The following is a 57,671-nucleotide window of genomic DNA, read 5'->3' as shown; positions in this document are numbered from 1 at the left end:
AAGTGATCAGTCAAAGTCCTGTGAATCCCTTTGGATTGACGGGGCTCGAAAACCGCCGACTGACTGCCCGAGGAAACCATTCCTACCGAAAGATCCTTCTGCGAACCGTAGTCGATAATAGATGCAGCGACGGATACGGCCAGCTCGAACGTTTCCTCATCCGGATAGGAGCCTGCGCTCCGGTCTAACACCAGCACGGTTTTGGGGCGGGCCTCCCGCTCAAACTCCTTCGATTTCCAAGTTCCGGTTTTTGCAGTAGCATTCCAGTGAATTCTGGAAAGCTTGTCTCCGTATATATACTCCCTTACGCCGTTGATCTGCGTGGTTTCCCTTACGGCCTGGGTGGCGGCCGTGTGCTGTAGCTGTCCCCGGACGGCCTGATCCAGCCTTCGCCAATCCTTGATATGGACCGTTTGAGGCAGTACGCTGAAGCTTTGCTCGGAACGCAGTATGCCTTCGTGGGAAAACAAACCGAATACGTCGCTGACGGCCACTTGCGATTCGGCAAACCTGTACCGTCCTCTACGCAGCGGCGGAGTGAAGTAAGACACGTGCGCGCTTCTATTCCAATCGGTCGCCGCAGCGTTCTCAAACAGCCACTCTTCCCCATCCTGCCTGATCAGACGGTCCCTGACAGTCAGGTATGGAATCGGCCATAGTCCGGGGACCGACACGTCCAGATTCACTCCGATTCTTGTACCGGCGGAAACCGCTTCATGCCCGATACCGGATAGAGTGCGCTCTCCGTAAGCGGATCGGACACCGCTGAAACGGCCCAGTATGACATAAAGGAACAATACGCACACGGAAAAAAGCAGGAGTGATGATACCTTGCCGCCCTGCAGAAGAACGAACACCACGCAAGCTAAGAGGCATATTGCAGCCGCCCACACTCTTGCGGAATATCGCATGCTCATAGCCTATCGCTCCAGTCTTACAGGCACCCGCACCTGTTCCAGTATCCCTTTAAGCACGGAATCAACAGTGGCTCCGTTAATTCTCGCCTCGGTGTGGAGCAGGATCCGGTGACCCAGCACATAAGGCACGAGCGATTTAATATCGTCAGGGATCACGTAATTTCTTTCCTTAATGGCGGCATAAGCCTTTGCAGCCTGAAATAAAGCGATGGTAGCCCGGGGGCTCGCTCCGAGAAGAACGGAAGCATGATCCCTTGTGCTGCGGATAATGTTCACCAGGTAATCCGCTACCGCCTCATCCATGTGCACCTGCTTGACCCGCTCCTGAATTTCCCGGATCTGCTGTGTGCCGGTCACCGCCTCCACTCCTTCCAGCGGGTGGACCGACTGCTGGGACTGAAGCATCCGCAGCTCCGAGGCGGCATCCGGATAACCGAGACCGAGCTTGATCATAAAGCGGTCCAGCTGAGCTTCCGGCAAAGAATATGTTCCTTCAAAATCAATCGGATTCTGGGTAGCGAAGAGCAGGAAAGGTACAGGAAGCTCGTAGCTTTCTCCATCTACAGTCATGCTCCGTTCTTCCATTGATTCCAACAGGGCTGATTGTGTCTTCGTGGTGGCCCGGTTAATTTCATCCGCCAGCAAAATGTTGGTCATAACCGGTCCCGGGCGGAAAATGAATGCTTCTTGTTTCGGGTGATATATGGATACGCCGGTGATATCTGTCGGCAGCAGATCGGGATTGCACTGAATTCGGCGGAACTGGCCTTGAATAGTTCGGGCAAGCGCCTTGACTAGAACCGTCTTCCCGGTCCCCGGCACGTCCTCCAGCAGTACATGGCCGCCCGCAAGCAGTGCCGTCAGCATCATGTCGATCTCATCCGTTTTGCCGAGAATGCAAGCCTGCAGATGCTCGCGAATACTGCGTATTACGTTATAGTGTTCGGTGCTAAGCGCTTCCATGACAATAGTCCCTCCAGAGCGTAGAAGTTTGTGTGATAATAGACGCAAGTATTGCGATAGACGCTGGAAATTGAAAAAAGTTACATCTTTTATTATAAATCATCTTGAATCCATTTTGTTGAAATTTTGTATGCAGGCAGGGACTTAGGTGACTTCCGGGGGTATAAAAGTTTTTTTGCGCAAAAAAAAGGACGCCGGCAGGCGTCCTTGGCTTAACTGTATATCGGAATGAACTGCTGCGGCCCAACGGCGGCGGCAGTCGTTTCACCTTGGGATTGACTTGCAGATCATCCTTTGGGTTTGAATACTAGTGCTGCAAAGAAGGAAAAGATGATCGCCGCCGAGATGCCGGCGCTTGTTACCTCAAAGATGCCTGTGATGACGCCGATCCACCCATCGCGCTTCAGTTCCGAGAGGGCCCCGTGCACCAGGGAATTTCCGAAGCTGGTAATCGGGACGGTCGCTCCGGCTCCGGCAAATTTAATCAAAGGTTCGTACCAGCCCAGCCCGTCGACAATGGCTCCTGTGACCACGAGCACACTCATCGTGTGGCCCGGCGTTAGTTTCCGCACATCCATTAACAGCTGTCCGATTACGCAAATGGCACCTCCAACAACAAAAGCCCATACATACTGCATCATCTTAATTCACCCCGCTCTCAAGCGCAACCGCATGTGCGATGCAGGGGATCGTCTCTTTTTGCTGTACGGAAATCGGCGAAAGCAAGGCGCCCGTAGCGACCACAAGCACCCGGTTCAGCGCACCGGACCGCAGCTGCTTCACAATATGGCCGTAAGTAACTACCGCCGAGCAGCCGCAGCCGCTCCCCCCGGCCTGGACCTGCTGCTTATCGATATCATACACCATAAGACCGCAGTCTCCGAATACCGTCTCCCCCATCGGGATCCCTTCTTCCGCGAACAAATCGGAAGCAATTTTATGCCCGACCTTCGCCAGATCGCCCGTCACAATCAGGTCGTAATAACCCGGCGACCGTCCGGTATCCCGAAAGTGGGCTTTGATCGTATGAACCGCCGCCGGAGCCATCGCGGCACCCATATTGAACGGGTCGGTGATCCCCATGTCGATTACTTTGCCTATTGTCGCGGCTGTCAAATAAGGTCCCGAACCCTCTTTAGTCACCACCGCCGCCCCTGCGCCCGTTACAGTGTATTGTGCGGTCGGGGGCTTTTGAGAGCCGTATTCCGTCGGATAGCGAAACTGTTTCTCAGCCGTGCTGTTGTGGCTGCATGTGCCCGTCAAAACATAATCAGCTGCACCTGAATCCACAAGCTGCGCCGCCAGCGCCAGGCTTTCCATCGAGGTCGAACAAGCGCCGAACACACCGAAGTAGGGGATGGAAAGCGTCCTGGCGGCAAAACTGTTGGAGATGATCTGATTCATCAGGTCGCCGCCAATGTAGAATTGAATCTCTTTCGAAGTCAAGCCGGCCTTGTGAATCGCCAGCTCGGCCGCCCGCTCCAAAAGCAGGCGTTCCGTAGCTTCCCAGCTTTTTCCCTGCATTCTCGTTTCATTCTCTACAATGTCGAAATCTTCCGCCAACGGCCCTTTCCCTTCATCAGGCCCTACTACCGCTGCGCTTGCCAGGATGGCAGGGCGGTTCGGGAATACCCAGGATTGTTTGCCTTGCAGCATATTAAGGAGCCTCCAATCCGAAAATCAAATAGATGAGCGCAACTACAAAAGCGGCTACGGTACCGAAGACGATGACCGAACCGGCCAACTTGAACATATTGCCGCCGACGCCGAGCACTAAACCCTCGCTCCGGTGTTCGATGGCTGCCGAGCTAAGCGAATTGGCAAACCCGGTAACAGGCACGCCGGTGCCCGCTCCCGCCCACTGCGCAATACGGTCGTAGACGCCGAACCCGGTCAGCAGCACGGATATCAGAATCAGCACAGCCACAGTCGGGTTGCCCGCTTCTTTATCGGACATGCCGAAGAAATACTGGAACATATCCATCAGAGCCTGTCCTATGATACAGATCAAACCGCCCACCAGAAAGGCAATCAGGCAGTTCCGCAGAACAGGCCGGGCAGGCTCCCTGTCTTTCGCAAATTTCTGATATTGTTTCGGAGACTGAAGAGATCCTTGCGCCTGATTTCCTGCAGATTCGCTTTTTGCCGCCATAGGCTCTGAAGCGGGGACACTCTCCGTTTGTTCTGCCTTCATGGGGTGTTCTAACCCGGTCTCAGATACACCGGTATTAACGAACTTCACGGTTCCTTCCGAAGGTTCATTACTTTCCGCTTTTGTCTCGACCTCCACCGGAATATCGCTGCTGAAATGGACCGCCGGCGGATGCTGCCCGGACTCTTCATGTTCCTGCTTATGTTCAGACATTCCCTTCACCTGCTCTCTTTCGTTGAATTGACAGCTGCGGGCTGCAGCTGGCTGATGACCTGACGGGCACGGTCCCGAAGCTCGGACATGCTGTTTGCCATGGGAGAATCTTCTGCATCTGCCAGATAACGCTCCATAAGTATGGCGCTTTGCGTAAGGTGGGTCAGCATTTGATTCTGGAGGTCGGGCTTCTCCGGTTCGGGCCGGTGTATTTGCACCCCTTTCATGTCGAAGTAAAGCCTGTTTTTGGCATCGACCTGGGCCAGATAAACATCTTCCTCCCTGATCTTCCGCTTGTCCATCTCGTCCTTCAGCCACGCTTCGGTTAATCCGCGGGGCTTTAATGTGTCCTTTAAAATAGCGCCATCCATCATGACTGTCTGGGGCTCCTGTTCCGAAAGCATCGGTATGCCGAGCATTTTGGCGGTCAACGGCAGATTTTCCTTAGTTGGCAGTACGGTCAGTTCCCCGCTGGGCTCTAGTACGGCAAACTCGACGTCGGCTGCTTGGAATACCCCTTTTTTTCGTAACTGCTCCAAAAGCTCGTCGGTACTGTACCTCTCTTTCTTCAAATTTTTCTCCAGTATGTTGCCGTTCCGGATGAATACTGTCCCTTGCCCTTCCAGTACATTCCGCACGGTTTTGCTGCGCAGTGAAATAAATTCGACGGCTAAAGGCACAAAACCCCAGACCGCAAGAGAGATCAGCCCGTGATAAAAGACGCGTTCCAAGTCCGTTGACATGATGCCCACAAGTTCACCTAAAGCGATTCCCGTTATGTATTCAAAAAAAGTCAGCTGCGATATCTGTTTCTTCCCGAGCACCCGGGTCAGCACAAACAGAAAAAAGACTGCCCCCAGCGAGCGGACAAGGATGGACACCTCGTCGGACATGAGTACATAACCCCCCATCGAATGCTTGTAAATTCAGTATTTGTAATAAAGTGAAATGTTATGAAAAGACCCTGTGTTTCAAAACAAAAAACCTTTATCGGAGCAGCCTGCTCAAGCGATAAAGGCATTTGCATTCTACCATATTGCGGGCTCACTGCATTCCAGCAGCTTTTCATAAGTGTTGAGTCTTGCATGAACCCCTAAAGGAACAGCAATGTTAGGAGAACAGTGTCCGATCCGGAATCCGGCAAGAACAGGTTTTCCGGCGGACACCACGTGGTCGGCCAGCACTTCGGCGAGACTTAAAGACTCCCGATCCTTTTCTTTAGGAGGGTCGCAATCGTGAAAGTCGCCAAGGATAATACCTGAAGCATCCGCAAATTTCCCGGCCAACCGAAGCTGGTTTAACATCCGGTCCAGCCTGTAGGGCTCCTCGCCAATATCCTCGATCAACAATAGCTTGCCTGCCGTATCCAGTTCAAAGGCTGTTCCCAGAGTGCTGACGAGTAAAGAAAGGTTTCCTCCTGTTAAAATCCCTTCCGCCTCTCCCTCCGCCAATGCCGTCAGGGGCGCTACATGTTCCGTATACTTGAAGGTCATCGGGACGGACCACGTTTCAAAGTTAGCAAGGGTAAGCGGGTGCACATCTTCTTTGGCCAAATCGAGCAGCATCGGTCCGTGAAAGGTGACCAGCCCGGCATATTTCGCAATCGCCGCATGCAAAAAGGTAATGTCGCTGTAACCCCAAAATAGTTTCGGGTTGCGCCGGATTGACTCGTAATCCAAAAGCTCCGCTATCCTTGCCGTTCCATAACCGCCTCTGGCACATAAGATCGCTTGTATGAAAGGGTCTGCGAACATAGAGTTCAATTCTTCCGCCCTCTCCTTGTCCGTGCCGGCAAGGTATCCGTATCTCTTGGTTAGCGTCTTGCCCAGCTTCACACGATATCCCAGGCCTTCCAGCCATGCGGCCGCTGCCAGCATTTTTTCCGTGCTGCCCCATCCGGCCGGAGCGGTGATGCCGATCGTATCGCCTTTCTTTAAGCGCCTCGGCTTAATCCTTTGTCTCACGTCAGCCGATGCCTCCTTTCACTGCTTCTCCTCTAAGCTTGCTGCCTTATGTTTATGCGGCAACCACAGCAAAAAAGCCTTGCCGAAAGAAGCAAGACTTCACTGTCTATGATCAAATCGAGAGAAGCAACAGGATCACAAGCAGAAGAAACAACACCAGGATCACTACAAGCGATGTGTCGTGTCTCATGGGGCGCAAGCTCCTAACCATGTCAGTTTAGGATAGTCTATGCGCCTGCCCGCCCGCCACGCCACGCGGCAACCGCCTATCTTTCCGCGAGCGCCCGCAAGCGGGGCGTTCCCTTCAGTTTGGCGAGGCTGCCTGCGCCGATGCCGAACATCGCAATGCGAAATTCGAGCTCGATCTGCTCGAATTTCGCATGCAGCTCCTCGGCGGCGCGGTCACCTGCCGCCGCCGGGAGCAGCCGGCGCCCATAGCCGGCCAGGTCCGCGCCCAGCGCGACCGCTTTAGCGGCGTCCAGGCCTGTGGCCAGGCCGCCGCTCGCGATTACCGTGCCGGCCGGGAGACGGCCGCGCACTTCGCGAAGCGATTCCGCCGTCGGGATGCCCCAGCCGGCGAACGCTTCAGCCGCAGCCCGTTGCAGCGGGCTGGCGGAGCGGAATTTCTCCACCTCGCTCCAGGAGGTGCCGCCCGCTCCGGCTACATCGATAAAGCTGACGCCGGCATTATGCAGGCGTGCGGCCGTTTCGGCATCGATGCCCCAGCCGACCTCCTTGACCCCGACAGGCAGACCAAGCCGGGAGCAAAGCTCTTCGATGCGCGGCAGCAGGGCCGCGAAATTCGTATCTCCTTCCGGCTGGAATACTTCCTGCATCGAATTCAAATGCAGCACAAGCCCGTCCGCTTCGACCAATTCCACCGCTCTTCTAGCTTCGTCTACACCGAAGCCGTAGTTCAGCTGAACGGCTCCTACATTAGACAGGATCGGAATGGTCGGGGCATATTTCCGTACGTCGAACGTATCCGCCAGCTCCTCGTTCTGTACCGCTGCTCTAACCGAGCCCACGCCCATAGCCCATCCCCGGGCTTCCGCCGTTTCTGCCAGCGCGCGGTTAATGCGGCCCGCCCGGTCCGTCCCTCCGGTCATAGAAGAGATAAGCAGCGGAGCTTTCAGCGGCTTGCCCAGAAAAATCGAATCGGTGGAGATGGAGGCAAAATCGATTTCAGGCAATGCATTATGGTGGAACCGGTAACGTTCGAAGCCGGTCGTAATGCCTTTGCCCTGTACTTCTTCCTGAAGGCAGATTTCGATATGCTCGGATTTCCGTTTTTCTGTCTGCCGGGCTTCAACCGATCCCGTTACGTTCGATTTCATTCTCTAACCCCTATCTGCTATACCGAATATTCTTGTAAAATCCGTTCCGCGACCAGCCTGCCGGATGCAGTGACCACGGGAGTGCCGCCCCCGGGATGGGTTGTTCCCCCGACGAACCATAAGCCGTCGATATCCTTGGAACGGTTGGCAGGCCTCGCGAACGTCTGCCGTGAACTATTAGACGAAATGCCGTAGATGGCGCCTTTATAAGCGGAGGTATCCCTTTCGAGATCCAGAGGCGTGTAGGTAATCTCAACTTCCGTTTGCAGAGCAAGACCGGTAAGTCCTGCGGATTCGAGTTTCCGCTTGACGTGTTCCCGGTAGCTGTCCCTTTCTTTCTGCCAATCCCAGGCATCGGTTACATAAGGCGCATTGGCGAGGACAAACAGGCTGCTACCTTCCGCAGGCGCCGTTTCCGGTTCCGTGCCGCTTGTACAACAAATATATAGGGTCGGGTCCTTGGGCGCAACCCGTTTCACAAAGATATCGTTAAACTCATCCGAATAGTTTTGAGGGAAAAAGACCGTATGATGCTTCAGCAAATCATACTTTTTCTTAACCCCCAGAAGCGTAACAAACCCGGAGAGGGAAGGCTCGTAACGTTCGATCTTGTTCTGGCTCATGGACGGACGGTAACGCTGCGGAACCAGCTTTTCGTATACGGAAAGCACGTCCCCATTAGCAATAACGGCATCCGCCTGAAGGAACCCTCCGGAGGTCATAACCCCGCTGGCTCTGCCCCCGTTCATCCGGATTTCCTCTACTGCCGTAGAGGCCAATATCTCGACTCCAAGTTCCTGGGCCAGTTTCGTAAATGCTTTTACGATTTCATAGGTGCCGCCCTTCACCCCATAGATGCCCTCATCCGCTTCCAGAGATGCCAGCATGGAGAAGACCGCAGGCGCCGAATAGGGCGAGGAGCCGACGTAGGTCGCGTATCTCCCGAAAAGAGCAAGCGTGTTCGGATGGCGGAAATATCGGCGCAGCATGCCTTGCAGTTTCGTAAACGGCCGGATCCTGAAAAAGCTGGCGGCCATCGGAAGCGACACTTTATCTTTCCAATCAAGCAGCAGTTTGTTCAGAAACTGCTGTTTGCCGATACGGTACATCTGGCCCGCTTCTTCCATAAATGCAGGAAAATTTCTAGCGTCCTCAGGACTGTATCGGGCGATCTGCTCCATCATCCGCACTCTGTCCTTGACTGCGTCCACGATGTGTCCGTCTGCAAATAGATTTCGGGTTAACGGATGGATCGGATAAAACGACAGGTAATGTTCCATTTTCCGGCCTGCCGATGCGAATACCGCTTCGAACGAATCCAGCATGGTAATGGTACTCGGCCCGCGGTCGAACCGGTAGCCTTCCGCGTCGATTCGCTGCAGCTTTCCGCCAAGCTTCGGCTGCTGTTCGCACACCGTCACTTTCCAGCCGCCGGCAGCCAAACGGATCGCACAGGCCAGGCCTCCAAGCCCTCCCCCGATGACAGCCGCCTTTTTCACAAGTATCTCCGTCCTTTCCATGTATACCCTCTGCCGGCTCCCGAGCTGTACCACGAATCCAAACCGATAGAAACCAGCAGGCCGGCACTTAACGCAATGCCCGGGGCGTAAATCCAGGGCAGCCCGTTCACCCGGTCTGACCTGAGCTTCGTCAGCATGGCGAGAAGGCAGCAAATCACCGAAGGCAGCAGCCAATGAGGTGCGGCCCATGACAATAACATTGACACCGCCGGAATCACATACAGGCTGCCGTACCATGCGAGAACCCCCGCCATGATAAACGGGTTGCGCCCTACACCCGGAAACACATTTTTCTTATACCCGTTCCACACTTCCGACCCGCTGCGGTACATCCGCATTGTCACCCAAGGATGCATTTCCGCCAATGTTACAGGATGGCCTGCCAGTTTGGCCCTGCGCACCAATGCCATATCGTCCACAAGCTCCCCGGCAATGGCCGCATGCCCTCCGACCGCGCCATAAGTATCTCTGTGCAGCAGCAGCGCGGCTCCATGAGCCGCCGCAAACCGGGGGTCGTTCGTCCCCCTGACGAGCTTCACGGGAAGATGGCACGAAATCGTATACATCATCATAGGAACAACCAGCCGCTCCATCCACGAATGGGTTTCTTGACGGGGGAACCCTGTTACGACTCCGTTTCCCTGACCCTCCGCAAACTGCAGCAGGGCTGCGACAGCGCCAGGTTCGAGACGGGCGTCCGCATCCATGAAGAAAAGCCAGTTTCCGCCTGCCGCTTCAGCCAGCTGATGGCATGCGTAGGATTTGCCCGTCCAGCCGCCCGGAGGTTCCGCTCCATGCAGGACCCGAACCTGCGGATACCGGGAGGCAATGTTTTCAGCAAGTCTTCCCGTACCGTCCGAAGACCGGTCATTCAGCACGATCACCTCGTACTTTAGCCCTGCCGTATTCTGTTCAACAATCGAGTATAAGCAAGCCTCGATGTTCCTCTCTTCGTCCCGGGCGGGAATCAGGATGGAAAGGCGCAGCGGAGCACCCTCCGCATCAGGCAGTTCTTTTGAACCGGGCGGAATTCGGGGGAACTGAGAAGTATTCCATAGAACGAACGCTAGCTGAACGGCTAGCAAGCCGCTGATTACCCAGAGAACGGATTCCATCCGGACAGCCTCCTTCGCCATGCGTCAAACCGGTCACTGGCAGATTTGCCGTCAGGCCATAACGGGTGAAATAAAGCCAATTCAACCGCATTCTCTCCGGTGATCCACCCTTTGTGCAGGTCCAGTTGGGTTTCGAGCTTTTGCTGCAGCTGCAAGGTCACGTTCTTACGGCCTATCGAATCCCAGGCAGACGAAATCGGCGTGCCGAAATACATCGTTGCTTCCGCTTTCTGATGAACCCCAAGGGTATAATAGAGCGTTACAGGAATCACAGCGGCAGCAGCACACCGTTCCAGCATATAACCGACTCCGCTGCTGAATGTCAAAGGTCTGACCTCCTGATGCCGAATGTCTCCCTGAGGAAAAATCCAGACCGATTTGTCCTGCTGGAGCAGCTTCATTGCGTATTTCAAGGAAATAACCGTTTCGGCCGGGGAAGTCTTATCGATAGAAAATGCACCGATTTTGCGGAAAAACGAAAATTTGCTCATTTGCCGCTCGTCCATCATCATATAATGGTCTCTGGCGGAAGCGGTCTGTTCTGCATGGTAAGCGATCAGCCCGTCCCACCAGCTGCTGTGGTTCATCACGTACAGAACCGGTCCCTTCGTTAGAGGATCAACCGCACCCCGCAGGCGTACCGAGTGAAAATGCCGGCGCAGCAAGTAATATTCGTTGTATACGGAGAACAAAGCGTTAAACGGTTTGCTTTTGCTGGCCGGTATCATACGTTCTGTTCCCTTCTGTAAATATAATCATCACAAACGACATAAGGCCGGGCACGACAAGCCCTTCTTTCCATGCCAGCAGGCCGAACATAAGAAGCATGCCTTGATAAAGGCGCAAAGCTTCGCGGCGGCCCCTGTGTTCCGCCAATGTCCGATTTACAGCTTTTATCGGAAACAGCAATGACAACAACGCTGCGGCGGCAAACCAGGCGGCGAAATTCTGAAGCGGAACGCCGTAAAAAGCTAACGGGACGCCTTCGGTCCCCCATGTCCAAAAGCCGAGCTTGGCAGCCACCGGATCCAAAACCAGGTCAAACAGAACGGCATAACCGCCAGCCTGCAGAGCTCTTCCGGTTTTAGTCTGTGCGGTGGATAGCGTCAAAGCCGACATCATCACGCCGACCCAGGCAAACGAGATGGCCGCGGGCACCTTCCATGGAGCAAACCCCAGCACCTCAGTATACACATATGGCCCAAAAGGGAAGCCTGTAACGGTTCCGCAGTATTCCAATGCATAAGTAAAAATCAAGACTGCCGCTAAGCGGTATGGAAGCCGGCGGTCAGTCCTAAATGAAGCTCTGTCGATCCATACAGCGTAAATCGCGTAAAACAACAGAAATAGTCCGTTAGAAAACGAGAGTGCCCGGGGAACATGATAAAACAACAGAAGTGCCAGGCCAATCACATACCAGCCCCAAAACAGGGCCCGTACCGTCATGAAACATCCCAGCTTTCTTTCGCCGGATAGTCCGATGCGTCGAGGGCGGACCTCAAGGAAATAAAAATACCCATCTTTGTCTTAGCAGTTACAACGGCCCTCCGGTTGAAAGAGTCGTATTTGTTCTTCTTCACTTTATCTAAAATCGCTTCATAGTACTTAGCCGCCAAAGCCACTGAGAATCGGCTGGCGGCGGGATAAGTGTGCAAATCCCTTACCCCTATCCGGAACCATAAGCGGGACAATTCGCTTAACTCTTCAATCAGGTTTCTCCACTGCGGCGTGATCTTTTTATTCAAAAAATCATCTTCTGTATATCCGTGTTTCGCCATGAGCTCGGCCGGAATGTACCGCCGTCCCCGCGCCAAGTCTTCTCCCGCATCGCGGACGATATTGGCAATCTGCATCGCTTTGCCTAAGTATACACCGGATTCGGCAATGCGCTCCTCAGGGGCGTCATGAAGTACCGGAAGCAGCATTTCTCCGACGGTTCCAGCCACCTTGTAACAATACTCTTCCAGTTGGTCCATCGTATCATAGGCAGTGAAGTGAATATCCCCGCGCTGTCCTTCCATTTGTCTGCGAAAAGGGTCCTTGCTGACTTGAGGGAATTCGCGGAACAGCCAGCGCAGCGCATCCCAGATAAAATGCCCTTGGGCTGTTTCCAGATGTTCGAACTTCTGTTCCAGCTCATCCAGCGTAAAGGGCGATGTTTCGGGTTCATCCACAGAATCGTCAATAAACCGGCAGAAGGCGTAAATCACATGTACTGCCTCTCTCTTAGGGCTGGGAAGAGAAGCGAACGCCTTGTAAAACGTAACCGATCCCTTTGCTATGACGTCCTTGCATAAATCCATAAATTCTAAGCGTTCCATGCTCGTAACTCCCTTCCTAAGTGGCCTGCCAGCAGCTTGGCTCCCTGCATGACAATGGGAATTCCGCCTCCGGGATGAACGGAAGCCCCGACAGTATACAAATCCTGTATCGGATACGGCATAAACTGAGGCCGGAACACACCCGACTGTTTCAGCAGCGGAGCAAGCCCGAAGCTGCCTCCGCCGTACAGGCCTTCCCGCTCCGCATCCAGCGGTGTACGGATTTTCTTCCATTGAATAGCTTCGGTCAGTCCCGGGAAAGCTCTCTGCTCCGCATCCTGGATAACCCGCTCTGCCAATCGCGGCGCTTCCTGCTCCCAGTCGATGCCGCCGCCGGCAGGAGCCGGAATCAGCATATACATCACGCTTTCCCCGTGCGGGGCAGCCTGCGGATCCAGTTCCACAGGATTGAATACGTAGTATGACGGGTCATCGGGAATACGCCCTTGTTCGAATATACTTTTCAGTGAAGCGGTTAATGACTGAGGCAGGAAAAATTGATGCGCCCGGCTATGGCTCCATCGCTTCCGTACCCCAAGATACACCAGAACACAGCCTGAGGATGGAATGTACTTAGCCGGCGTCTTCATGCCTTTCATGTTTGGCGGCAGCAAGCCTCGCAAATTAGGGAAATCCCCGTTATAGATGACCCGATCATGTTTATGCAGGCCCTGGCCGCTAACTTCCACACCGATGGTCCGGTTCTCCTGAAGTGCAATCCGCTCTACTGCGCTGTTCAACTTAAATTCCACACCGCGCGCACGAAGTTCCTGCTCCATAATCCCATTCAGCGAATGATAGCCTCCCTTTAAATACCAAATGCCAAAGGCATGTTCCGCATAGGGGATCAAGGAATACAGAGCCGGGGATTGGAAAGGAGCTCCCCCGATATATAAGGTTTGCAGTGAAAAAGCATCGGCGAGTCTGGTATCCTTAAAAAATTCTTCTGCCAGCCCCCTTACGCTCTTGTGGATTTTCATTTTTTGCAGAAGAAGAACGTTCTTCCATGTGAAAAACTCCGATCTGCGCAGAAACGACTTTTCCAAGAACGCTTCTTTCCCGTTCAGAAACAGATCTTTCATCGTCGACATATAGCGGCGGAAGCCCGCTGATTCACCGGGGAACACGCGCTCGATTTCTTCTTCCTGCTTGGCGTTGTCACTGTATTTATCAAAAGCAGTACCATCCGCGTAATGGATGCGGTACATCGGATCGCAGGCGATCAGAGGAATCCGTTCTCTTTGTATGCCGGCTTCCTCTAAAATTCCGAGCAGCATCTCCGGAAGAAGCACGATGGTCGGCCCTTGATCGATGATGTACCTGCCGCTGCCGTCTTTCTCATATGCCAAACGCCCCCCTACCTGATGCGAACGTTCATAGACGGTGACCTCTTGGCCTTGTGCCGTAAGCAGGAGAGCCGTTGTTAAGCCGCCTGCACCCGCTCCAATAATAGCCGTGCTCATCGCCTTATCCCTCCTGTCCGTTCCCTCCAGCCGGATGCTTTTGCAAGCTCGGCGCGATCCCGCTCCATCAACATCCCGGTACTGATTTTGGCCGATTCCAATATCGTAGGCAAACCGCTCCCCGGATGGGTTCCCCCGCCTACAAGCCAGCAGTTTTCCACCTCTTCAAACCGGTTATGAGGCCGAAGATACATCATCTGATCCAGCGTATGGGCTAGATTAAAGGTCGCCCCGTTATATACCAACATTTCGTCCTGCCAGTCCTGGGGCGTCAAGATTCTTTCTTCGAGGATCCGATCCGACAAGCCTTGAAGCTGCGGTTCCTGCTCCAGCCGGTCCAGCATTTGCTTACGAACCCGGTGCTTTTCCTGTTCCCAGTTCACGCTGCCGGTGACATTCGGAACCGGCATTAGAACGTAAAGTGCGGTTTTACCTAGAGGGGCTAAGGTCGGATCGATTTTACCGGGGTTATGCACATAGATGGAAGGGTCCTCAGACAAGGTTTTACTGCCTGTAATTTCAGCTACGTTCTTCTTGTAATCTCCCGAAAAGAGAATCGTATGGTGAGGCATATCAATCTCGCCGTCCACACCTAAATAAAGCATGAAAGTAGAGCAGGACCATTTTTTGCGGTCTAACGAACTCTTCTTATACTTCTTGATCACGCCCGGAGCGAATAACGTGGTGACCGCCGTGCCAAAATCGGCATTCACTACAACATCGTCGGCATCTACGATCTCTCCCCCGGCCAGTCTTACGCCGGTTGCCTTTCCTCGTGATACCAGCACTTCTTCCACACTGTTGTCCAGACGAACCGTGCCGCCGTACTCTTCAATAATGTCAGCCATCGCCTGGCAGATCCTGTTCACCCCGCCAACCGGATGAAATAAGCCGAACTCATGCTCCAGGTAAGAAAGGATGGTGAACGTCCCTGGACATTCCCACGGAGACATTCCCAAATATTTCGCCTGAAAAGAGAACGCCACAATGAGCCTTTCATCGGAAAAATATTTTGATAATCGGCCATATACTGTATCAGTGGCGTGAAGCTTAGGCAGAGCTGCAATCACATCGCCGTTAAAATAATCGCTTAGTTTCGTAAAGGGCTGCTGCAGCAACGGCATGACTTTGCTGAATTTTTCCGCTTCCTGCCGCATAAAGCGTTCGTACCCTTCCCCATTTCCCGGAAAAAGGGTTTCGATTTGATCACGTGTTTTGCTGCGGTCAAGGCTTGGAGTAAATTCCACATCCCCAAATTTCAGTGTGTATAAAGGATTCACCGGCATCAGCCGGACATAATCTTCGATGTTTCGGCCTACGGAATGAAAAAGATCCTTAAGCAGATGAGGCATCATCAAGAAGGTAGGGCCTCTGTCAAAAGCAAATTCGCCCAGCTGAACTCGCGAGCAGCGTCCGCCGAGATAGGGCTGCTTTTCCAAGACGGTTACCTTATACCCCGAGGCAGCCAGCAGCATGCCTGCCGCCAATCCGCCGGGTCCGGCGCCAACCACCGCGATCCGCTTGCTCCTGTTCATAGCTGAAAAACCACCTTCCACTGTATCTCACGTCCATTTCCATTATTAAACAAATTATTTCCTAAATATGATCAAATTATATCATACATTATACAAACATTCTACAACTATTGTACAAAAAGTTTTCTCTGCTACAATAAAAGTATGGCAGTCATGTGAAAATGAATGAAACGGGGGATGCAAATGAGGCATGAAATCCGTATGAGAATCGGCTATGGACTTGTCGCCGGCTTAGCTGCGGGAATTGGGATGGGGTACCTGTTGAAAGGAATTGAAAATGGCACCGGCAGCAAAGTATATACTCTTCTGCTTAGTGTCGATTATGTTCCGGGGCTTAGGGATATCATCACGACCGAATTCGCGCAATTCGGCATTCATCTTGTTCTTTCCGTCGCAGTTGCTGCGCTCTTCTCGCTGGGGTATAGAACAAATTCTGCACGCGGTAAGCGATTGGCGGTAATCGCCGGAGCAAGTGTATTGTTAGGTGTTGTGTTGTTCCCGACCACTGCTCTTTCCAGCCGGACGCCGGAACTTTCGGATGCGGCAGCTTTCGGCTGGTGGCTGCTGGGCCACCTGATGTACGGACTGATTGTCGGAGCCGTTCTTCAGCTATTATTCGAAAGAAATCCGGGCAGGCCGTAAATGAAAAGAGCCTTTCCATGGTTTTTAACCTGGAAAGGCTCTTGTTAACGCCAATGCCTGTCTGATTTCAAGGACGACTCACGGACAACAAGCCTGTGCGGGATAATCATCCGCGTCTGTCCCCCCGTTTCCCCCTGAATGGAGCGGAGAAGGGAATGCGATGCCGTATAACCCAGCTGGTAAATGCCGATATCCACCGAACTGATCGGCGGAGTTGACATTTCAGCCAGGGCTATATTGTTAAAGCTGACGAGGCTGATATCATCCGGGACGCGATACCCCAGCTCTGTCAAGCCGCGAACGACGCCGAACGTCACCACATCGTCCGTGACAACGAGCGCCGTAGGCGGTTCCGGCAGATTCATGATGAATGACATGGCACGGTATCCGCTCTCCTGCAGAAACTCGCCTTCCACCATCCATTCGTCCCTGGTTTCCAGGCCTGCTTCCTTGAGCGCCTTACGGTAACCTGCCAGCCGATCCTGGGAAACCATCAAATTCGGAGGCCCGCTGACGAATCCGATCCGCTCATGCCCCTGCATGATCAGATGCCGTGCCGCATCGTAAGCGGCTTGTACGTTATCCGTATCAACGGAAACGATATCCGGATCATCAGCGCTGCGGCCGATGAGAACGAAAGGAAACTCCTCTTCTTTCAGCAGCTTAATCATCGGATCGTTGCTGCGGGAATGCAGAAGCAGCACCCCGTCGATTCTTCTGCCCCGCACAAGCCGGGTCATCGCCTCTACTTCTTCCGCTTCCGTAGCGCCGGATGTCATCAGCAGGTCGTAACCCGCCCGCGACGTCTGGGACACGATTCCCCGAATCACCTCGGAAAAGAACAGGTTCAGAAACAGCTCTTCCGCAGGCCTTGGAAGTATGATTCCGACTGTATTCGTCGTGCGCGAAACAAGACTTTGCGCCATGATGTTAGGATGGTATCCAAGCTCGGTCATGATCTGTTTTACTTTATCCGACGTCTTGCGGCTGATCCGGGGATGATTCGATATCACTCTGGATACTGTAGACGGCGAAACGCCTGCTATTCTAGCAACGTCTTTAATAGTGACTGACATATGAATTCCTCCAAATGCAACAATCCCGAATCATTGTTACTTTATACCTATATCGTAGCTCATATCTTCCCGGGTTGTAAACATAGCTTACATTTTGCGAGAATTTCCTGTGCTAAGGTGAACCGTCTTCCGCCGTCCTTTAGGTGAAAAGATCGTTTCATTCCGGAAAAATATCAGAACTGAATATAACATGAAACTTATCGTTCTCATATTTTAACGAAAAAACCGGACTCCGATGTGAGGCGACGAAGTCCGGTCCCGGAATGGCGGCAAGTCCGGTTACCCCTTTGTTGCGCCGGCCGTCAGGCCGTCCACCAGGAAACGCTGCAGGTATACGAATAAAGCGGCTACCGGAAGGGCTGCAAGAACCGCGCCGGCTGCAAACAAGGTGAATTCTGTACTGGAGTAGCTGTCGACGAGTTCGAACAAACCAACCGCCAGTGTCCAGTTTTCACGCGCACGAAGAATTAGTTTTGCAAAGATGAAATCAACCCAAGCTCCGGAGAACGTTGTCAACGCGATAAAAGTAATAATTGGCTTGGACAGCGGAAGCACAATCCGCCAGAAGATGGTCATATGGCTTGCGCCGTCGATCCGTGCCGCTTCTTCCAGCGCCTTAGGAATCGTATCAAAGAACCCTTTGGCCACGAACATGTGCAGCGCTGCGCCCGCCGTATAAACAAGAATCAAGGCGAAGTGCGTGTTCAGCAGATTGAGCTGAAGAAGCATAATGTAAACCGCGATCATCGACATGAAGCCAGGGAACATACCCAGCACCAAGATCGTCGACATCAGCGTTTTCCTTCCGGCAAACCGGAACCGGGAGATCGCGTACGCAGTGATGATTTGGAACAATGTTCCCAGAACCATACTAGCCGTTGCTACTTTTAATGTGTTCCAATACCATTTTGCATAAGGAATCTGCTTGTCGCTTTGCCCTTTAAACAAATCCGCGTAGTGCGAGATGGTGAATTTTTCGGGAATGATCGTATCCATATACAAGGAATCCCCGACTTTAAAGGATGACATAATGACCCATATCGCAGGATAAATGCAGGCCAATGCAAACAGAACCAGAAGAATATAGCTTAAGGTAAGCTTCACTTTTTTGCGAGTCGAACTCATTGGACCATATCCTCCTCTTTGAATGAACGTGATCTGCGGTAGTTCCACAGGGAGAATGATGCGATGATGATGAAAATAATAATACCGATCGCCGAAGCGAAGTTGTATCGCTGATTATCCAATGTCAGCTTGTAGAGCCAAGTTACCAGAAGGTCCGTACTTCCCGCAAAAGCGTAATCTCCATTCGCCGGCAAACCTTTGGTAAGCAGGTAGATAACATTAAAGTTGTTGATGTTTCCGGCAAACTGCATAATCAACAAGGGAGCTGTGGAGAACAGAATAAACGGAAACGTAATGTTGCGGAACTTCTGGAAGTCTGTTGCCCCGTCCACTTCAGCCGCTTCGTAAAGATCCTTTGGAATCGTAGTCAGGATCCCCAGAACCAGTACCATCGACACCGGAATACCAACCCACATGTTTACGAGGATAACGGTTACCTTGGCCCAGAACGGATCATTCAGCCACGGCAGGCCATCCAAACCGAAATAACGGAAATACTGGTTGATCGGTCCAAACTGGTAGTTCAATAGATTGCGCATGATCAGGAAAGAAATAAATTGCGGGATTGCGTAAGGAATGATAAACAAACTGCGCCACAGTCCCTTGAAACGGATCCCTTTCTGCTGTATGAGAAGTGCAACGAATATGCCGCCGAAATAACAAGTTACCGTAGCGGTGATCGCCCAAATTATGGTCCAAGTCAATACCCCGTAAAAGGTCGAAGCCCATTGCTTCAAATAAAACAGGTTATGGAACGTCTTAAATCCGACCCAGTCCACCAAATTTTTGGCAGGAATGTGATCCGGTGCGGAATAGTTGGTGAACGCCATCAGGATCATGAAGATGATCGGTACGATGGTAAAGAACAGAACGCCGAGCGTCGGGAGCGAAAGCAGCACAAACGGGAAACTGTTCTGCAATAGATTCCGGTATGACTGCACAATTGTTCTTGCCGGTTTCCCGTGATCTCTCAGCTTTCCTTTGCGGTAAGCGTCGCGGATATTATAGATATATAGACCGATAAGAATGAGGATGAAGATAACGGCCACCAGACCATAGATCATCATAAAAATGGAGTGGTCTCCAGGCACGTTTTTGTAGAGTTTTCCGACTTTCTTCAGCTTGGTCGGTGTGTCTCCCAGGGAGATTAAGCCCGCAATATTGGACGCTAACGTTGTAACAATATAATAGATGTAGATGATCTGGACCGCCAAAAAAGCGATGCCTTTGGCAATTTGCCGATTGTACAGTTGGCCGATTCCCATACTTAAAGCTGAAAGAAGCGCTGCATTCCGTGCATGGTTCGTTGCTTTACCGGCAGGAAGCGTAGTATTCGTCTTCGTATGCTGCAGTTCCATCTCTCTATTCCAGCCCCTTTCCTATAGTGGAAAATCACCCGTCTAACCTTTAGACGGGTGACTTCGCATGGTTTCTATGAAAGTTGAGTTGCCCGCTGTTGCCTCTTATTGCCCGGAAGCGATATTGTCTTTCATTTGCTTCACAGCATTATCCATTGTTGCTTTCGGATCAGCTTTATCGTTCCAGATGGATGCAAGCGCAGCGTCCATTGGAGCCCAGTATTGAGCCATTTCCGGAATGGAAGGCATCGGTACGGAGTTAGCGAATTGAGCCAGGAAGCCGGAAGCAATCGGATCTGCTTTAATGTCTGCATCTTCAGCAAGGCCTTTGTTGGAAGGCAGCAAGCCTGTCAGCACATAGTTGCGTTTTTGGAACTCAGCGGACGAAGCGAAGTTCGCGAACAGTTTCGCAGCATTCGGATACTTCGTGTACGCATTAACGAAGTATGCTTTTACGCCGGAGAAAGGTTTCATCGGCTGGCCGTTAGGAAGCGTCGGGTACGGAGCTACGCCCAGGTTTTTTACGCCTTCTTTGAACGAAGTGGAATCCCAAGGACCGCTCACGTTCATAGCCAGTTTTCCGCTGGTGAACAAGGATTTACGAATGTCTCCGTTAATATCGGCGGATTTCAAAGGAAGAATGGAAGTCAGGGTTTGGAAGAACTTCGCAGCTTCTACGCCTTGATCGTTGTTTAAACCGATATCGGTTGGATCCGTGCCCTCTTTGCCGAATACATAAGCGCCGTATCCGCCGAAGAAGCCATAGTTCCAATAGGAGCTTCCCGCATCCCACATGTAAGCGAACTTGTTAGCTTTGGTATCGTTGAATGTCCCTGCAAACTTCACAACTTCGTCCCAAGTAGCCGGAACGTTAGGAATCAGGTCTTTGTTGTAAAATACCGCTGTAGTTTCAACAGATTTAGGATATCCGTAGAGAATGCCTTCGTTGGATACTGCTGCTACAGCGCTTTCAAACGATTCCGCTTTAGTTTCTTCTTCGAACTGGTCGTTCGGCAGTACTACGCCTGCGGAAACTGCGGAACCTGTTCTGTCATGAACCGCTACGAATACGTCAGCACCTACGCCTGCAGGTCCGTCCGTGATAATGCGCTCAACGGATTTGTCAGCGCCCACTTCAGTGAAAGTTACTTCTACGCCGTACTTTTCTTTGAAGGCTTTTCCTACTTCTTCGATGAACGGCTTTTGCTCGCCGCCGTCCCAGACAACCAGCTTCGCGCCCTCTTCGGGTTTGAACTCTTCTGCCGCCGCAGCATTATTGCCGCCGGTGTTAGTTGCATTATTCGCCGGTTCGTTCGTCGCAGCCGCATTATTGCCGCCGTTCCCTGCATTGTTGCCGGAGCCGCAGGCTGCCAGCGAGAACACCATGACGGAAGCCATCAGCGTGATCATACTTTTCTTGAATTTCATTCAGGACCCACCCTTCAAAATGTAAGAATCCGTTTTCCAACCTTCTTTAAATATGAAGCGCTTTCTTTTACGCGGTTTAGAGAAGTTAATTTTGAAAAAAGTGCAAGTTTGCTCCGCCAGGCCCCGCCTTTGTATACAGTGCCTCAACCCTAGTTTAAGAGTTAGATTTGCATCACCTAGTTAGTGCAAACGTTTGTACACTTGATCAAAAAAAAATGTGCACTTCCCTAAATCTCTAAAAAGAATTCGTTTTCATTTCTAAAAATTAGGTTAGAAAACGTTTTACTTTCTGAAATCATCTTACACTATAACTTTGATTTTGTTAAAACGTTTGCACAGTTCAATTTCGCCTGGAAATAGGTATAAAGAAAGCGTTTTCTTTCATTTACTGCCAATATCTTTGTTTTTTATATTTTTCGGCTTTTAGAACCGCCTGCTCTAGTACATTAACACCCGGAAACCCGCACCTTAATGGGAGCTAGTGATGTGTGGCAGCACTAACTTCATCCGTTTAATTACTGTAATACCGGAAACAACTACGAAAAATCGGTAAGACCAGCCAAAAAGAAAAGACAGCGTAAACGCTGTCCCCATGTTAACTCTATGGATGTTACAGTTCGAGAGACCGTAATTCCTCGTCGTAGTCCAGTCCGTCCACCCGGAGCGCTCTAGGATGAAGGCCATATACGGCAAATCCCATTTTATCGTACAGTCTCTGAGCCGGCGGATTTGGCAGAATTACAGACAGCTCGATGATAGATAACCCCTCCATCGTTCTGCCCTCTTCGATAGCCCTGGCCAGCAGTTGGGCGCCGATGCCGCCGGATTGAGAATCCGGTGCCACATACATGCCCCAAATGGTCGCACGGTGACGGGTTTTCTGGCGCTGCTCACGGACCAGCCCTACGATTCCGATCAAACCGGATTCCGGGGTGAACGCACCGATTACTACATTGGAATCCGTGCGGTCCAGCCTATGAGCTACTTCTGCAGGCTGCAAATGCTCATTTTCCTCGTAGGAGGCAAGGAATGCTCTGGGATGCTCCTTCAACGCCCGCAGCCGCAGGTTCCAAAATGGTTCCGCATCGGCCGGGGTCAGCACACGGATGTCGATCATCGGCAGCACCTACTTCCAATTTTGTTGGATAAATTCGTCTCGTCCGGATTGTGCGCGGTCCTCTTTGTAGTGCTTCGGTTCTTTTTTATGATAATCCTGATGATATTCTTCAGCTCTGTAAAAAGTGCCGGCAGGTACAATTTCGGTCACGATGGGCTTATCAAATCTCCCGCTCGCTTCAATGTCCCGCTTCGTCTGTTCCGCCGCTGCCCGCTGATGCTCGTTATGGTAGAAAATAGCGGTACGGTACTGGCTGCCGCGGTCTTGAAACTGTCCGCCCGCATCCGTCGGATCGATTTGAGGCCAGTACAGCTCCAGTAATCTCTCATAAGGAAACACAGCGGGGTCAAAGGTGATTTGCACGACTTCGGCATGTCCGGTGGTGCCTTTTTTCACTTCTTCGTAATCCGGGTTCTCGACATGGCCGCCCATATAGCCGGAAACGATGCTGTGAATGCCGGGCAGTTCCTCAAAAGGACTCACCATGCACCAGAAGCATCCTCCCGCAAAAGTGGCCAGTTCCAAAGATGATGATTGTGTCATAGCAGCTCCTCCTAGTCGGTACGTTAACTCTTACTCTATTATTCTATAAATCATTCAGGAAAGAAAGGGGCTTACGATTCCAAGGAATGGTCCCTCCTTAATGTTCTCATCCCTGCAATAAATGCCGCTGTTATTACCTTCAGGCTTTCGTCTACACTCAGGCCGATGCCGAAGCCCCCTTCCCTCTCGAGAGAAGCAAACCCATGTAAAACACTGCGGAGACCGCGCATGGCATGGATAGCTGTGTCACCCTTTAATCCATACGCTTCCTTCAGTACGCTGCCCACCAGCTGAAAGGTTCGCTCTGCGGCCAACTGGATGCCGGTTTCCTTTCGATTGTGATGCCTTTGGGACGCGGCATATAATCCCGGGTGCCTCCGGGCAAAGGTAATATAAGCCTCCGATAAAGCAAACACGGCTTCATCCCCCTCCCGGCCCTGGATCGCTTCTTCTAATGCAGTATGCAGACGGTCGATCCCGTATACGGCCAGCTTCACTCTCAAATCAGGGAGGCCTTGTATGTGATTGTAGAGGGACGGCGGGCGGATCGATAACTTCTGGGCCAGCGTGGCCAACGTGACGGCCTCGAAGCCCTGCTCATCCGCCAGCTCCGCGGCGGCGGCCAGCACACTTTCGGGGTCTAACCCGATTCTCGGAGACATCGGGCTAGACCCTCTTCGCGGAAGCAGCTGCGCCGCTAAGGCTGCGCTCCGCCTCCGCGATCGCGCGCTCGATCGCAGCCGCCGGCTGCTCGAGCATGCGGCCGTGGCCGCAGGCGAGCACGGCGGGCGCGAGCGCCGCGAGCTTCCGCGCGCCGGCCAGCGCGGTGGCCTTATCCCACGTTCCCCATGCGGGGAACGGGAACAGCGGCCGCACCTGGCCGGCCACGGCTATGCCGCCGCGCGTCTGGAACGCGTCGCCGGCAATCAGCGCGGCGTTTCTCGTATCGAGAAACGCCATCGAGCCCGGCGTGTGGCCCGGTGCGGCCACCGCCTGCAGGGACCCGACGCGGCCGCCGTCGTGCAGCAGCACATCCGCTCGCGTCTTCAGCTTCTTCGAAACGCCTCCCCGAATCGGGGTCTGCGCTTCTCCCGCTTCCAGCGTGACGTCGCCGGCCAGCAGCCGGGCGTCACGCGCAGAGATATACACAGGCGCATCCGGCAGCGCCTGTTTCAGCGAATCCAGCGCCCCCACGTGGTCATCGTGGGCATGCGTCAACACAATGCGCGTGATCGGCTTGCCAAGGCGCGCCGCCGCCTGCAGAATCCCTTTCGCGCTGTACGGAAGCGCCGCATCGACTAAAGTAAGGCCGTCCTCCTCCTCTACCAGGTAACAGTTCACCGGGAAGAAACCAGGCAGAAACGAAAGCTGATGCAGCACACCTATGCTTGTAATTTTCATTTTTGATCCGTCCTCTCGCACAAAACTAATGTTATTAGTTTTATAATAAACTAACGACATTAGTTTGATCAACCATTTTTTACAAATTATGTTCCCGAACCATAAACAACTCAACAAAGCATGCCAGAGCAATGGCATGCTTTGTGAATCAAGGTTCCTTCTGCTGTATTATCGTTACCATGACAAGACGTACGTTCACCACAGTATGCAAACGGTACCCATAAGAAAGAGGCGTTTCCCATGCCACTGATACCAGCAACACTAGAAACGCCTCCCATGTATTAAACTATAAGTTAATCAATCTTGTTGCCTTGACAAGACGTTTCTTCCAGCTGTCGTCCACTTCAGTTACAGTTACACCGATCCCCACCCGGAACGTATGAAGCATTTTGCCCTCGCCAAGGTAAATTGCAACATGGCCGATGCGTTCCGTTCCCGTCTTATCCTTACGCTTAGGAGTAGTAAAGAACAAGAGGTCCCCCTTCCGGGCATCGCCGTAAGTTATTTCCGTCCCTGCCCTGCTCTGGTCGCGGGAAGTCCTTTTCAGATGAATGCCGTGCATGCCGTAGAGATAATTCACATAAGAAGAACAGTCAAACCGATCCGTTTCTCCTAACGGGGCTCCAAAGTCATAGGGTGTTCCAATGTACTTGAGTCCCATCGCGATAATGGAATCTGCTTGCTGCTCCCAGGCCGGCCGGTTCGCTAAAAGTACATAGTCAGCGGAAGATGCCGGCAGGTAACCGGTCTTTCCGCTCTCGGAGGCCGCTTTTAGCCAGGACCGGTTGATTTCAGCCAGTACCTTGATCTTTTCTCCTTTTTTCAGGGACAAAAGGACTTTCTTATTTACGCCTGGTTCATGAACAAGATCCGCATCTGCTTTTAGGCGGCTCCATGTGCTGTATTCCACCGCTTTATAAGGCTGGTCACCCAAAGGGTCGTCCATCGTTGCGTCTACAAGGACGGCTTGCTTTGATTGTTCATTCCATTCTACGGAAAGGCCCAGCTCCTCCGCAACCACTCTCACCGGAAGGTAGGTTGTGCCCTTATAATTAATGCTGGTAGGAACGGTAACCTTTCCGTTGTAAAACGTATCTCCATTGTTGATGGCATGTCCATTTACAGTCCAGTGAAACGGGATGATGCTTGCTGTGATCTCTTTCAAGCTTGATGCCGAGCTCATGTTTGTAATCAGCAAGGCTGCTGCTATACTGCCCAAGGCTGCCGTTGTTATTCTTTTCATGTTTAAAATCCTCCACTTTTGGGTATGCTAGACAATTCGTGCTCCAGCGATACGTTTAAGGGGAGGATTGCAGTGGTAAAATGTTCCTCTAAGCTCTACAAAGTAATATATCCTTTGGGGCCGATAACCTGACCCTCGTATGTGAAAGCGGTGTCTCCGAAATTGACAACCGCCTTTTTGCCGGATGAGAAGACCGTCTCCTGCACTTTCCGGTCCCGGCTCATGAAGCGGTGAGACACCATCTCGTCATAACAAATCTCCTGAAGCCAAGGGCAAACGTTGTTGTAGCTCTCCAGGAAAGTATCCTGAAAACTTGCCCAGCGGTCTTGATCGATGGACCATAACGGGGCGGTACCGTAAAGGATATTAAACAGATCTTTCTTCCACCAGATTTCAGGACAGTGATGGTTGCCGTCCTCCCACCGCCAGGAAGTAACAACTGCATCATGGTAAACCAGCTCATACAAAGGCACCCGGGTATATTCATTAATTGAATAGTTCAGATAAGTATCGGTAGCCGTCCGCGTTCCCAACATGATGGAAGGCCGAGGATTATTCTTCCAATCCCCATAATAATAGATGGTGCCCTCTTTCCTCACATCCGAACTGAACCACGTACGCTGCAATGTCATCATTCCATGAACGTAAACACCGAGAGATCCAACAAAGTCAGCCCCGAACTCCCCGCCTAGATATACGTTATAGTTTTCTTCCAGCAATTTATAGTTATCCACAATAGCTTGAGCATATTGCTCACGGGTCAGCCGGTGTTCCCGATGATGACATTCGTAAATGCCGTTGGCCTGGTAAACATCCAGGAAATAAGTTTCATGCGGGTAAACGGCCAACTCCTTCTCCACCCGCTTGATCATCTCAGGCTGCACTGCCTTCGGGCACACAAAGGTTCCGAATTCATTGGAGTAGGTACTTCCGTCCTTCTTCCTGGATGTAATCCGGTCAAACAAGCCGGGATATACGTTTCTCTTCAACGGGATATGCCCGATTTCCGCATTGCCCGGATAGGAGTCCGGATGAATGTCGGTAAACAGCTCATAGGCTCCGGTACCAAACCCAAGTTCCTTCAGTCTATCATCATAATTTTCTTCAGGGTAAGGGGCATGGTTGGCATCCCACAGAAGCAGAGCTTTGTCTATGCCGGCTTCTTTCAATTGTTTGGCAAATGCTGCTTCCCGGGCTTGATCCCAAACATACATATGTACCGCCCCTACCACTTTCTCTATGGCTGGAAATCGTTTCACCTTCTCTTTCAGCGGAATGACCTTGTTCTTCGGCCAAATGTACTCTCTATACCTTTTACATTGAGCTACATAACCGCCTTGGTCAAAAAAGACATACCGGACTTTCCTGTTATATCCGAACCGGCCCATGGAACTCAGCCAAACCGGACTAAAGGTGATCAGTCCGTTGTCTCCGCGATGGAACGACACGGAAACGTCATAAGGAGTTTCAAAAATAGCCATATATCCTGCCTGAAGCGCCGTATCGGTGACACCGGTCCAAGCCATCGCCGGCCCTCCGCCGCAGAAGAACAGCGGATGCTCCTCAAGCGGATAAAATGTATCGTCTACAGGCAGGAGAAGCCCCTGGCTGTCGGTCTGCAGCAGGTAATGTTCCCGGTCCGGCGCCTGAAACGCGGGAGGGTAACAGATCTTCTCTACATCCATCTGCGAATAAGCCGAAATGTGAAATGCCAGTTCAGACTGATCGGTTACTTCCACTGCCGCAAGGAAGGAGATAGACTGCTGCCGAAGTTGAAATTGTAACGTGTTTCCGTCCTGGCTTATGTTCTCGACAGTGATCCCCTCCGGAAGCGGAGCCTGCTCCCAAACTTTCCCGCAGCGCTTATCCCGAACGGAAAGCACTCTTCTGCTCCCGTCGAACTGCACCGCTAACACATTATCCGACATCGTCCATAAATCATTGACTGTTTTCACTGTTATGTCCCCCTTCTTTGCAAAACCACTCAGGTATGAGACAATTATAGAAAGAAGAGTACCGAGATAGTAGAAAAATTCCACATAACAATAGTACAATCCTATTTTGAAAGGATTATGGCCATGAGTAATCCTGCTTATTTCGAAACAAAGAAAGATGAACATCTGGACACGAATCTTCCTTTTTACTCTGCCTGCACCGGCTATTCCTCCAGCGGTTATGAGATCCCTCCTCACTGGCACAACCATATTGAACTGCTTTATTTTCCCTATGGCTGTTCCAGATTGTCTGCAGGCGGGCGTACCCGCATTGTTCCGCCACATTCCCTTGTCATCATCAATGCAAGAGAAATTCATTCCATCAAGATCCCGGAAGGAGAAGAAGCGTGCCACTACGTACTTGGCTTTGATCAGGAGTTTATCCAGACTGCCGCCAGTTCCATGATGGAACTTCGGTATTTGCTGCCTTTTGTTGTGTCCTGGTTTGAGTGTGAACGTACCTTTTCGGGTCCGGAGGTCCATGACAGTGCAGTACCGCACCTGTTTAAAGAAATTTGCAGGGAATACCGGCAAAAAGAATATGGTTATGAACTGGCGGTGAAAGCGGATATATGCAAGCTGCTGTTATGGATTGTCCGCAGATGGCACAAAGAGGGACTGCATAAACTGCCGGGCAAGACCTACCTGTCCCAGCATTACGACAACTTGGACAAGGCGCTCACTTACCTTAGCATCCATTTCCGAGAAAGGATTACCGTTCAGGAAATGGCTAAATTGTGCTGTATGAGCGAGAGTTATTTTATGACTTTTTTCAAGGCAGCTATGGGCAAGACCTTCATTCACTACCTGAACTTCATCCGTTTGACAGAAGCGGAGAAACTGCTGCTCTCCCCCGAGTTCACCATCACGGAGGCCGCGCTGCAGTCAGGCTTTAATGATCCTAGTTATTTCGTACGTGTCTTTAGAAAGCTAAAGGGGATGCGGCCCAAAGAATTTAGGGCAATGCTGCTGAAGCAATGAGAGGATTCGGAGACGATAAAATTGGGCTCAAACCCGTTTCCTTTGAAGCCCAGAACAACAGCGGCAGGTTGTACATGCAATCAATAATAATTCTTCCGCGGTTCTCCTCACTAAACGGATTCTGCCGGGACCCATACGTTCCATGCCTTCAGCGAACGTACATGCATTAAGATCTCGACTTCGATACAGCGTGCGGCGAACGTTGCCAGTTTGGTTCCTTTGTCCGGCTGAAAACTTTCAATCGCCTTATATATCAATCTGCTTTTGCACTATTCGAGCATAACTTGATTGAAGGGTGAGCGACAAGCCTTTATACTAAAGTCAACTCCTTGAGAAGAGGATTGGTGATTTTTGAAAACCGAGTATCATTCACAAAAGGATTTATTTACCGTCGGTAATATAAGCTTTCTAACCGTACAACGCCCCCAGGGACATAAAATTTCTTATTCCGAGGGAAGAATCCAGCATTCGTTCATCTATACGTTCAGCGGTTCCATGCGCTATAGCTTCTTAGATCCTGCCACCCACGACATCCACGCGGCGGCTGGAGAATTCGTATTTATTCCATCGGGAACCCGGCATAACAGTACTTATCTGGACGAGGAAAACGAGGTTGGAATTGCTCAATTTGATTTGCTGGCCGGAGAGCTTCCCCCTTACCTTGCTGCACCTACCTTGATCACAATAGATCATGCGGAAGAGATCTTTACTTCCTATCGTACGGATCTGAAGGCCGGGGCTGGTGAAAATCCGATGTACTATTTCTACCGGGTATACGAATTGCTATATCAAATCTCTAAGCAAGTACAGAAAATACCCTACAAGTTCAAAAAGCTGCAACCCGCTCTCAAAGAAATGAATCTGCATTACGCCGACCACCGTAAGATTGTCTATTATTCAGATATGAGCAGCATGAGCGAACCAGGGTTTCGCCGGCTCTTCACCGAATATACCGGGTTGTCCCCGATCGAATATCGGAATCGAATCCGATTGCAGGAAGCAAAAAAGCTGCTTCGCAGCGGGGAATACCGCGTGGACGAAGCAGCCGAAGCCGTAGGCTTTACCAATCTTTCTTTTTTCTGTCGATCCTATAAACAGCTCTTTGGGCATAGCCCGGGGAAAGAGACTTAAACGTAGGCAGGGAAACATTACCTTATTCTGATTAAACTTCTATCAGCAATCAAAATGGGCGAATCATAAACAGGGATATTCCTAAAGGTATACGTATCCCCTTCTTTACTCCATTGCTCTGCCGGTATTTCATAAATTCCACCCGTTATTAGCTCAACAACTACAGGGGCATCCAGCTTTGCGTTTGCAACCTGGAAATCCAAAGACTTCATTTCATGATCTGCTCTTGGTGTAGCCTCATCCATCCAAATGGCGTATACATGTTTATTGCTAGCTTTATTGCAGTAGCCATATACCGAGACACTTCTGTCCGTATTGAATGAATACGCGGGGGCTGACCCCGCAGATGCAATATGATGAAGATGTCTTAAACCTTTTATTCTTTCCAGGGTATGGTCGAAGACCGAGGTTACATGTTGGATGGCATAATAAGCAATCTTAGGCCTAACTGCCGTATTATCTGAAGCGGACTCAATAATTCCTTTGGTATTCTTTCTTCGGATGGGTCCATTCCCGGAATAGTTCATGTCAATGATACTAAATACACTGCACTCAATATCGTTTCCGAGGTTCTCAAGCATTCTTCTTACATTCCATTTGGCTTGAGTGAATTCACACCAAGGATAATCGCCAATCGCTCCTCCTGCACCGCCTACGGAAGGAGCGCCATTTTCCCCTTGTCTCATGATCATACCTGGGGCATATTTATCTACGATTTGTCTCATCTTGTAGACGGCCAGTTTATTGGAATCCGGATTATAGACATAATCGTGGTAAGTTACATTGTGGAATAGTCCGGTCGCATTCTTCTCGGACAGGAATCTAAAGAATTGTTCTACATAATCCAGGTCGATATGTCCTAAAGCAAGAGCTGAAATTTTGGTATCAGGTTGGATCTCTTTAATAATGGCAGCGGTACGCACATTGAAGTCAGCCGTAATTTCAGGTGTATTGACCGTGTTATCACCGAAATTAGGTTCATTCCATACTTCCCAGTCTTTCACTTTGTCTTTATACCTTGTAACCATTGCTGCTACCCACTTCTCGTAGGCAGCCAGTGCTTCTGGGGATATTGGCATCCCTGCTCCCAGGTTCTCGCCGCCGCCGCCAGGATAGATCGGATTTCCATATCCGGTTTGCAGCCACGGCTTAAAGCCTCTTTCAACCGCATCATCAATAATTTGATCCAGCCAACTCCAATCGTAAATCCCGTGTACCTTTTCGGTCTTAGCCCATCCGCCTTGCATACGGAGCACCTTAATACCTAGTGGAGCAATATATTCTTTATACTCATGATAGTTCGCATAATCACGATCTAAGGTTTCACACCCAATCATCCAATTGGAGGATTCGATCTCATCTGTATGTCTCGGCTTTACCGAACCGATATACGGAAGATTCATCTTAACTTCAGGTTTCTTACTAGTAACCCCCTCTATGTTATCTGAAGACCTGGGGCTCGCATAATACACTCTATGTGATCTGATTTCTGTCATTTCCATTCCCTCCAACTCCGTGTCACTATCATATCTCAACATAAAGTGTACAGAGTTAACCTGGAACAGACAATGACAGATCCAATCTGTTTTTGCACAATTCGAGCATTAGCAGACATTGAAAGCTTCTCATCATGCCATATAAAACTCATGATTCAGCTTCATGAGCACCCATATGACCTGACTATAAAACTACTACAATTATTTACGAATAAAAGAATCCAATCATAAAATAAAAAAGAGTGAGGCCCCAGACCTCACTTATCATTAGGGTTGATAACAGTTCATAGTAATCCCATGTAAAGCTATGTCCTAAAAGATAAAGGAGGGCAGTGCCCCTCCCTATCTTTTTGCTTTATAAAACTCATGGTAGAGCTTCATCAGCGCCCGCTTCTCGATCCGTGACACATAGCTGCGGCTGATCCCCAGCTCCTTGGCAATTTCGCGCTGCGTTCTCTCTTCCCCGCCGTGTTCCAGGCCAAAGCGCCCCATGACAACCTCTTTTTCCCGTTCATCCAGGATATCCAGGTTCTTATAAATCTTAGATTTCTCGATCTTCAGCTGAACCTTTTCCACGACATCGTCGGCCTCTGAACCGAGAATATCGATCAGCGTAATCTCATTGCCTTCCTTATCGGTGCCGATCGGGTCGTGCAAAGAAACGTCTTTGCGGGTCTTTTTCAGCGAACGTAAATGCATTAAAATCTCGTTTTCGATACAGCGGGCGGCGAACGTAGCCAGTTTGGTTCCTTTGTCCGGCTGAAAACTTTCAATCGCTTTAATCAATCCGATCGTACCGATAGAAATTAAATCTTCCAAATCCTCGCCGGTATTATCAAATTTCTTAACAATATGCGCCACCAGGCGCAGGTTATGTTCCACGAGCAAGTTGCGCGATACCGGATTGCCTTCCGCCATACGCCGCAGATGCTTCAGTTCATCTTCCTCCGACAAAGGCTGAGGAAATGCATTGTTCTTCACATAGGAAACGAGCAAAGTCATTTGTTTCAGGAATATTGCGATGGCCGTGAATAATCCTGGCATGGATGTGAGCACCCCCGTGATGTAGTTGCGTAAGTAAAGTCCAGTGCGTACAGCTGCGTTATGACACGTGCATACTGCGTTGCTTAGACGTTACATTCTATGTGGGCGCTCGCCTATCCGTGCCTGTACGGAGAGAAATTAAACCTGCGCCGTTCACGTTTGACAGCCGTTTCAAAAGTACCTAAACTGGGTAGAAAGCTTGACCATCAAGAACAAAATGGCATCGATCGGGGAGGTTTTCCCATGCTGGAGCATGCAAAAAAGTTCGCCAAAGCACTGAAATCTCAACTTTTTGTCCTATATTACGCCTATCAGCATCCCGCCACCCCCAAATTCGCCAAATGGCTTGCGGTCGCCGTGGTTGCTTATGCATTCAGTCCCGTAGATCTCATTCCCGATTTCATTCCCATACTGGGGTACCTCGACGATCTCATCCTGATACCGCTCGGCATTGCGGCTGTCATTCGGCTGATCCCGGATCACGTTCTAGAAGCATGCAGGGTGCAAGCCGCTCAACGGGAGCAAACAGGCAAGCCTCGCAATTGGATCGCCGGCGGATTGATCATGGCCCTATGGGCAGTAGTTCTGATTTGGTTCACTGCATGGCTTGTCTCAGCGTTCAGGTAAACTCCCCCGTACCTGCAATGTTACTTTTGTCCGCTGTGCATGCCTTCCTAATACATTAAGGAGCGGTTCGTTCCCAAAAAGGCCCGCTATAGACACAATTGCCTACAGCGGGCCTCTGGCTATTAAACATTTATCGTTACATCGTCATAACCGCAAAAGGTCAGCTTGCCTGTTTCTGCATCGTAAATAGCATGGTCCCTTTTACAACCTTTCAGAATAAGATGTCCGCATAAAAAAAACCTCCGCATATGCAGAGGCTCTATAGACAGTCGTTATAACGGCTGTCAACCCGCAGCTACGACCGTAAATTCCCCAATCTTGGAGACGATACCTCGGTAAGGGTAACCGGCTTCCAACGGATGCGGCAGCGATTTACTCAGCTGGTACAGGTATTTATAATCCGGAGCGGTTACCTGCTCAACCAGGTAAGCCGAGCGGAACGCGAACCGCCTGCGGTATGAGTTTAATTCCCGGATAATTTCATAAGGCGTCTTAATGCCTGTGCCGTGCCCGTAAAACAGGTTGTTTCCCAGCTCCACTACATTTTCCCCCTGCCACTCGGGGTTGATCGGGCTTACGTCCGGATTCCGGAAATATAGGACATCCCCGGGAAAGCTTTCCCTGCTGGGCCGGGTAATAATACGCAGGTCTTCGTCGGTATTCCACGTAAACAGCACCAGATTGCGGAAATACGTATTAAACAGCGGCGCGCCGATCGTTTCCAATACTGCTTTATACATCAAAATAATAATAGCCGTTGCACATTCAAACGTATAAAACTCCGACCGCAGGAAAAAATCGGAGATCGCTTCCGACGATCTGACATCAGGACGCTGCCTGAATCCTCCGTTCGGCATACGGATCCAATAGGCAGGATTGCATCGGGATTTGGGGAAATCCCCGAATTGCACGCGGCTGTAGCACATTTGTTTAGATGCTTCCACCAGGTTCAGCCGCACCTTTAGTTCAAATCTCAATTGATCTTCCGTTTCATAGGAATAGGGAAGCATGCTCATCATTTTTTCGTTCACGATAAATTGTTCTAACGGCGTGAGCGGCCCCGACACTTCACGGACCGGCTGGCCCGACAATAGAATCATGACATCCATTCCTTCCTTTGCTATACAATACTGCAGTATATGTAGGCGGATGCCGGGTGGTGTGCCTTATTTCTTAGGCTGCAGGCGTTCAATGTCCTGACAAATCTCATGAAGCCAATCAAAATCCCGGGTCATCGAGGCCATAAGCGACAAATTTTCCAGCTGAATCAATTTCCATGCGTAGTTGCTGTTGGCGTCAAGACACAGATCGAATTCGCGCTGCTCCTCTTTGCTCCATTCCCTTTCCTTGCGTACCGTCCACAATTCCGCCAGGCGTTGATGAAAACCGTGCATACTCTCGCTCCTTTTCCAGCTGCTGCTGAGTCAGTTACGTAGCAGTATACCCATTCCCCTGGAAGGATAAAACTATGCAATCAGGCATGGCCTGCATTATCTCTTAATCCGTTTTTTCCGCCAGGCAAGCCGGCTGCGCAGCTCCTCGCGTACCTGCTGCATCCGTTCATAATAACCGGCAAGTTCGTGATCATTCACATTAATCCCGTCTATCGCCCTGCACTCTATCTTTTGTCCGTCCATCTCTATGTACAAAAGGTTACGCTCCCCTCCGTCCCGAGGGATACCCGAGAGCGGAAGCGTCCAAGTTCCATCCAAGGCCGCTTTCCGGAACCAGCCTTCTTTTATCGCATGCCGGCTCGAATAATATTGATCACCGTATGCGAGGCCTAGCGGAGTGACCGTCAGATACGCCTGCCGCAAAGATGCTGCCAGCAGCTCAGCTACATCCGTGTTTTCCTGTATTGCTTCTGTTTTCCGATCCAAGTCCAATTGGTTATTCATCCATTCCCGGTCCTTTCCACATCGTAAATCCGTTGTTTCATCTTACCTCATGGAGCTATGAAGAAACATTAGTAGGATGTTGGAAACGAACGATGGGTGAGCCGTCTTCCGCCATCTTTAGGTGAATAGTTCTTTCCATGAAAAAAGCCCGGAGGCAAGCCTTCCGGGCAAAGCAACATAATGGTTGATTATAATACTGAGGTTTTCTCCAAGCTGTCTGATCTTGACCCCACCAGAGACACGACGCGATCATGAACTTGAGTGCCTGATTCTTGTTCAGGCACGGACAAGTCGCTGTCATACTTGTCTTTCAACACGTCGGCCGACATCCAGATCATCTTCGGCATCAGCGATTCATTGCTCCGTGATTTTTCCTTCCCGCCTGCAATCCGCTTCGTTCCCTGTGGATGCAGTACGGAAAGCAGGAATCGGAGATATACTTTGGTTGCTCTGGCAAACAGGCCGTCCGGCATATCCTTCACATCGAAACCGAGATGCTCGGAACCCCGATGGATCATCGAGATGCCGAGCATCGCTTTCGCGCTGCGATACTTGGGATCCGATGCGAGCCTAGAGGCCATATAAGGGAGAGCTTTCTCGACCGCACGGATAAACTGGATTGCCAAGTGCACACTTGATCTCGACTGCTCGCTGAATTCTTTCAGCCTCCGGTTGTCGAAATGCAGTTCCACATAGGTGTCTCCGTTTACTATCCGCTGCCCGTCCCGAAGGTCAACGGGTGCTCCGCTGTATGTCCGCTTGCGGATGTGAAAAATCGGCTCTTCCGTATCCAGTGTATCCAGACGGGCCAGCACATGGAACACTTTCTCCCATCCGAGCCATAAAATAATTAAAAACCGTTTATATAATGGAACCATATTGGGAAGCTTTCGCTTGAATCCTTCCATCTGATCCACCCTTACACATGTAAATCCTTTATCGTAGGCAGCATCCAAAAACTGCTCCAGTGCAACCAGCATCTGCGCCGGTGCCTCTTCGTCCGCCCCGAAGGTTTGTCCGCAGTCATGAAGCAGGAAAACTTCTCCTCCGCGCATCCGCTTCATCATCCGGCAAGCGAGCTTCTCCGCCCCCAGACTCTTCCGCCAGTCTCCAAACATGGAAGACCAGAGTATAATCTGCATCTGTTTCGGAGAGAAATCGAATAAGTTTACGATTCCCCAAGGCGGCCGGTAAAAATCAGGTTTCTTTCCGGTTGCGGATTCGATAATCCGTGATGTTAACTCAATCTGTTTCTGCACAGTTCCCGGGCGCATCAGCACATTGCTTTTATGAACATAATTATGAATCCCGATCGAATGCCCTTCATCGTGCATCCGCTTAATGATCTCAGGATGTTTCTCGGCATGGGTTCCCACAACGAAAAAAGTCGCTTTCACACCGTACTTAGCAAGTAAATCCAAAAGCTGCGGCGTATATTTCTCGTCCGGTCCGTCATCGAACGTAAGGGCGATTTGGCGGCTTGTGTTGCCTTTCTGAAACACGCGAAAACCGAATGTTCGACTGATAAAGCCTGGGAGGAAGGCATAAAACGTAAAGATGTAAAAAGCCCAAAGCAGCAAAGTTTCCATACTTGCATTCCCACCCATCTTGCGTTGTATAAAAGAAATATAAAAAATGAGATTCAATGCCTATTGTAACATATCCGCAAGGCAAAATGAGTTGGCAATTTCTAATTTACTCAATTTATAATAGAATTACTATAATATACGTTGAAGGATGTGGCTCATGCTTTCATTTTACAAAAAATATTGGCGCACCGCGTTCGATATCGCACTGATCGTACTTACGGTTTGGCTCATTATGTACGCTTTCAGCTTTGTGTGGCGCATTGCGACACCGATTTTACTGGCATTCGTGATATTCGCCATTATCGAGCCTTTTGCCAAGTTCCTGAACGCCAGAGGTATCAGCAAATCAGCGGCTTCAGCCATTTCCGTCTCCCTGTTTACGCTGCTGCTGATTGCTGGATTGGCTGGGATTGGAGTCATTTTCACAAAACAGGTGCTGCTGCTGAAAGACAGGCTTCCGGAGTACGCCGTCATCCTTCAGAACGAGATTGCCGTCCGCTCCGGTGATCTTCAGGATCGAGTCAAGGCTTTGGACCCTGCCTATGCCGAAAAGGCACAAGGATACATAAAAGAGATTACGGACAAAGGCGCGGCCATTGCCCGAGGTTTCCTAACGGGGCTGATCGGTTATATCACGTCGTTTTCAACCTTTGTCGTCAACTTCTTTATCGGGATCATTCTTGCTTACTTTCTCAGTATCGAGATTAAAGACTGGCGGCGGATTGCCCGCGACAAAACCCCGCGTACTTTCAAGAAAGCTTATTTATTTCTAAAGGAAAACGTACTTCTCGGGATCGGCGGTTACTTAAAAGCACAATTGATGCTAATTTCGATTACGTTTGGTATCGTATTTATAGCTCTGCTGCTGCTTGGAGTGGACAATGCCCTGGCCATCGCGCTGCTAGCCGGTTTTTTCGATGTCCTGCCTCTGCTCGGTGTGCCTACCTTGTTCATTCCATGGATCATCTATCTGTTTATCGTGGGCAACACGAGCCTGGCCGTGTGGCTTACGGTGCTGCTCGCCGTCATTGTCCTGTTCCGCCAGCTGTTCGAACCTAGAATTATGGGCAACACCTTAGGCGTCTCTGCCTTTACCACGTTGGGCTTCGCTATCATTTCCTTGTCCCTGTTCGGCGTAGCCGGGATGATTTTGTCTCCGGTTCTGATTATTTTACTGAAGGCGCTATGGGATCAAGGCTACTTGAAGCGGTGGATCCACATGCCGAAGGAAGAATTCGAGCCGATTCCGGAGAACCGGATGTGACGGAAGGTACGGGCGGGAGTATTCCTTCCGCTTCGTCCTCTTTCACGGATATGGATGTTTGAAAAGGCTGCCGGCGGGCAGCCTTTTTATTGTCGGCAGATCGGCTCATCGACTATCCATATTCAGTGACCTATATTTTTCTCTTGCTCAGTTTCCGCCAGCAAATCCATAACCCCCTTGAACCAACGGGTAGCATAATGGGATGCGTGAGGCGATTCATTTTTAACAAGTACACTGACGGCATACCTGGGCTTGTCCGCCGGCCCAAAACCGAGAAACCATTGGTTCACCCTGGCTTCGCCTCTTACTTGAATCTGCGCCGTACCGGATTTTCCTGCCAGCGTCCATTCCGCATTCTGCAGGGAACGCCCGGTTCCTTCCGAGACAACAAGTCCCATCCACTCCCTAAGCAGCTTTGCGGTCGCTTCCGATATCGGCTTGTCCTCCTTGCCCGTCAATAGATGACTGCCGAACGTCACCATCGTGCTTCCGTTAGCATAGTCCACTCGCTTCACCAGCTGCGGTGAACGGAGCTTCCCCCCGTTCACCAGTGTAACCGCCAGGTTCGCGGCCTGCAGCGGCGTAACCAGCACGTCCCGCTGGCCGATGCCTGTCTGCGCGATTACGCCCCCATCCCCGCGCGCTGTGCCCGCCGCGAACACCTGGCCCTCCTCCTCGCCGTCAAACGGCTTCAGAGGTGAGCCATCCAACACGGACCTGCCCGTCCATCCGACGGTCCGGTTAAACCCCAGCTTCCGCGCATAACGCTCCACCGTTTCCGGCGACAGCCGGGATGCCACCTTGGCAAAGGTGACGTTGCACGACTCAGCGAACGCTTCCGCTAAAGTCAAAGACCCATGGCCGACTTTCTTCCAGCAGGAGAGCCCGTATTTGCCCAATTCCCCATGGCATTCGAACTCCTCATGGGGACTCACAACGTGCTCTTCGAGAGCAGCCGCGGCTATGATGGCCTTGAAGATCGAGCCGGGCGTCACCGCCTTCACCGCGGCATTCGCCCAGCCGGTATCGCCTTGTCCGATCCGGCCCGGATCGAACTGAGGCCGGGATACCGATGCCAGCACCTCAGCCGTGCGGACATCCATCACCACCACGGCGCCCTCCTTCATGCCCTCGACGTCTACATACTTTTCAATACGGCGCTGGAGCGCGCTGTCCAGCGTCGTAACCACATGCAAAGGATAGTAGTTGGATTTCGGCTGCACCAGCCGCATGTGGAGCCCCTGAAGCGGCCTCTTGTTCGCATCCGTGTAGAAAGACACGGAGGTTCGCCCGACTCCGCGGAGATACGGTTCGAAGGCCTTCTCTATTCCCGACGCCCCTAACTCTGTAGCCTCTGACAGCAAGCCGTCCGTCTTCGTCTCCGGATAGAGCCGCGCCAGCCGGTCCGGATCCTGGCTTACAAATCCGATGGCCTGCCTTGCGGTCATGTCGGATGGATATCTCCGCACATAAGGCATCACCTTAACGTTAGGGATGCCCAACTTCTCTATGGCGGCAGCCTGCCGTGCCGTTAACGAAGCCGGTTCGTCCGCCCCTGTTTTCCGCCAGAACACAGGCTCTTTCACTGCAGCATACCCCCGGTTCCATTCCTCCGGCGAAAGACCGAGCAGGCGGGCTAACGCCTGGATCTGGGCAGGCTTACCACGGAAATGGGGGGCTACCGGCGTTATGACAAGTACCTTCTGCCACAGACTCGTGAAAGGAATCCGGCTGCGGTCTTCGATGACGCCTCTGCCGGTGTGCAGTACGATTCCCTTCTCCCGCTGGCGCACTGACCCCGTAACCAGATCTACATTCCGGCCCGTATAATGATGAACGGCTACCAATTGAATCCACAGCAATTTCCCGCCGATGCCAAGGAAGACCGCTCCCAAACAAATCAACAATACAAACAGCCGCCGCTTCATGCTGATCAGCTCCCTGGATGAAATTCCTTACCTTATTTCTCCAGTATCAACCAAAATAGGCGCCCCGAATCCGGGACGCCTGAAAGCCTTGAAATTATTCGGTTCTGAATCTGCTAAGCTGTTCCTTCAATTCCGTCGATACATTTTCCAGCTTTTCCGACAATTTGACCAAACCTTCCCCGATGTTCAGCTGCTCGGAGCTAAGCGATGCTACTTCCTCGGAGGTTGCGGAGGACTGCTGCGCTACCGCACTTACGTTCGACATAGCCTCAGATAGGACCCCTTGGGTTTCATTCAACGCCTGGATCGATTCCGTCGCATTGCCTAGAGATGCGATGAACTCCGACATCTGCGTGTTCACCGTCCGGAAAATTTGGTCCGCTTCCTTCACAGAGACAATCTGTTCCTGGAACATCGGATAGGCAGCGGACAACGCGCCGACCGTTTCGTCCACTTCATGCTGAATCGTCTCTGTAATTTGGCCTACCACTTCGATGGATTGTCTGGACTGATCCGCCAAATTCCGGATCTCGTCCGCCACCACCATAAATCCTTTACCGGCAGCGCCTGCACGGGAGGCTTCGATCGTTGCATTCAGCGAGAGAATATTAGTCTGTTTCGTAATATTATTAAGCAAGTCAAGGATTTTGCGGATCGACTGAGCGCTGCTCTTCAATTTCTCTACTTTCTGCAGCATCGATCTGGTCATCTCTTCAGTGGCGCTTGTCTTGGTGATCAGTTCGCTCATCGAACGGGCTCCCTGCTCGCTGTTCTCTCTGACTTCACGAGCAGAATCACCCATACGTCCGTTGGCATCCATGACCGCTTTCATCTGGTTTCCGATGCTGAACGTGATATCGTTGCCCCGCTCCGCTTCTACCGCCAGGCTGGATGCACCGTTTGCAATTTCTTCAGTGGCGATCGAAATTTCCCTTGCCGAAACTGCCGTCGTTCTGGAAGCGGTGGACAACTCCTGAGCCGTGTGAAGCACATCTTGTGCCGATCCGTTGGTCTGCTTAACCAGCTGGGTGATTTTATCCATCATTTGGTTGAAACTGTACCCCAGCGCACCAATTTCATCCGAACGCTTGATGCTCGTGCGCACGGTCAGGTCCCCCTGTTCCCCCGCCGACATCAAATTCTTCATCTCGTTCAGAGGACCGCCGATCAATTTGGCCATGATGTACCCTACCAAACAAGCAACTAGTGCGGCAGCCGCTGCAATCAGCAGCGTGAAATTCCATATTTTCTTAGTATCTTTCACAAGCTCCGCATCCGGAATGCTGCTCTCAAGCAGCCATGGGGCAGTTGCCAGCTTGTTGTAAACAACAAGACGCTTGTTCTGGTTAAAATTACCTTTATTGTGCTTGCTCAAGTCCTTTGGCAGCGGAATGTCGCTTTTCTTCAGCAGTTCCTCTTTCGTACTTGATGCCAAGATAGTGTTGTCTGCTGCTACCAAACGTACCGTGGAACCGGAGCTGCCTTTCAGCGAAGCGACTTCTTCTTCCAGTTTCTTTGAAAACAGCTCTATCACCATCAAATACTGGGAATCGCCGGTATTGACGTTCTTCAATACACGCCCTAAACCGAATGTAGGAGCTGTACCTAAACCGCCGTAGCCTTTCAGCTCGGTTGCGAGCCAAACGAGCTTTCCGTTTCCGTCGTGTACTTCTTTATACCAAGGCTTCTTTCTGATCTCCTCATTCAAGCCGCTTGAGGTGGAGAAAACCTTAGCTCCATTCATTGTTTCGAAATGGATTGCGGCAATCTTCTGATCGGACAAAAGCATGCCCTGCATCTTTTTATCCAGTTTCGTAGTATATTCAAACTTCTCATAGTCTTCCGTGCTGGAACCGGTAATCGAAGCCAACGCTGCCTGTATATCCGTATCCAAAAACAGCTGCATCGAAAGCTCTTCATAGCCTTTCAAGATGAGATCCAGCTTTCCCGAAGCCTGGGTAATCGCACTTTCATTCGATTCAGCGACTTTGCTCTTAATGATATCCGCTGAAATTTTGTAGGAGGTGAGCCCTACCGCAAAAACGAACACCAGCGTGCTGAAGATCAGCACAAGCGAAATCCGCATGCCTACAGACTTCAAGGGATTGCCCAATTTCATTCCCTGCAGATCGATCCTTCCTTTCGACAAAATTCTTGCTGTTCCGGCTGCTGCAGACTGTTTCTCTGTAAGCGACTTGTTTCCTTTACGTATCATCGCGACCCCCGCCTGTAATTTCAATATATTCCTGCAATGTTATATCAATCCTATTAAAATATGAACCGACTGTAAAGAACTATTTTTGGGTATCCCTTCCTATTCGGAAGCGTTTACTATGGTATATTCTAGGTTTTTTCGACATTTCCTGCACACAAAAAAAACCTTTATCAGCCAATAGTCACGGCTGACAAAGGTCTATGAACGAGTTTATTACTGCTTCTTTCCAATCTTTTTACGCATCATATCGAAATATTGGACCGGCTGATCCACCTTGAATTTCACGATCTGCATCGGGTGGCGGGCGGCATCCAAAGGCTGGCCTTGCTGATCATAGATCTCGCCTACCGTTTGCTTGAACACCCGGCCGCCGGGTCCGAAAAATTCAACCTCTTGCCCGGGTTTAAAATGATTCCGCTGCTGGATTTCAGCCATGCCCGATTGTTCATCATAAGATAGGACTAATCCTGCAAAATCATATTCCGCCGCTTTCTCTTCCGCCGTATAAATATGGTCCTCATGATCAGGTGTATCATAGAAAAACCCTGTATTTAACGGGCGGTTAGCCGCTTTATGAATTTCTTCGACCCATTCCGGCTTCACCTGAAACCCTTCCGGATCGGTAAAATAAGCATCTATGACCTGACGGTATACATTGACCACCGTAGCCACATAGTGAATGCTCTTCATTCTTCCTTCAATTTTGAAAGAATCTACTCCTGCATCGATCAGATCAGGGATGTGCTCAACCATTCCCATGTCCTTGGAGCCCATCGTAAAGGCGTCTCCTTCTTCTACTGCAGCATTACCGTCCTCGTACAAGTCGTACTTCCACCGGCATGACTGGCAGCACCCGCCGCGGTTGGAGTCCCGGTCCGTGAAATGGTTGGACAGCACACAGCGCCCCGAATAAGAAGAACACATCGCTCCGTGGATAAATACTTCAATCTCAACGTCCACGTGATTTTTTATTTCGATAATTTCCTGCAGGTTGGCCTCCCGGGCCAGCACCACTCTTGGCAGCCCTTCTTCCTTCCAAAACTCGACCGCCTGCCAGTTCATCGTCGACTGCTGCGTGCTCAAGTGAACTTCGAGCTTAGGGGCGACCCGCTTCGCCGTCTCGATAATCGACGGGTCCGCCGCGATAATGGCGGAAATCCCTGCCTCTTCCAGGTTGCGTAAATACTCCTCAATGCCCTCGATGTCTTCATTATGGGCATAAATGTTGGTTGCTACGAATACCTTTGCTCCGTACTTCTCGGCGAATTCCACGCCTTCCCGCATTTCCTCGAACGTAAAATTGTCCGCATTGGAACGCAGACCGTATTTTTGGCCGCCGATATAGACAGCATCTGCACCGTAATGGATGGCAAATTTCAGCTTCTCCAAATTACCCGCAGGGGCTAACAGCTCCGGCTTCTCCAAACGGTACCGTTTGCCGGTTGCCCGCTGCTCAAGCGCTTGTTTGGCATTCTGCGCCAGAATGGTCTCCATCATTCTCACCTCTATACTAACCATCGTTATATTTTAGTACACTTGCTCTTTGTAGAAAAATCCGTATGATAATTCCCGGTCCGGATCCTGTACGGCCCGGATGGCGTCCAACCATTCGTCATTGAAATCATAGCCTTGCGGGTCGGCCATATAAGCATCGATGACCTTCCTGTAAGACTGGATGACTACGGTATTGTAATGCTCGCTCTTGAGCAGCGTTTCGATTTTGAAGCTGTCGATCCGCCCCTCCATCAGCTCATGCAGATTCTCCAGCATACAGATATCCTCGGAACTCATAATATGCGTACCGTTCTCATCCTCATACACAGGATAACGCTCATCCTGACGTTCCTTTTCAATCAGATACATACCCCGGTCCGCCTCGGCAGCGGAAAAGCCTTCTTTTCCGGTATGGGTAAGATAGCTTTGTACAAGATTCCGCTTAGAATGATAAATGTTTGTTATCCCATGAACCTGGACCTCAACTTGAAGTTCCGATTTTTGCTTGAACTCCAGCACTTGATCCATGTTCAGCTCCCTCGCCAGGACAGCCCGTACAGCGCCTTTTGATCCCCAGTAATTGGCCGTAGCGTAGTTTGTGGAGGTCATTTCTGCATTCCAATGCAACTTCATTCCCGGCGCGGCCTTTCGGGCGGACATCAGCACAGCTGGATCGCCGAATACGACTGCATCTACTCCCGCTTCCTGAAGCGTCTGCAAATACCCCGGCAATTCCGCCAGCAGTGAATTATCCAAAATCGCATTGACCGCAGCATAAACTTTGGCTCCCAGCTTATGAGCTTCGGTTACAGCAGCTTTCATGTCCTCTGGAGAGAAACTGCCCGGCAGACGCACTCCGTACTTAGCTTCCCCTATTTGGACGGCATCGGCACCTGCCGTAATATAAGCCTTGAGCTGCTCCATCGATCCTGCTGCGGCCAGTAATTCCGGTTTATACATTTCTCTTTCACCTCTTACGTCATTCACTTGCTAATTTGTTGCTGATTTCAATATTTTTTAAATGCTGTTTGTACGTTTCCGCAAAGAAATGAGTATTCGTACCGTCTTTTTTGGTTACATAAAACAAGAATTTCGACTTCTCCGGATATACGGCGGCCTTAATGGAAGCCAGGCTTGGACTGGCAATCGGCCCGGGAGGAAGTCCCTCATGCAGATAGGTATTATAGACGCTCTCTATCTTGAGGTCTTTATATAACAGCCGCGCTTTGGGCTTATCCAGTAAATACTGAACCGTAGCGTCGATTTGGAGCCTCATTTTTTGGTCAAGCCTATTGTAGATCACCCCGGCAATGATCGGCCGTTCCAGGTCTACAATCGCTTCCCGTTCCACCAACGAGGCAATAGTCAGGATGTCATGAAGTGACTGCCCTCTTGCCTGAATTACGGATTCCCAATCCGGCGGAAGCTGATCAAGCCTTGATTCCAGTTCGGAAGCCATTCTAGAGAGAATCTCCGCCGCTTTGGCTCCTTTGGCAAACTCATATGTCTCCGGGAATAAATAGCCTTCCATCGGGTATTTGAGAACCGCTTCCTTGGGAATATAAGCAGCCAGTTCAGGTGCAATCTCAGCGGGCCGGCTTGCAGCAGCAAGGAAGGAGGACCTTTCAACATATCCCTCCGAGGACAGCTTATCGGCAATTTGCCTCAGTGTATACCCTTCCGGCACCGTGAAACGGATCGTATCCGCTTTAACAGTGTCCCCTTTGTTCAGCCGCTCTATAATATCTTGAATGGTGGCCCCTGGCGTAAAAGCATATTTCCCCGCCTGGAACTTGCCGCCTTCGTTCTTATACTTTAAATATAAAGCAAAGACAGTCGAACTGCGGATCAGTCCTTTACGTTCCAGTTCCTCCGAAATGGCAGAGGTACTCATCCCCGGCTTTACGGTTACTTGTACGCTCTTTGATTTGGCAGGGACCGGGTTCAGCTGATATTTTGCATAGAAAAAGAGTGCTGCTCCTACGGCAGCCAAAACGATGATGCCCAGTAATATAAATCGTTGTATACGTCTCAAAACGAATTCTCACTCCAATACGTACAAAAAGGGCGGTGAGGCCGCCCCTTTGGAATCCTTAAGCCCGATATAGCTTACTGCTCCTGGTCTTGCAACGCATAAGTCATCTCATCAAAGATATCGTACACATTATCCCATTCGTCATCGTCTTCGATCGTTTCGAGTTCCATGCTGCCTTCCTCGATAATGACGCGGAAAATCAGAACATCGTCTTCCTTCTTTAAATCTTCGGACTGAAGCACGGCATACGTCGTGTCTCCCAGAACAAATTCCGCAAGCAGGTTGTAGACTACCGATTCCTCCTGCTCGTCAGTAAGGATAACTTCCGTTCCGTAAATATCTTTTAGCAGAGTAGTCGGCTGCGCATCGCCCAATTGAAATGAGGTCATCAGCTTTCTTCCGTTTCTGCAAGTAATGTATTGAACGTCTCTTCGACCATATTCCATTCTTCTTCGTCTTCAATTGTGTACAGCTTCAAGTCCTCGCCGTCTTCCTCATAGCGGAATGCATACACTTCGTCCTCATCTTCTCCGTCGCTCTCTGTAGGAACCACCATCATGTATTTCTTGTCGGAGTTATCCACTTCGAACTTCATGACGACTTCGAACTCTTCCTCGTTGCCTTCTTCGTCCGGAATATAGATCAATTCCGGTTCTTCAAATTGCTCATTGTTGTTTGCCATGGGAGCCATCGCCCTTTCTTATTTGGAGTCCAAATAATTCTGAAGAATAAAGGAAGCTGCGATCTTATCAACTACCTGCTTGCGTTTCTTGCGGCTGACATCTGCTTCAAGCAGGGTTCTCTGGGCAGAAACGGTGGTCAGTCGTTCATCCCACATCCGAACCGGTACATGTAGTATTTGCCGAAGCTGTTCGGCAAATTCCATGCACATTTCCGCCCGGGGACCGATCGTGCCGTTCATGTTCTTGGGCAGGCCGACCACAATCTCTTCGATGCCGTATTCCTCAGCAAGTTCCTTCAGCCTCTGCATATCCGTTTCCTGATTCTTCCGGCGGATCACTTCCAGGCCTTGCGCTGTCCAGCCTAATTCATCACTTACGGCTACGCCGATCGTCTTATCCCCATAATCCAAACCTAATATTCTCATGCATCCGCTCCGAACTTATTTGTGCTGCGTCAAGTAAGAACGTACCAATTCCTCAATCAGTTCGTCGCGTTCCACTTTACGTATTAAACTTCTGGCATTGTTGTGACGCGGGATAAAGGCGGGATCCCCTGAAAGCAAATAACCTACAATCTGATTGATCGGATTGTACTCCTTCTCTATTAACGCGTCATAGACCGTCAACAGCACTTCCTTGGCGGAAGCTTTCTCAGCATCCTCCGCATTGACTCTAAATTGCATGGTTTTGTCCATGGAACTCATACCGGCACCCCCGCATTCTTCAAAGTTATGGGCATACATGTAACGCCTATCTATTATATTTTCCGCTATCTTACCAATTTTCTCAAGCGGAAATGTAAATTTTGTTAACTAATTTGGGCTTGAAGCAATTCTTCCGCATGCTTCAGCGCATCATTCAGCTTGGAAGCATCCTTGCCGCCCGCCTGAGCCATATCGGGACGGCCTCCGCCGCTGCCGCCGCAGCGCGCTGCAACTTCTTTAATGATTTTGCCGGCATGGTAGCCTTTGGAAACGAGATCCGGCGTAACTGCTGCTACAAGGTTTACTTTCTCTTCCGTTGCAGCGCCCAAAACGATGACGGCGGAACCCAGCTTTGCTTTCATCTCATCGACGATACCGCGCAGAGAATCCATATCGCCCGCGTTCACTTGGGCAGCCAGCAGCTTCACTCCGCCGATTTCTTTCACCTGGTCGGTCAAAGAACCTGCTTCGATACGGCCCAGCTTCGCTTTCAGCGAATCGTTCTCCCTAGCCAGCTCTTTCACTTGATTCAACACGCCTTCGGTACGCTTAGGCACATCCGGAATGTTGGATTTCAGCAGCGCAGCCGTTTGCTTTAACAGATCCAGCTGAGCGTCCAGGTACAGGTAAGCCTGTTTTCCGGTCACCGCTTCAATCCGTCTTACTCCGGACCCGATCCCGCTTTCACTTACCAGCTTGAATAGGCCGATCTGAGCCGTATTGCCGACATGGCATCCTCCGCAAAGCTCTAGGCTGTAATCACCAACCTGTACAACCCTTACCGTTTCGCCGTATTTCTCGCCGAAAAGCGCCATGGCGCCCATCTCTTTCGCCTCATTCAGCGACTTGGAGGAAATCGTAACATCGGTACCTTTCCAAATCTGCTCGTTCACTCTGCGCTCAATATCCGCAAGCTCCTCAGCCGAAATGGAACCGAAATGGGAGAAGTCGAATCTGAGGCGCTCGGCTTCTACCAGCGAGCCTGCCTGGTTCACATGCGCGCCCAGCACTTCTTTCAGCGCTTTATGGAGCAGGTGTGTCGCAGTATGGTTCTTCACAATATCGTCGCGAAGGCTGCGGTACACTACTGCACGCACTTTCGCGCCTTTGCGGAGGATTCCGGACTCTACGCGAACGGTATGAACGTGCTGCCCGTGCGGAGCCTTGCTGACTTCTTCCACAACGGCACGGAACCCGTCACCTGTTATTTCGCCCTTGTCGCTGACCTGTCCGCCGCTCTCCGCGTAAAATGGAGTACGGTCAAGAACAATACGGCAAACTTCGCCGGTACCCACTTCCTCAGCCAGCGCGTCTTCAAAGACCACCGCTTTGATGATGCCATCCGTTACCAGTTCATTATACCCCGTAAACTCGCTTTTAACCTCGAGTTCCGCCAACGGGCCGCCCTGAATGTTCATGCTGCCTTCATCTTTGCGGGCACTGCGTGCGCGTTCCCGCTGCTCCTGCATCGCAGCGTCGAAGCCGGCACGGTCGACCGCCATTCCCTGCTCGGAAGCGAAATCCTCTGTCAGGTCAAACGGGAAACCATACGTATCGTACAATTTAAATGCATCGCTTCCGGAAAGCTCCGAACGTCCTTCGGATTTCGCCGCTCCGATCATTTCAGAAATAATGGCCAACCCGTCAGACAACGTTTCATGGAAACGTTCTTCCTCAGTACGGATAACCTTCTCGATGAACTCGCGCTTTTCAACCACTTCCGGATAGTAGACACCCATAATATCTCCGACGGTTTTGGTCAGATTGAACATAAACGGACGGTCCATACCGAGAAGCTTCCCGTATCTTACTGCGCGGCGAAGCAAACGGCGGATTACATAACCGCGGCCCTCGTTGGAAGGCAGCACACCGTCCCCGATAGAGAAGGCCACCGTACGGATATGATCAGCGATGACTTTGAACGCAACGTCGGTTTCTTCGCCGGATCGGTAAGCGATTCCCGTAATGCGTGCAGTCTCTTGGATGATTGGCTGAAACAGATCCGTATCGAAGTTGGAGTCCACATCCTGAAGGATGGAGGCAAAGCGCTCCAAACCTGCCCCTGTGTCGATGTTCTTGTTCGGCAGTGGTGTGTAGGAGCCGTCCTTGTTATGGTTGAACTGGGAGAATACGAGGTTCCATACTTCCAGGAAACGCTCATTCTCGCCGCCCGGCCAGCACTCGGGATCGTTCAGATCTCCATACTTGTCGCCGCGGTCATAGAAAATTTCAGTGCACGGACCGCATGGTCCTTCCCCGATATCCCAGAAATTATCGTCACCAAGCTTGTAAATGCGCTCAGCAGGAATTCCGATCTTCTTGTTCCAAAGCTCATAAGCTTCCTCGTCTTCCTTGTAAACCGTTACGGACAGCCTGTCCTTCTCGAAACCGATCCACTCGGGGCTCGTCAGAAATTCCCATGCCCAAGTAATGGTCTCTTCTTTAAAATAATCGCCGATGGAGAAATTCCCCAGCATCTCGAAGAACGTATGGTGGCGGCGGGTTTTACCGACATTCTCGATGTCGTTCGTACGGATACACTTCTGAGAGTTGGCAATCCGCGGATTCTCAGGCTTTACCCGGCCGTCAAAATACGGCTTCAATGGAGCCATCCCTGCATTGATCCACAATAAGGACGGATCGTTATGCGGCACCAGCGATGCGCTCGGCTCAATATGATGCCCTTTGCTCTTAAAAAAGTCCAGCCACTTTTGACGGATTTCACTTGCTTTCATGTAATGCTTCCTCCCCTATTAGGTCTGTTCAAAATAAAAACGCCCCTGTCCGAAGACAGGGACGATCATTCATCGCGGTACCACCCTGGTTATTAAACCGCTGCCGGTTTAATCGCCTTTATCCGGATGATAACGGGTCCGGGCCCGGCGGGTGTTCGATTCCGCACTCCGAAATGAGCGTTCAGCACAAGCGGCGGCATCGGATTCTCTCAGCCATGGAATCCGTTCTCTGAATGACGCGTTGCAGGGCCTACTGTATTTCATCAGCGTGTTGACTTATATACTTCAAAATTATATCGGCAGCGGCTAGCATTGTCAAACTGCAGATCTTCTTATTGAACCGTATTCCTCCGGATATAGTAGGCGAAAATGTGCTGCACAACTACCTTCATCGCGGCAAAGAACGGGACGGCCAGAATCAGTCCGATCACGCCTGCCACCTCCCCGCCCACAAGCAGCGCAAAAATAATAAACAAAGGATGCATATGCAGCGTTTTTCCTACGACCTGCGGTGAGATTACATTCCCCTCCAGCACCTGGCACAGCATGTTGACCAGCAGAACCAGCAGAACCATTTTGAAGGAAACGGTAGAAGCCATCAGTACGGCAGGAGCAGCCCCAAAGAAAGGGCCCATATAGGGAATGATGTTAAACACCGCCACGACGCTCGCGAGCAGCAGCGCATACGGCATCCCGATGGCCCAATACCCGATATACGCCAAAATACCGATGAGCATCATCACGATGAACTGTCCCCGGATATAATTGCCCAGCGCCCGGTCGATATCCATCAGCATGTTTACAATCCCTTTTCGGTGCTTCCTCGGCACTGTGGCGATGACGGCCCTCTCGATCACCTGATAATCCTTAAGGATGTAAAAGGCAAGAAACGGCACGACGAACACAAGAAACAAGACATTGATGAGATTGCCGATTCCGTCGATAAAACCGCTGATTTCAGTTGAGACCATGGTCTCCATTTTATATAGGGAATTATTAATCCCTGACCGGATACTTTCAGGAAGCAGCGTATTATGGTTAAAGTCGGTGACCAGTGACTGCGCCCGCATCGTGAAATCCGGAAGGTGCTCGTTGAGTTCCTTCAGCTGCATCATGAAAATGGGAATCAGATTCATCAGCACAACCACAATGGAAGTGATAAACACGGCGTAGATGAGCAGGACCGCTACCGTACGGGGAACTTTCCGGACACCCAGAAGCGAGACGACGGGATTCAGTACATAGGAAATCACCATGGCGATGAGAAACGGCGCTAGAATGGCCCTGAGAAACACATAGATGTTTAGAAACAACGGCTTCATTTGCAAAAGGATATAAAGAATAATGACACTTAGCAGCGTATATATCAAAATCCGGAACAACCTGCTGTTTGTGAAACGCTCCAAACTCTCCCACCGCCTTCCTGGACTTGCCTCCCTACAGTATATGTACAACCTGCTCCCTTTCATTCAAAAGATTCCCTTTAGTCTGATACCTCGTACGATAACCATTGCCCTGATAAAAACGCAAAAAAACCGGCACGCGGATGCGCCCGGTCTGTCTTGCTGTGCAAGTTTAATTTACGTGAACTTGAGGCAGATCGTCTTCAAAGAACAGATCATCCAGCGAGCTGAGCGTACCGTCTTCCTCGACCTGAAACACAGACATTTTCTCCCCGTTCACAGTCAGTTCTATAAAGCAGCCCCAGCAGTAAAACTGATGGGAACCGATCTTGCCGATATCCTTGGAGTTGCAGTTGGGACATCTCATCATCTAATCACCCTCATCGCTTTAATTGGATGATCTCCTCCAGCGCTTCTTCGCACTCCGCAGGCACGACAATCGAATCGTCGCCCAGCGTCAGCTGCCCCGGAAGCCTCAGCCATTTGCGGCCCTCTTTCAAATCGGAGATAAATCCATCCGTTAATTCCACGCCTATCATCTTTGTTCCCTCTTCGGGGTCGAAATAAACGTCGCTGACCAAACCAAGCTGATTTCCGTTTACCGTGATGACGGGTATTTCCTTCAATTTACGGTTACCTGACAGAAACGCAAACCAGGGATTGGAGTCTTCAAATGACCGGATTACAAGTTCATTTTCAATCGTGACCGCGTCATCCCCGAAGCCGGCTACGTCATCCCAGGCAATAAACCGGGATGAGGAAAACCAGTGCTTTGCGTCCATGGCTACCGCCTTCAGCTCGTGATCCGTGCCGAAAAAAATATCATTTACTTTGCCGATTTTCTTTCCGGTTCCCAAATCAAGCACGGGCAAACCGATGATATCCTGTACTTTGCGCAGCATTCGGTTTCATCCTCCTGTAAGACCGTTATTCCATGGGATCAACCATTCAGGCCGTACCGGGATATCCGCCGCTATCCTTACTTACGGAGACGATCCAGAATGGTTTCTATTTTCGCAATAGTGAAATCAATGTCTTCCGCCGTGGTACCGTAACCGAAGCTGAAGCGGACAGCGGATGTCATCACTTCTTCGGGGAGCTTCATGGCCTGCAGCACGTGAGACAATTCGAGAGAACCGGAAGTGCAGGCGGAACCCGAAGCGGCTGCGATTCCTTCCATATCGAGGTTCATCAGCATCGTCTCCGAATCTACGCCTGGGAAACTCACGTTAATAATATGAAGCAGATGGTCCTTGGGGTGTCCATTAAGTACGTAACGCCCGGTACCGATCCGTTCCGCAAGCCCGCCCAAGAAACGTTCCCGGAGTGCTGCTGCCTGCCGCAGCCTTGCTTCTCCGTCACGGATCAGGATTTCCACAGCTTTCGCAAACCCTGCGATTCCAGCTACATTCTCGGTTCCGGCCCGGCGCTTTCTCTCTTGCAGTCCGCCGTACTGGCGTGCGGCCAATGGCACTCTCTTCCCTGTATAAAGAGCGCCCACCCCTTTCGGGCCGTTGATTTTGTGAGCAGAAAAGCTCATTAGATCAACAGGAAGGTCCTTAAGAGCGATCGGCAGGGAACCCAGTGCCTGGACAGCGTCTACATGAAACACCGCGCCGCGTTCTTGCGCCATCGAACCGATAGCCTCTATAGGCTGAACGGTGCCGACTTCGTTGTTGGCAAACATTACGCTGACAAGAAACGTCTCTGCTGTAATCAATCTATTTACATCGTCTAAAGAAATCTTACCCATTCTATCCACGGGTAAACAGGAGAGACTGTGCCCAAAATTTGCAAGCTGTTCGCAGGTGTGAAGAACGGCGTGATGCTCGATTTCGGAGGTTAGGATGCCTTTGCGGTCCGTAGTATTAGCGGCAGCCGCGCCAAACAGCGCCATATTATCGCTTTCGGTCCCGCCGCTGGTGAAGGTCAGCTCTGTCGGATGACAGCCGAGGTAATCGGATATGAGGTCTCTTGCCCGGTTTAAAGCGGATTTGGCGGCACGTCCGAACGCATGTGTGGACGAAGCATTGCCGTACGTCTCATGCAGATAAGGGATCATGGCTTCCGCCACTTCCGGATGAACCGGGGTGGTGGCGGCATGATCCAAATAAATACGTTTCATAAGTTCACCTAAATATAAAACATGTAGTTGTCCTTCTTGCCCTCATCCTGGAACGAGATCAAGTAGGCTAATGTGGTTGAATCGAGCACTTCAGCAATACTGTCTCGGATGCGCACCCAAAGGTCCCGTTTCGCCGGGTCGTCCTCTTCCGTAAAATCCACCGGAGAAATCGGTCCTTCGAGGATGCGGATAATTTGGCCCGCTGTAATTTCTTCAGGCGATTTGGACAAAATATATCCGCCGTATGCTCCCCGGATGCTTTTCACCATGCCGGCATTCCGAAGCGGTGCAACCAGCTGCTCCAAGTAATGCTCGGATAACTGATTCTTTTCGGCAATACTTTTCAGAGAGATCGGCCCGTCGCCGAAATTGCGTGCAAGCTCCATCATGATCGTTAGGCCGTAGCGGCCTTTCGTTGATATTTTCAAAGTATGACACCTCATTCTGCGCTTAGCTTACTTAATTACAAGTAACCCTATCATCTATATATGTTATCATATTATGGCACCAAAAGGCACAAAAAATACGGGTGCTCCCGCGGAAAGACAATATTATAACCGAATTTCTTCATTTCTACAAGTTTCGACATGTTGGAGTCAAGGCTGAAATATGCTACACTAGAGATCTATTTACACTATCAAAAGTAAAGCGGGGTATCCTTATGGCAGCATCCAACGCATCCACCCGCGTTGTAGTAGGCATGTCGGGCGGCGTAGACTCTTCCGTCACGGCGCTCCTGCTGAAAGAGCAAGGGTATGATGTCATCGGCATCTTTATGAAGAATTGGGACGACACCGACGAGTTCGGCCATTGTACGGCTGAAGAGGACGCAGAAGACGTCCGCCGCGTTTGCGATCAGATCGGCATCCCTTACTATACGGTTAATTTTGAAAAGCAATATTACGATAAGGTGTTCGCTTATTTTTTGGACGAATACCGCAAAGGACGCACACCGAATCCGGACGTCATGTGCAACCGCGAAATCAAGTTCGGCGACTTTCTGCAGAAAGCGCTCGATTTGGGCGCAGATTATATCGCAACAGGGCATTACGCCCGGGTTGTGCAAGAGGACGGCGAATTCCGTCTGCTGCGCGGCGTAGACAGCAATAAAGATCAAACCTATTTCCTGAATGCGCTGAACCAATACCAGTTGTCCAAAGCTATGTTCCCGATCGGTCATTTGCCCAAGCCGCAGGTTCGTGAAATTGCTGACCGGGCGGGCCTGGCAACCGCCAAGAAGAAAGACAGCACAGGCGTCTGCTTCATCGGCGAGCGGAACTTCCGCGAATTCCTGAGCGGCTACCTGCCGGCCAAGTCCGGCGACATGGTCGATGTCCGCAGCGGCGAAGTGAAAGGCCGCCACGACGGCCTGATGTATTATACGCTTGGACAGCGGCAGGGGCTTGGGATCGGCGGCTCCGGCAGCGGCGAGCCATGGTTCGTGTCCGGCAAGGATCTCGAGACGAACACGCTTTATGTCGTCCAGGGCGGAGACCATCCGAGCCTCTTCTCGGAGGGGCTGATCGCCGACGGCGTGCACTGGGTCAGCGGCGCGGAGCTGACTAAGCCTGTACGCTGCACGGCCAAGTTCCGGTACCGTCAGCCCGATCAGGGCGTTACGGTGACTCCTCTTGTCGGCGGCCGGTGCGAGGTTCGCTTTGACCAGCCGCAGAAGGCAATAACGCCCGGCCAGGCTGTCGTGTTCTATGACGGCGAGCGCTGCCTTGGCGGCGGTACGATCGATCAGGTGCTAAGCGCCGCAGAAGTGAAGTAATCTATGATCATGTAAAGAGCCCTGGAGCCGATGCCGGTTCCAGGGCTTTTTGGCCTGTTTCCGTCTCGGAAATTTAGCAAGTTAGTTATAAACCCTCCTTTTTAAGCCAATAGTTGTAACAGCCGAAGAACGGGGGGACCGACCATGAAACGCATCTTCATCAGAGAACAGCCGAAAGCAGCGTCTAAACAGGATTCACATGGTGAGACGGCCCCTCCTTTCGTTCCTGACATTCCTCAGGCGGAACACATTACAGGCTCCGTACAGACGGATATCGAATGGATGAGAACCCGTCTGGGTGCACCCGGTGACTTGCTGGTCCGTGAATTCATAACCGGGCCCGGCATAGCCTGTGCAGTGATAGGCATTGACGGCCTGGCAGACAAAAAGGTGATGAATGATTCGGTACTGAATTATCTGCTTTTCACAGGGAGCAGGCAGGACGGCCAGCCGGTTTCCGGCGATGAGCTGCTGGAACGCTGGATGGAGCGGATCCTTCCCGTCGCCTCCGTCAAACAGGCTAAAGCTGTACATGACCTGCTGCTCGCCCTTCTGTCGGGCAACACCCTCATCTATGCAGAAGGCGCCTCCTCGGCCTTAATCGTTGATTCCCCCGGGTGGGAAACGCGCGCATTGGAGGAGCCCTCCACAGAAGCGCTCATCCGAGGGCCAAAAATCGCTTTTACCGAAAACCTGCGCACCAACACGGCGCACTTGCGTAGATTGGTCCGTGACCCGAACCTGCGCATGGAAACTTACGTCATCGGACGCCGTGCTCAGAGAAACGTTGTACTTGCCTATATCGACGGAGTCGTGAATCAAAAGCTCATTTCAGAGGTCAACCGGCGTCTAAAGACCATCGATATCGATGATGTACAGGGTTCGGGCATGATTGAACAATGGATCGCCGACAGCTATTTATCTCCCTTTCCCGTCATTATTAATACTGAACGGCCGGACCGCGTGGCCTCCATCCTAATGGAAGGGAAATGCGCCATTCTGGTAGACGGTGATCCGTTTGCGCTGCTTATGCCCGTGACATTCCATATGAACATCCAGTCGCAGGAGGATTATTACCAAAACTGGCTTGTTACCACACTGGTCCGGGCCCTTCGTCTGGTCGGCGCTTTCTTTGCAACCTTTCTTCCCGCTTTCTATATCGCACTGCTTGAATTTCAGCAGGGCCTTATTCCGTCCAAGCTTGCTTTTTCTATTTCGGTCAACCGGGAAGGTGTCCCGTTTCCGGCTGTTATTGAAGCTTTTCTGATGGAACTAACGCTGGAACTGCTCAGAGAAGCCGGGATCCGGCTGCCCCGTCCGATCGGACAAACGATTGGTATCGTAGGCGGATTAGTCATCGGTGAGGCAGCCGTGGCGGCCGGTATAGTCAGCCCTGTTATGGTTATCGTAGTTGCGGTAACGGCCATCGCTTCGTTTGCTCTCCCCTCCTATACGTTTGCGATCTCCTTGCGGATGGTCAGGTTCGGCGTTATGTTGTCCGCGGCATTTCTCGGCATCTACGGAATCATCCTGTCTTACATTCTGATCAATATCCACCTGGTGCATCTCAAAAGCTTCGGCGTGCCGTACACTACGCCGTTCGCGCCAACGCTGGGCCGGGATTGGACCGATCTGGTTCTCCGGATGCCGATCATGCAGATGGTCAAAAGATTAAAAACGAACGGGCCCAAGGATATACGCAAGTTAAAGAAATAGGTGACTAAGACGTGAAAATCTTTGACTACGCCGATGAACGGATCGGCCTAAGGGAACTTGCCATAACCGTGATTTCCATTATTATCGGCATCGGGGTGCTGACCCTCCCACGGCTTGTGGCTGCGGAAACGATCTCCTCGGACGGCTGGATTTCCATCCTTCTGGCCGGCGGGATTTCTGCTGCCTGCGCTTGGTTATTGGCATGCCTTGGCATCCGGATAGGCAAGAAAAGTTATCCGGACTTTGCGGCTTCTGTAGTGGGAAAGCCCCTTTCCGTTCTCTTTTCGGCATTGTTTGTGCTGTATGCAGTCTCTTTCTGTGCTTACGAAGTTAGAGCTATCGGTACCATCGCGAAGCAGTATCTTTTTGAGCAAACGCCTACGGAAATGGTAGCCCTTACTTTTCTGTTGGTCGTTGTATACGCCGTCTCCGGTTCCCGAATCGGGTTAATTCGGCTTAATGTCCTGTTTCTTCCGATTGTCTTCGGCATCGTCCTGCTGGTGTTGGTTTTCGGAATCTCCCTTGTCGAACTCCGGACACTCAAACCTTTATTGGTTAGCAGCCCTATGCAAATTTGGAATGGAACCAAAGAAGGGATCTATTCTTTTCTCGGTTTTGAGATCGTTTTGTTCTATGCGGGGCTGATGAAAACTCCCGGACAAGCCAAATCCGCAGCCGTTATCGGTGTAAGTATAACCACCTTGCTCTATGCGGCGGTTTATATTTTTTGCGTCGGTATTTTTTCTCACGACGGGCTGACTCAGATTACTTACCCGCTGATTGAGCTTGCCAAGGAAGCGCAAATCCCGGGTGAATTTTTTGAAAGGTTCGAGTCTGTCTTTTTCACCATATGGATTATGACGATTTTTAATACGACCACGTTGTACTATGATCTTTCAGTGAGCCTGCTGCAGTCCATGTTTAAAAAAACAGCCCGCAAAAGCCTTATTTACACTCTAAGTCCTGTTATTATGTATGTGTCTATGCTCCCGCAAAATCAGATCGGTTACTCCGCCATGGGACAAGTCATCAGTTATCTTGGACTTGCGGCAGGGGTCGCCCTTCCGATCCTGCTCCTGTTTGCGGCCAAATGGAAGGAGGGGCATACCCGTGCCAAAACAGCCGGTAAGCCGGAAGAATAACCTGATTCGAAAGGCGCTTCTGTTACTCCTCATTCCCCTGCTCTGTCTGCTGGCCGGCTGCTGGGACCGCATTGAAATTGAAGAGCGTGCTTTTATTATAGGGGTTGCTATAGACAAGGCTGAGCAGCCTCAAGAGAAGGAGGAAGAAGATGAGGCAAGCAATGAGCCTTCCGCTGTGGAAGAAGGACAGTCCTCCAGGAACATTCCTGAAACGAAGCGGGGCCGGTATTCTGTTACTTTCCAGGCTGTTGTGCCGGAAG

Annotated in this window: 54 protein-coding genes and 2 pseudogenes (2 of these 56 running past the window's edge); 9 read left to right on the top strand and 47 right to left on the bottom strand. The window is 51.0% G+C overall.

Annotated features, from left to right (window positions below):
* The 15 genes from ACFSUF_RS09570 to ACFSUF_RS09500 form a co-directional block, all read right to left on the bottom strand.
* Positions 1-917, bottom strand: partial view of a DUF58 domain-containing protein gene (locus tag ACFSUF_RS09570; protein ID WP_377602399.1) — the 5' portion only. 295 nt of this gene lie to the left of the window's left edge; the window shows 917 of its 1,212 coding nt (coding positions 1-917); the start codon lies at positions 915-917; its stop codon lies beyond the left edge, outside the window.
* A gap of 3 nt (positions 918-920) precedes the next feature.
* Positions 921-1,880, bottom strand: a complete 960-nt coding sequence (locus ACFSUF_RS09565; RefSeq protein WP_377602397.1) for an AAA family ATPase — start codon at positions 1,878-1,880, stop codon at positions 921-923.
* A gap of 287 nt (positions 1,881-2,167) precedes the next feature.
* Complete coding sequence (gene spoVAE, locus ACFSUF_RS09560; protein ID WP_377603141.1) at positions 2,168-2,518, bottom strand: stage V sporulation protein AE; 351 nt, start codon at positions 2,516-2,518, stop codon at positions 2,168-2,170.
* Between the two features lie 4 nt (positions 2,519-2,522).
* Positions 2,523-3,536 (bottom strand): stage V sporulation protein AD, encoded by a 1,014-nt coding sequence (gene spoVAD, locus ACFSUF_RS09555; protein ID WP_377602395.1) that lies wholly within the window; start codon positions 3,534-3,536, stop codon positions 2,523-2,525.
* Position 3,537: 1 nt separating this feature from the next.
* Positions 3,538-4,032: a stage V sporulation protein AC gene (gene spoVAC / locus ACFSUF_RS09550; protein WP_377603140.1), complete on the bottom strand. Its 495-nt coding sequence runs from the start codon at positions 4,030-4,032 to the stop codon at positions 3,538-3,540.
* A 218-nt stretch (positions 4,033-4,250) separates the two neighbouring features.
* The gene (locus ACFSUF_RS09545; protein WP_377602393.1) at positions 4,251-5,138 is read right to left on the bottom strand and encodes a DUF421 domain-containing protein; all 888 of its coding nucleotides are present in this window, start codon (positions 5,136-5,138) and stop codon (positions 4,251-4,253) included.
* A gap of 135 nt (positions 5,139-5,273) precedes the next feature.
* The gene (locus ACFSUF_RS09540; RefSeq protein WP_377602391.1) at positions 5,274-6,209 is read right to left on the bottom strand and encodes a S66 peptidase family protein; all 936 of its coding nucleotides are present in this window, start codon (positions 6,207-6,209) and stop codon (positions 5,274-5,276) included.
* A 266-nt stretch (positions 6,210-6,475) separates the two neighbouring features.
* Entirely contained in the window at positions 6,476-7,546 is a 1,071-nt protein-coding gene (gene fni / locus ACFSUF_RS09535; protein ID WP_377602390.1) for a type 2 isopentenyl-diphosphate Delta-isomerase, read from the bottom strand.
* 17 nt (positions 7,547-7,563) lie between these two features.
* On the bottom strand, positions 7,564-9,066 hold the full coding sequence (locus ACFSUF_RS09530) for a phytoene desaturase family protein (protein WP_377602388.1): 1,503 nt from the start codon (positions 9,064-9,066) through the stop codon (positions 7,564-7,566).
* The gene (locus tag ACFSUF_RS09525) at positions 9,042-10,181 is read right to left on the bottom strand and encodes a glycosyltransferase (RefSeq protein ID WP_377602386.1); all 1,140 of its coding nucleotides are present in this window, start codon (positions 10,179-10,181) and stop codon (positions 9,042-9,044) included. Before ACFSUF_RS09525 ends, ACFSUF_RS09530 begins: the two co-directional genes overlap by 25 nt.
* The gene (locus ACFSUF_RS09520; protein ID WP_377602384.1) at positions 10,160-10,909 is read right to left on the bottom strand and encodes a lysophospholipid acyltransferase family protein; all 750 of its coding nucleotides are present in this window, start codon (positions 10,907-10,909) and stop codon (positions 10,160-10,162) included. The genes ACFSUF_RS09525 and ACFSUF_RS09520 overlap by 22 nt, the downstream gene beginning before the upstream one ends.
* A complete protein-coding gene (locus tag ACFSUF_RS09515; protein ID WP_377602383.1) occupies positions 10,878-11,627 on the bottom strand; it encodes a carotenoid biosynthesis protein in 750 nt (249 codons plus the stop codon). Before ACFSUF_RS09515 ends, ACFSUF_RS09520 begins: the two co-directional genes overlap by 32 nt.
* On the bottom strand, positions 11,624-12,502 hold the full coding sequence (locus ACFSUF_RS09510; RefSeq protein WP_377602382.1) for a phytoene/squalene synthase family protein: 879 nt from the start codon (positions 12,500-12,502) through the stop codon (positions 11,624-11,626). Before ACFSUF_RS09510 ends, ACFSUF_RS09515 begins: the two co-directional genes overlap by 4 nt.
* Positions 12,490-13,965 carry a phytoene desaturase family protein gene (locus ACFSUF_RS09505; RefSeq protein ID WP_377602380.1) on the bottom strand — a complete coding sequence of 492 codons (1,476 nt, stop codon included), beginning with the start codon at positions 13,963-13,965 and terminating at the stop codon, positions 12,490-12,492. Before ACFSUF_RS09505 ends, ACFSUF_RS09510 begins: the two co-directional genes overlap by 13 nt.
* Positions 13,962-15,500 (bottom strand): phytoene desaturase family protein, encoded by a 1,539-nt coding sequence (locus ACFSUF_RS09500; RefSeq protein WP_377602378.1) that lies wholly within the window; start codon positions 15,498-15,500, stop codon positions 13,962-13,964. Before ACFSUF_RS09500 ends, ACFSUF_RS09505 begins: the two co-directional genes overlap by 4 nt.
* 183 nt (positions 15,501-15,683) lie before the next feature.
* Between ACFSUF_RS09500 and ACFSUF_RS09495 the strand changes: the two genes are divergently transcribed.
* Positions 15,684-16,142, top strand: a complete 459-nt coding sequence (locus ACFSUF_RS09495; protein WP_377602377.1) for a hypothetical protein — start codon at positions 15,684-15,686, stop codon at positions 16,140-16,142.
* Positions 16,143-16,186: 44 nt separating this feature from the next.
* Here ACFSUF_RS09495 and ACFSUF_RS09490 read toward each other — a convergent pair whose 3' ends face one another.
* From ACFSUF_RS09490 to ACFSUF_RS09445, 10 genes are all read right to left on the bottom strand, one after another.
* A complete protein-coding gene (locus tag ACFSUF_RS09490) occupies positions 16,187-17,218 on the bottom strand; it encodes a LacI family DNA-binding transcriptional regulator (protein ID WP_377602375.1) in 1,032 nt (343 codons plus the stop codon).
* A gap of 279 nt (positions 17,219-17,497) precedes the next feature.
* Entirely contained in the window at positions 17,498-18,343 is an 846-nt protein-coding gene (locus ACFSUF_RS09485) for a sugar ABC transporter permease (protein WP_377602373.1), read from the bottom strand.
* Positions 18,340-19,701: a carbohydrate ABC transporter permease gene (locus ACFSUF_RS09480; protein WP_377602371.1), complete on the bottom strand. Its 1,362-nt coding sequence runs from the start codon at positions 19,699-19,701 to the stop codon at positions 18,340-18,342. Before ACFSUF_RS09480 ends, ACFSUF_RS09485 begins: the two co-directional genes overlap by 4 nt.
* A 105-nt stretch (positions 19,702-19,806) precedes the next feature.
* The gene (locus tag ACFSUF_RS09475; RefSeq protein WP_377602370.1) at positions 19,807-21,129 is read right to left on the bottom strand and encodes a sugar ABC transporter substrate-binding protein; all 1,323 of its coding nucleotides are present in this window, start codon (positions 21,127-21,129) and stop codon (positions 19,807-19,809) included.
* A 610-nt stretch (positions 21,130-21,739) separates the two neighbouring features.
* The gene (locus ACFSUF_RS09470; protein WP_377602368.1) at positions 21,740-22,246 is read right to left on the bottom strand and encodes a GNAT family N-acetyltransferase; all 507 of its coding nucleotides are present in this window, start codon (positions 22,244-22,246) and stop codon (positions 21,740-21,742) included.
* Between the two features lie 9 nt (positions 22,247-22,255).
* Positions 22,256-22,771, bottom strand: a complete 516-nt coding sequence (gene msrA, locus ACFSUF_RS09465) for a peptide-methionine (S)-S-oxide reductase MsrA (RefSeq protein WP_377603139.1) — start codon at positions 22,769-22,771, stop codon at positions 22,256-22,258.
* Between the two features lie 89 nt (positions 22,772-22,860).
* Positions 22,861-23,451 (bottom strand): TetR/AcrR family transcriptional regulator, encoded by a 591-nt coding sequence (locus ACFSUF_RS09460; protein WP_377602366.1) that lies wholly within the window; start codon positions 23,449-23,451, stop codon positions 22,861-22,863.
* A 4-nt stretch (positions 23,452-23,455) separates the two neighbouring features.
* Positions 23,456-24,190 (bottom strand): MBL fold metallo-hydrolase, encoded by a 735-nt coding sequence (locus ACFSUF_RS09455; protein ID WP_377602365.1) that lies wholly within the window; start codon positions 24,188-24,190, stop codon positions 23,456-23,458.
* Between the two features lie 286 nt (positions 24,191-24,476).
* Entirely contained in the window at positions 24,477-25,433 is a 957-nt protein-coding gene (locus ACFSUF_RS09450) for a C40 family peptidase (RefSeq protein WP_377602363.1), read from the bottom strand.
* A 95-nt stretch (positions 25,434-25,528) separates the two neighbouring features.
* Positions 25,529-27,388, bottom strand: coding sequence for a glycoside hydrolase (locus ACFSUF_RS09445; protein ID WP_377602361.1), 1,860 nt, complete (start codon positions 27,386-27,388; stop codon positions 25,529-25,531).
* A gap of 123 nt (positions 27,389-27,511) precedes the next feature.
* Here ACFSUF_RS09445 and ACFSUF_RS09440 point away from each other — a divergent pair, with 123 nt between their 5' ends.
* Positions 27,512-28,408, top strand: coding sequence for an AraC family transcriptional regulator (locus ACFSUF_RS09440; RefSeq protein WP_377602360.1), 897 nt, complete (start codon positions 27,512-27,514; stop codon positions 28,406-28,408).
* Between the two features lie 146 nt (positions 28,409-28,554).
* On the opposite strand, the pseudogene ACFSUF_RS09435 reads toward ACFSUF_RS09440, so the two are convergent.
* A pseudogene (locus ACFSUF_RS09435) lies at positions 28,555-28,662 on the bottom strand (sigma factor); the annotation flags it as partial.
* 97 nt (positions 28,663-28,759) lie between these two features.
* On the opposite strand from ACFSUF_RS09435, the gene ACFSUF_RS09430 reads away from it, so the two are divergent.
* Positions 28,760-29,539, top strand: a complete 780-nt coding sequence (locus ACFSUF_RS09430) for an AraC family transcriptional regulator (RefSeq protein WP_377602358.1) — start codon at positions 28,760-28,762, stop codon at positions 29,537-29,539.
* A gap of 17 nt (positions 29,540-29,556) precedes the next feature.
* Here the strand turns inward: ACFSUF_RS09430 and ACFSUF_RS09425 are convergent, their stop codons facing one another.
* On the bottom strand, positions 29,557-31,035 hold the full coding sequence (locus ACFSUF_RS09425) for a hypothetical protein (RefSeq protein WP_377602356.1): 1,479 nt from the start codon (positions 31,033-31,035) through the stop codon (positions 29,557-29,559).
* Between the two features lie 342 nt (positions 31,036-31,377).
* Positions 31,378-32,079 carry an RNA polymerase sporulation sigma factor SigK gene (gene sigK, locus ACFSUF_RS09420; RefSeq protein WP_377602354.1) on the bottom strand — a complete coding sequence of 234 codons (702 nt, stop codon included), beginning with the start codon at positions 32,077-32,079 and terminating at the stop codon, positions 31,378-31,380.
* A gap of 315 nt (positions 32,080-32,394) precedes the next feature.
* On the opposite strand from sigK, the pseudogene ACFSUF_RS09415 reads away from it, so the two are divergent.
* Positions 32,395-32,566: pseudogene (locus ACFSUF_RS09415) on the top strand (YkvA family protein); the annotation flags it as partial.
* Positions 32,567-32,990: 424 nt separating this feature from the next.
* Here ACFSUF_RS09415 and ACFSUF_RS09410 read toward each other — a convergent pair.
* From ACFSUF_RS09410 to ACFSUF_RS09395, 4 genes are all read right to left on the bottom strand, one after another.
* Positions 32,991-33,806, bottom strand: coding sequence for a protein-glutamine gamma-glutamyltransferase (locus ACFSUF_RS09410; protein WP_377602352.1), 816 nt, complete (start codon positions 33,804-33,806; stop codon positions 32,991-32,993).
* Between the two features lie 66 nt (positions 33,807-33,872).
* Positions 33,873-34,100: a DUF7667 family protein gene (locus ACFSUF_RS09405; RefSeq protein WP_377602351.1), complete on the bottom strand. Its 228-nt coding sequence runs from the start codon at positions 34,098-34,100 to the stop codon at positions 33,873-33,875.
* A gap of 96 nt (positions 34,101-34,196) precedes the next feature.
* Entirely contained in the window at positions 34,197-34,604 is a 408-nt protein-coding gene (locus ACFSUF_RS09400; protein ID WP_377602349.1) for a hypothetical protein, read from the bottom strand.
* A gap of 188 nt (positions 34,605-34,792) precedes the next feature.
* On the bottom strand, positions 34,793-36,193 hold the full coding sequence (locus tag ACFSUF_RS09395) for a polysaccharide deacetylase family protein (RefSeq protein WP_377602347.1): 1,401 nt from the start codon (positions 36,191-36,193) through the stop codon (positions 34,793-34,795).
* Positions 36,194-36,350: 157 nt separating this feature from the next.
* On the opposite strand from ACFSUF_RS09395, the gene ACFSUF_RS09390 reads away from it, so the two are divergent.
* Entirely contained in the window at positions 36,351-37,457 is a 1,107-nt protein-coding gene (locus tag ACFSUF_RS09390) for an AI-2E family transporter (protein ID WP_377602346.1), read from the top strand.
* A 122-nt stretch (positions 37,458-37,579) separates the two neighbouring features.
* Here ACFSUF_RS09390 and ACFSUF_RS09385 read toward each other — a convergent pair whose 3' ends face one another.
* From ACFSUF_RS09385 to cymR, 15 genes are all read right to left on the bottom strand, one after another.
* Positions 37,580-39,385 (bottom strand): peptidoglycan D,D-transpeptidase FtsI family protein, encoded by a 1,806-nt coding sequence (locus ACFSUF_RS09385; RefSeq protein WP_377602344.1) that lies wholly within the window; start codon positions 39,383-39,385, stop codon positions 37,580-37,582.
* Positions 39,386-39,479: 94 nt separating this feature from the next.
* A complete protein-coding gene (locus ACFSUF_RS09380) occupies positions 39,480-41,600 on the bottom strand; it encodes a methyl-accepting chemotaxis protein (RefSeq protein WP_377602342.1) in 2,121 nt (706 codons plus the stop codon).
* 213 nt (positions 41,601-41,813) lie between these two features.
* Positions 41,814-43,097 carry a peptidase U32 family protein gene (locus ACFSUF_RS09375; protein WP_377602340.1) on the bottom strand — a complete coding sequence of 428 codons (1,284 nt, stop codon included), beginning with the start codon at positions 43,095-43,097 and terminating at the stop codon, positions 41,814-41,816.
* A 30-nt stretch (positions 43,098-43,127) separates the two neighbouring features.
* On the bottom strand, positions 43,128-44,054 hold the full coding sequence (locus tag ACFSUF_RS09370) for a peptidase U32 family protein (protein WP_377602338.1): 927 nt from the start codon (positions 44,052-44,054) through the stop codon (positions 43,128-43,130).
* A 19-nt stretch (positions 44,055-44,073) separates the two neighbouring features.
* Positions 44,074-45,129 carry an endolytic transglycosylase MltG gene (gene mltG, locus ACFSUF_RS09365; protein ID WP_377602336.1) on the bottom strand — a complete coding sequence of 352 codons (1,056 nt, stop codon included), beginning with the start codon at positions 45,127-45,129 and terminating at the stop codon, positions 44,074-44,076.
* 74 nt (positions 45,130-45,203) lie between these two features.
* Positions 45,204-45,518, bottom strand: a complete 315-nt coding sequence (locus ACFSUF_RS09360) for a DUF1292 domain-containing protein (protein WP_377602335.1) — start codon at positions 45,516-45,518, stop codon at positions 45,204-45,206.
* Positions 45,518-45,811, bottom strand: coding sequence for a DUF1292 domain-containing protein (locus tag ACFSUF_RS09355; RefSeq protein WP_377602333.1), 294 nt, complete (start codon positions 45,809-45,811; stop codon positions 45,518-45,520). The genes ACFSUF_RS09360 and ACFSUF_RS09355 overlap by 1 nt, the downstream gene beginning before the upstream one ends.
* Positions 45,812-45,829: 18 nt before the next feature.
* Positions 45,830-46,237 (bottom strand): Holliday junction resolvase RuvX, encoded by a 408-nt coding sequence (gene ruvX, locus ACFSUF_RS09350; protein WP_377602331.1) that lies wholly within the window; start codon positions 46,235-46,237, stop codon positions 45,830-45,832.
* 15 nt (positions 46,238-46,252) lie between these two features.
* A complete protein-coding gene (locus ACFSUF_RS09345) occupies positions 46,253-46,516 on the bottom strand; it encodes an IreB family regulatory phosphoprotein (RefSeq protein WP_377602329.1) in 264 nt (87 codons plus the stop codon).
* A 104-nt stretch (positions 46,517-46,620) separates the two neighbouring features.
* Complete coding sequence (gene alaS / locus ACFSUF_RS09340) at positions 46,621-49,251, bottom strand: alanine--tRNA ligase (RefSeq protein WP_377602328.1); 2,631 nt, start codon at positions 49,249-49,251, stop codon at positions 46,621-46,623.
* 332 nt (positions 49,252-49,583) lie between these two features.
* Complete coding sequence (locus ACFSUF_RS09335) at positions 49,584-50,657, bottom strand: AI-2E family transporter (protein WP_377602326.1); 1,074 nt, start codon at positions 50,655-50,657, stop codon at positions 49,584-49,586.
* A 169-nt stretch (positions 50,658-50,826) separates the two neighbouring features.
* Positions 50,827-51,024, bottom strand: coding sequence for a hypothetical protein (locus ACFSUF_RS09330; protein ID WP_377602324.1), 198 nt, complete (start codon positions 51,022-51,024; stop codon positions 50,827-50,829).
* 10 nt (positions 51,025-51,034) lie between these two features.
* Positions 51,035-51,556 (bottom strand): PRC-barrel domain-containing protein, encoded by a 522-nt coding sequence (locus ACFSUF_RS09325; protein ID WP_377602322.1) that lies wholly within the window; start codon positions 51,554-51,556, stop codon positions 51,035-51,037.
* Positions 51,557-51,633: 77 nt separating this feature from the next.
* Complete coding sequence (locus ACFSUF_RS09320; RefSeq protein WP_377602320.1) at positions 51,634-52,779, bottom strand: cysteine desulfurase family protein; 1,146 nt, start codon at positions 52,777-52,779, stop codon at positions 51,634-51,636.
* A gap of 8 nt (positions 52,780-52,787) precedes the next feature.
* Entirely contained in the window at positions 52,788-53,207 is a 420-nt protein-coding gene (cymR, locus tag ACFSUF_RS09315) for a cysteine metabolism transcriptional regulator CymR (RefSeq protein WP_377602319.1), read from the bottom strand.
* A 233-nt stretch (positions 53,208-53,440) separates the two neighbouring features.
* Between cymR and mnmA the strand changes: the two genes are divergently transcribed.
* From mnmA to ACFSUF_RS09295, 4 genes are all read left to right on the top strand, one after another.
* A complete protein-coding gene (gene mnmA / locus ACFSUF_RS09310; RefSeq protein ID WP_377602317.1) occupies positions 53,441-54,553 on the top strand; it encodes a tRNA 2-thiouridine(34) synthase MnmA in 1,113 nt (370 codons plus the stop codon).
* Between the two features lie 144 nt (positions 54,554-54,697).
* Complete coding sequence (locus ACFSUF_RS09305) at positions 54,698-56,269, top strand: spore germination protein (RefSeq protein WP_377602315.1); 1,572 nt, start codon at positions 54,698-54,700, stop codon at positions 56,267-56,269.
* Positions 56,270-56,280: 11 nt separating this feature from the next.
* Positions 56,281-57,411 (top strand): GerAB/ArcD/ProY family transporter, encoded by a 1,131-nt coding sequence (locus tag ACFSUF_RS09300; RefSeq protein ID WP_377602313.1) that lies wholly within the window; start codon positions 56,281-56,283, stop codon positions 57,409-57,411.
* Positions 57,380-57,671, top strand: the 5' end (the start) of a protein-coding gene (locus ACFSUF_RS09295; protein ID WP_377602311.1) for a Ger(x)C family spore germination protein. 995 nt of this gene lie beyond the right edge of the window; 292 of the gene's 1,287 nt are visible here — the first part of the coding sequence; the start codon lies at positions 57,380-57,382; its stop codon lies off the right edge, out of view. Before ACFSUF_RS09300 ends, ACFSUF_RS09295 begins: the two co-directional genes overlap by 32 nt.

This window comes from Paenibacillus gansuensis (assembly GCF_042684925.1).
GTDB lineage: Bacteria > Bacillota > Bacilli > Paenibacillales > DY6 > Paenibacillus_N > Paenibacillus_N gansuensis.
The sequence above is the reverse complement of the archived record's forward strand: the minus strand, read 5'-3'. Positions and strand labels throughout refer to the sequence as shown.

What these genes read in the sequence shown, in the direction of transcription:
- spoVAC (WP_377603140.1), bottom strand. Translation starts at nt 4,032, where the DNA reads ATGGCGGCAAAAAGCGAATCTGCAGGAAATCAGGCGCAAGGATCTCTT.
- ACFSUF_RS09355 (WP_377602333.1), bottom strand. Translation starts at nt 45,811, where the DNA reads ATGGCAAACAACAATGAGCAATTTGAAGAACCGGAATTGATCTATATT.
- ACFSUF_RS09545 (WP_377602393.1), bottom strand. Translation starts at nt 5,138, where the DNA reads ATGTCCGACGAGGTGTCCATCCTTGTCCGCTCGCTGGGGGCAGTCTTT.
- ruvX (WP_377602331.1), bottom strand. Translation starts at nt 46,237, where the DNA reads ATGAGAATATTAGGTTTGGATTATGGGGATAAGACGATCGGCGTAGCC.
- ACFSUF_RS09370 (WP_377602338.1), bottom strand. Translation starts at nt 44,054, where the DNA reads ATGTATAAACCGGAATTACTGGCCGCAGCAGGATCGATGGAGCAGCTC.
- ACFSUF_RS09330 (WP_377602324.1), bottom strand. Translation starts at nt 51,024, where the DNA reads ATGATGAGATGTCCCAACTGCAACTCCAAGGATATCGGCAAGATCGGT.
- ACFSUF_RS09530 (WP_377602388.1), bottom strand. Translation starts at nt 9,066, where the DNA reads ATGGAAAGGACGGAGATACTTGTGAAAAAGGCGGCTGTCATCGGGGGA.
- ACFSUF_RS09475 (WP_377602370.1), bottom strand. Translation starts at nt 21,129, where the DNA reads ATGAAATTCAAGAAAAGTATGATCACGCTGATGGCTTCCGTCATGGTG.
- ACFSUF_RS09515 (WP_377602383.1), bottom strand. Translation starts at nt 11,627, where the DNA reads ATGACGGTACGGGCCCTGTTTTGGGGCTGGTATGTGATTGGCCTGGCA.
- ACFSUF_RS09480 (WP_377602371.1), bottom strand. Translation starts at nt 19,701, where the DNA reads ATGGAACTGCAGCATACGAAGACGAATACTACGCTTCCTGCCGGTAAA.
- ACFSUF_RS09410 (WP_377602352.1), bottom strand. Translation starts at nt 33,806, where the DNA reads ATGATTCTATTGTCGGGCCAGCCGGTCCGTGAAGTGTCGGGGCCGCTC.
- ACFSUF_RS09440 (WP_377602360.1), top strand. Translation starts at nt 27,512, where the DNA reads ATGAGTAATCCTGCTTATTTCGAAACAAAGAAAGATGAACATCTGGAC.
- mnmA (WP_377602317.1), top strand. Translation starts at nt 53,441, where the DNA reads ATGGCAGCATCCAACGCATCCACCCGCGTTGTAGTAGGCATGTCGGGC.
- spoVAD (WP_377602395.1), bottom strand. Translation starts at nt 3,536, where the DNA reads ATGCTGCAAGGCAAACAATCCTGGGTATTCCCGAACCGCCCTGCCATC.
- ACFSUF_RS09425 (WP_377602356.1), bottom strand. Translation starts at nt 31,035, where the DNA reads ATGACAGAAATCAGATCACATAGAGTGTATTATGCGAGCCCCAGGTCT.
- ACFSUF_RS09565 (WP_377602397.1), bottom strand. Translation starts at nt 1,880, where the DNA reads ATGGAAGCGCTTAGCACCGAACACTATAACGTAATACGCAGTATTCGC.
- ACFSUF_RS09470 (WP_377602368.1), bottom strand. Translation starts at nt 22,246, where the DNA reads ATGATCGACATCCGTGTGCTGACCCCGGCCGATGCGGAACCATTTTGG.
- ACFSUF_RS09390 (WP_377602346.1), top strand. Translation starts at nt 36,351, where the DNA reads ATGCTTTCATTTTACAAAAAATATTGGCGCACCGCGTTCGATATCGCA.
- ACFSUF_RS09505 (WP_377602380.1), bottom strand. Translation starts at nt 13,965, where the DNA reads ATGAGCACGGCTATTATTGGAGCGGGTGCAGGCGGCTTAACAACGGCT.
- ACFSUF_RS09375 (WP_377602340.1), bottom strand. Translation starts at nt 43,097, where the DNA reads ATGATGGAGACCATTCTGGCGCAGAATGCCAAACAAGCGCTTGAGCAG.
- ACFSUF_RS09490 (WP_377602375.1), bottom strand. Translation starts at nt 17,218, where the DNA reads ATGTCAGTCACTATTAAAGACGTTGCTAGAATAGCAGGCGTTTCGCCG.
- ACFSUF_RS09385 (WP_377602344.1), bottom strand. Translation starts at nt 39,385, where the DNA reads ATGAAGCGGCGGCTGTTTGTATTGTTGATTTGTTTGGGAGCGGTCTTC.
- ACFSUF_RS09380 (WP_377602342.1), bottom strand. Translation starts at nt 41,600, where the DNA reads ATGATACGTAAAGGAAACAAGTCGCTTACAGAGAAACAGTCTGCAGCA.
- ACFSUF_RS09525 (WP_377602386.1), bottom strand. Translation starts at nt 10,181, where the DNA reads ATGGAATCCGTTCTCTGGGTAATCAGCGGCTTGCTAGCCGTTCAGCTA.
- ACFSUF_RS09520 (WP_377602384.1), bottom strand. Translation starts at nt 10,909, where the DNA reads ATGATACCGGCCAGCAAAAGCAAACCGTTTAACGCTTTGTTCTCCGTA.
- ACFSUF_RS09485 (WP_377602373.1), bottom strand. Translation starts at nt 18,343, where the DNA reads ATGAGTTCGACTCGCAAAAAAGTGAAGCTTACCTTAAGCTATATTCTT.
- ACFSUF_RS09460 (WP_377602366.1), bottom strand. Translation starts at nt 23,451, where the DNA reads ATGTCTCCGAGAATCGGGTTAGACCCCGAAAGTGTGCTGGCCGCCGCC.
- ACFSUF_RS09495 (WP_377602377.1), top strand. Translation starts at nt 15,684, where the DNA reads ATGAGGCATGAAATCCGTATGAGAATCGGCTATGGACTTGTCGCCGGC.
- ACFSUF_RS09345 (WP_377602329.1), bottom strand. Translation starts at nt 46,516, where the DNA reads ATGAGTTCCATGGACAAAACCATGCAATTTAGAGTCAATGCGGAGGAT.
- ACFSUF_RS09450 (WP_377602363.1), bottom strand. Translation starts at nt 25,433, where the DNA reads ATGAAAAGAATAACAACGGCAGCCTTGGGCAGTATAGCAGCAGCCTTG.
- ACFSUF_RS09500 (WP_377602378.1), bottom strand. Translation starts at nt 15,500, where the DNA reads ATGAACAGGAGCAAGCGGATCGCGGTGGTTGGCGCCGGACCCGGCGGA.
- ACFSUF_RS09360 (WP_377602335.1), bottom strand. Translation starts at nt 45,518, where the DNA reads ATGACCTCATTTCAATTGGGCGATGCGCAGCCGACTACTCTGCTAAAA.
- ACFSUF_RS09455 (WP_377602365.1), bottom strand. Translation starts at nt 24,190, where the DNA reads ATGAAAATTACAAGCATAGGTGTGCTGCATCAGCTTTCGTTTCTGCCT.
- spoVAE (WP_377603141.1), bottom strand. Translation starts at nt 2,518, where the DNA reads ATGCAGTATGTATGGGCTTTTGTTGTTGGAGGTGCCATTTGCGTAATC.
- ACFSUF_RS09395 (WP_377602347.1), bottom strand. Translation starts at nt 36,193, where the DNA reads ATGGAAACTTTGCTGCTTTGGGCTTTTTACATCTTTACGTTTTATGCC.
- ACFSUF_RS09325 (WP_377602322.1), bottom strand. Translation starts at nt 51,556, where the DNA reads ATGCTGCGCAAAGTACAGGATATCATCGGTTTGCCCGTGCTTGATTTG.
- fni (WP_377602390.1), bottom strand. Translation starts at nt 7,546, where the DNA reads ATGAAATCGAACGTAACGGGATCGGTTGAAGCCCGGCAGACAGAAAAA.
- ACFSUF_RS09510 (WP_377602382.1), bottom strand. Translation starts at nt 12,502, where the DNA reads ATGGAACGCTTAGAATTTATGGATTTATGCAAGGACGTCATAGCAAAG.
- ACFSUF_RS09305 (WP_377602315.1), top strand. Translation starts at nt 54,698, where the DNA reads ATGAAACGCATCTTCATCAGAGAACAGCCGAAAGCAGCGTCTAAACAG.
- sigK (WP_377602354.1), bottom strand. Translation starts at nt 32,079, where the DNA reads ATGCCAGGATTATTCACGGCCATCGCAATATTCCTGAAACAAATGACT.
- alaS (WP_377602328.1), bottom strand. Translation starts at nt 49,251, where the DNA reads ATGAAAGCAAGTGAAATCCGTCAAAAGTGGCTGGACTTTTTTAAGAGC.
- ACFSUF_RS09405 (WP_377602351.1), bottom strand. Translation starts at nt 34,100, where the DNA reads ATGCACGGTTTTCATCAACGCCTGGCGGAATTGTGGACGGTACGCAAG.
- ACFSUF_RS09400 (WP_377602349.1), bottom strand. Translation starts at nt 34,604, where the DNA reads ATGAATAACCAATTGGACTTGGATCGGAAAACAGAAGCAATACAGGAA.
- ACFSUF_RS09320 (WP_377602320.1), bottom strand. Translation starts at nt 52,779, where the DNA reads ATGAAACGTATTTATTTGGATCATGCCGCCACCACCCCGGTTCATCCG.